The sequence below is a fragment of the Methanolobus zinderi genome (assembly GCF_013388255.1).
Lineage (GTDB): Archaea > Halobacteriota > Methanosarcinia > Methanosarcinales > Methanosarcinaceae > Methanolobus > Methanolobus zinderi.
Genome location: NZ_CP058215.1, coordinates 922,296 through 979,966, shown reverse-complemented (window position 1 = coordinate 979,966; position 57,671 = coordinate 922,296). Strand labels below are relative to the sequence as shown.

50 protein-coding genes, 3 tRNA genes and 1 pseudogene (2 of these 54 cut by a window edge) are annotated in these 57,671 nt (G+C 44.9%); 37 read left to right on the top strand and 17 right to left on the bottom strand.

Going from position 1 to position 57,671, the window contains the following annotated elements; genetic code table 11:
* Positions 1-533 carry the 3' portion of a prenyltransferase gene (locus HWN40_RS04885; protein WP_176964684.1) on the top strand. The gene continues 400 nt to the left of window position 1, outside the view, so 533 of the gene's 933 nt are visible here — the last part of the coding sequence; the start codon falls outside the window, past its left edge; it ends in the stop codon at positions 531-533.
* A 237-nt stretch (positions 534-770) separates the two neighbouring features.
* Here the strand turns inward: HWN40_RS04885 and HWN40_RS13470 are convergent, their stop codons facing one another.
* A complete protein-coding gene (locus HWN40_RS13470; RefSeq protein ID WP_218165484.1) occupies positions 771-911 on the bottom strand; it encodes a type II toxin-antitoxin system HicA family toxin in 141 nt (46 codons plus the stop codon).
* A gap of 28 nt (positions 912-939) precedes the next feature.
* Complete coding sequence (locus HWN40_RS04875; RefSeq protein WP_176964683.1) at positions 940-1,191, bottom strand: type II toxin-antitoxin system HicB family antitoxin; 252 nt, start codon at positions 1,189-1,191, stop codon at positions 940-942.
* Positions 1,192-1,477: 286 nt separating this feature from the next.
* On the opposite strand from HWN40_RS04875, the gene HWN40_RS04870 reads away from it, so the two are divergent.
* From HWN40_RS04870 to HWN40_RS13630, 3 genes are read left to right on the top strand one after another with little or no spacing between them, the layout of a single operon-like run.
* A complete protein-coding gene (locus tag HWN40_RS04870; RefSeq protein WP_176964682.1) occupies positions 1,478-1,768 on the top strand; it encodes a nucleotidyltransferase family protein in 291 nt (96 codons plus the stop codon).
* On the top strand, positions 1,765-1,995 hold the full coding sequence (locus HWN40_RS04865; protein ID WP_281361402.1) for a HepT-like ribonuclease domain-containing protein: 231 nt from the start codon (positions 1,765-1,767) through the stop codon (positions 1,993-1,995). Before HWN40_RS04870 ends, HWN40_RS04865 begins: the two co-directional genes overlap by 4 nt.
* Positions 1,971-2,117, top strand: a complete 147-nt coding sequence (locus HWN40_RS13630) for a HepT-like ribonuclease domain-containing protein (protein WP_281361401.1) — start codon at positions 1,971-1,973, stop codon at positions 2,115-2,117. Before HWN40_RS04865 ends, HWN40_RS13630 begins: the two co-directional genes overlap by 25 nt.
* A 67-nt stretch (positions 2,118-2,184) precedes the next feature.
* Here the strand turns inward: HWN40_RS13630 and HWN40_RS13705 are convergent.
* Positions 2,185-2,301 (bottom strand): annotated as a pseudogene (locus HWN40_RS13705) (IS5/IS1182 family transposase); the annotation flags it as partial.
* Between the two features lie 146 nt (positions 2,302-2,447).
* On the bottom strand, positions 2,448-2,930 hold the full coding sequence (locus tag HWN40_RS04860; protein WP_176964681.1) for a metal-dependent hydrolase: 483 nt from the start codon (positions 2,928-2,930) through the stop codon (positions 2,448-2,450).
* Positions 2,931-3,450: 520 nt separating this feature from the next.
* Here HWN40_RS04860 and HWN40_RS04855 point away from each other — a divergent pair.
* From HWN40_RS04855 to HWN40_RS04830, 6 genes are all read left to right on the top strand, one after another.
* A complete protein-coding gene (locus tag HWN40_RS04855; RefSeq protein ID WP_176964680.1) occupies positions 3,451-4,497 on the top strand; it encodes a M42 family metallopeptidase in 1,047 nt (348 codons plus the stop codon).
* A gap of 233 nt (positions 4,498-4,730) precedes the next feature.
* Entirely contained in the window at positions 4,731-6,209 is a 1,479-nt protein-coding gene (locus HWN40_RS04850) for a (R)-citramalate synthase (protein ID WP_176966289.1), read from the top strand.
* A gap of 51 nt (positions 6,210-6,260) precedes the next feature.
* Positions 6,261-7,958 carry an acetolactate synthase large subunit gene (locus HWN40_RS04845; RefSeq protein ID WP_176964679.1) on the top strand — a complete coding sequence of 566 codons (1,698 nt, stop codon included), beginning with the start codon at positions 6,261-6,263 and terminating at the stop codon, positions 7,956-7,958.
* A complete protein-coding gene (ilvN, locus tag HWN40_RS04840) occupies positions 7,955-8,446 on the top strand; it encodes an acetolactate synthase small subunit (protein WP_176964678.1) in 492 nt (163 codons plus the stop codon). Before HWN40_RS04845 ends, ilvN begins: the two co-directional genes overlap by 4 nt.
* Before the next feature lie 65 nt (positions 8,447-8,511).
* On the top strand, positions 8,512-9,519 hold the full coding sequence (gene ilvC, locus HWN40_RS04835) for a ketol-acid reductoisomerase (RefSeq protein WP_176964677.1): 1,008 nt from the start codon (positions 8,512-8,514) through the stop codon (positions 9,517-9,519).
* Positions 9,520-9,604: 85 nt separating this feature from the next.
* Positions 9,605-10,138, top strand: coding sequence for a nitroreductase family protein (locus tag HWN40_RS04830; RefSeq protein ID WP_176966288.1), 534 nt, complete (start codon positions 9,605-9,607; stop codon positions 10,136-10,138).
* Positions 10,139-10,329: 191 nt separating this feature from the next.
* Here the strand turns inward: HWN40_RS04830 and HWN40_RS04825 are convergent, their stop codons facing one another.
* Complete coding sequence (locus tag HWN40_RS04825) at positions 10,330-12,654, bottom strand: DNA topoisomerase I (protein WP_176964676.1); 2,325 nt, start codon at positions 12,652-12,654, stop codon at positions 10,330-10,332.
* Between the two features lie 156 nt (positions 12,655-12,810).
* Here HWN40_RS04825 and thiC point away from each other — a divergent pair, with 156 nt between their 5' ends.
* Positions 12,811-14,094 carry a phosphomethylpyrimidine synthase ThiC gene (thiC, locus tag HWN40_RS04820; RefSeq protein WP_176964675.1) on the top strand — a complete coding sequence of 428 codons (1,284 nt, stop codon included), beginning with the start codon at positions 12,811-12,813 and terminating at the stop codon, positions 14,092-14,094.
* A gap of 60 nt (positions 14,095-14,154) precedes the next feature.
* Positions 14,155-14,994, top strand: coding sequence for an MBL fold metallo-hydrolase (locus HWN40_RS04815; RefSeq protein ID WP_176964674.1), 840 nt, complete (start codon positions 14,155-14,157; stop codon positions 14,992-14,994).
* A 33-nt stretch (positions 14,995-15,027) separates the two neighbouring features.
* Here HWN40_RS04815 and HWN40_RS04810 read toward each other — a convergent pair whose 3' ends face one another.
* The gene (locus HWN40_RS04810) at positions 15,028-15,681 is read right to left on the bottom strand and encodes a peroxiredoxin (RefSeq protein ID WP_176966287.1); all 654 of its coding nucleotides are present in this window, start codon (positions 15,679-15,681) and stop codon (positions 15,028-15,030) included.
* A 380-nt stretch (positions 15,682-16,061) separates the two neighbouring features.
* Here HWN40_RS04810 and HWN40_RS04805 point away from each other — a divergent pair, with 380 nt between their 5' ends.
* From HWN40_RS04805 to HWN40_RS04795, 3 genes are all read left to right on the top strand, one after another.
* Entirely contained in the window at positions 16,062-16,886 is an 825-nt protein-coding gene (locus HWN40_RS04805; RefSeq protein WP_176964673.1) for a hypothetical protein, read from the top strand.
* Between the two features lie 405 nt (positions 16,887-17,291).
* Positions 17,292-17,930: a MarC family protein gene (locus HWN40_RS04800; RefSeq protein WP_176964672.1), complete on the top strand. Its 639-nt coding sequence runs from the start codon at positions 17,292-17,294 to the stop codon at positions 17,928-17,930.
* A 70-nt stretch (positions 17,931-18,000) separates the two neighbouring features.
* Positions 18,001-20,724: a cation-translocating P-type ATPase gene (locus tag HWN40_RS04795; RefSeq protein ID WP_176964671.1), complete on the top strand. Its 2,724-nt coding sequence runs from the start codon at positions 18,001-18,003 to the stop codon at positions 20,722-20,724.
* Positions 20,725-20,727: 3 nt separating this feature from the next.
* Here the strand turns inward: HWN40_RS04795 and HWN40_RS04790 are convergent, their stop codons facing one another.
* Positions 20,728-21,579: a mechanosensitive ion channel family protein gene (locus HWN40_RS04790; RefSeq protein WP_176964670.1), complete on the bottom strand. Its 852-nt coding sequence runs from the start codon at positions 21,577-21,579 to the stop codon at positions 20,728-20,730.
* 286 nt (positions 21,580-21,865) lie between these two features.
* Here HWN40_RS04790 and HWN40_RS04785 point away from each other — a divergent pair, with 286 nt between their 5' ends.
* The 10 genes from HWN40_RS04785 to HWN40_RS04740 all read left to right on the top strand — a co-directional run bounded on the left by HWN40_RS04785 (position 21,866) and on the right by HWN40_RS04740 (position 33,297).
* Positions 21,866-23,029, top strand: a complete 1,164-nt coding sequence (locus HWN40_RS04785; protein WP_176964669.1) for a glycosyltransferase family 4 protein — start codon at positions 21,866-21,868, stop codon at positions 23,027-23,029.
* A 45-nt stretch (positions 23,030-23,074) separates the two neighbouring features.
* On the top strand, positions 23,075-24,136 hold the full coding sequence (corA, locus tag HWN40_RS04780) for a magnesium/cobalt transporter CorA (RefSeq protein ID WP_176964668.1): 1,062 nt from the start codon (positions 23,075-23,077) through the stop codon (positions 24,134-24,136).
* A gap of 18 nt (positions 24,137-24,154) precedes the next feature.
* Positions 24,155-24,862, top strand: coding sequence for a DUF432 domain-containing protein (locus HWN40_RS04775; protein WP_176964667.1), 708 nt, complete (start codon positions 24,155-24,157; stop codon positions 24,860-24,862).
* Positions 24,859-25,743 (top strand): mechanosensitive ion channel family protein, encoded by an 885-nt coding sequence (locus tag HWN40_RS04770; protein ID WP_176964666.1) that lies wholly within the window; start codon positions 24,859-24,861, stop codon positions 25,741-25,743. The genes HWN40_RS04775 and HWN40_RS04770 overlap by 4 nt, the downstream gene beginning before the upstream one ends.
* Positions 25,744-25,763: 20 nt before the next feature.
* On the top strand, positions 25,764-26,894 hold the full coding sequence (locus HWN40_RS04765) for a polysaccharide deacetylase family protein (RefSeq protein ID WP_176964665.1): 1,131 nt from the start codon (positions 25,764-25,766) through the stop codon (positions 26,892-26,894).
* Entirely contained in the window at positions 26,891-28,093 is a 1,203-nt protein-coding gene (locus HWN40_RS04760) for a glycoside hydrolase family 57 protein (protein WP_176964664.1), read from the top strand. Before HWN40_RS04765 ends, HWN40_RS04760 begins: the two co-directional genes overlap by 4 nt.
* 34 nt (positions 28,094-28,127) lie before the next feature.
* Positions 28,128-28,937, top strand: a complete 810-nt coding sequence (locus tag HWN40_RS04755; RefSeq protein ID WP_176964663.1) for a V4R domain-containing protein — start codon at positions 28,128-28,130, stop codon at positions 28,935-28,937.
* Positions 28,934-30,901 (top strand): glycoside hydrolase family 15 protein, encoded by a 1,968-nt coding sequence (locus HWN40_RS04750; protein ID WP_176964662.1) that lies wholly within the window; start codon positions 28,934-28,936, stop codon positions 30,899-30,901. The genes HWN40_RS04755 and HWN40_RS04750 overlap by 4 nt, the downstream gene beginning before the upstream one ends.
* A 25-nt stretch (positions 30,902-30,926) precedes the next feature.
* Positions 30,927-32,927: an amylo-alpha-1,6-glucosidase gene (locus HWN40_RS04745; RefSeq protein WP_176964661.1), complete on the top strand. Its 2,001-nt coding sequence runs from the start codon at positions 30,927-30,929 to the stop codon at positions 32,925-32,927.
* 157 nt (positions 32,928-33,084) lie between these two features.
* Complete coding sequence (locus HWN40_RS04740) at positions 33,085-33,297, top strand: winged helix-turn-helix domain-containing protein (RefSeq protein WP_176964660.1); 213 nt, start codon at positions 33,085-33,087, stop codon at positions 33,295-33,297.
* A 429-nt stretch (positions 33,298-33,726) separates the two neighbouring features.
* Here HWN40_RS04740 and HWN40_RS04735 read toward each other — a convergent pair whose 3' ends face one another.
* Positions 33,727-35,970: an amino acid permease gene (locus HWN40_RS04735; protein ID WP_176964659.1), complete on the bottom strand. Its 2,244-nt coding sequence runs from the start codon at positions 35,968-35,970 to the stop codon at positions 33,727-33,729.
* A gap of 210 nt (positions 35,971-36,180) precedes the next feature.
* Between HWN40_RS04735 and HWN40_RS04730 the strand changes: the two genes are divergently transcribed.
* Positions 36,181-37,485, top strand: a complete 1,305-nt coding sequence (locus HWN40_RS04730; RefSeq protein ID WP_176964658.1) for an MgtC/SapB family protein — start codon at positions 36,181-36,183, stop codon at positions 37,483-37,485.
* A gap of 3 nt (positions 37,486-37,488) precedes the next feature.
* On the opposite strand, the gene HWN40_RS04725 is transcribed toward HWN40_RS04730, so the two are convergent.
* Both HWN40_RS04725 and HWN40_RS04720 read right to left on the bottom strand, forming a co-directional pair.
* The gene (locus HWN40_RS04725) at positions 37,489-38,121 is read right to left on the bottom strand and encodes a diacylglycerol/polyprenol kinase family protein (RefSeq protein ID WP_176964657.1); all 633 of its coding nucleotides are present in this window, start codon (positions 38,119-38,121) and stop codon (positions 37,489-37,491) included.
* Positions 38,122-38,203: 82 nt separating this feature from the next.
* On the bottom strand, positions 38,204-38,386 hold the full coding sequence (locus HWN40_RS04720; RefSeq protein ID WP_246275979.1) for a PLDc N-terminal domain-containing protein: 183 nt from the start codon (positions 38,384-38,386) through the stop codon (positions 38,204-38,206).
* 153 nt (positions 38,387-38,539) lie between these two features.
* Here HWN40_RS04720 and HWN40_RS04715 point away from each other — a divergent pair, with 153 nt between their 5' ends.
* The 3 genes from HWN40_RS04715 to tes all read left to right on the top strand — a co-directional run bounded on the left by HWN40_RS04715 (position 38,540) and on the right by tes (position 42,266).
* Complete coding sequence (locus HWN40_RS04715) at positions 38,540-39,526, top strand: TIGR03557 family F420-dependent LLM class oxidoreductase (RefSeq protein WP_176964656.1); 987 nt, start codon at positions 38,540-38,542, stop codon at positions 39,524-39,526.
* Positions 39,527-39,598: 72 nt separating this feature from the next.
* Entirely contained in the window at positions 39,599-40,318 is a 720-nt protein-coding gene (locus HWN40_RS04710) for a site-2 protease family protein (protein WP_176964655.1), read from the top strand.
* Between the two features lie 415 nt (positions 40,319-40,733).
* A complete protein-coding gene (tes, locus tag HWN40_RS04705; protein ID WP_343044105.1) occupies positions 40,734-42,266 on the top strand; it encodes a tetraether lipid synthase Tes in 1,533 nt (510 codons plus the stop codon).
* 347 nt (positions 42,267-42,613) lie between these two features.
* Here the strand turns inward: tes and glgP are convergent, their stop codons facing one another.
* Positions 42,614-44,290 carry an alpha-glucan family phosphorylase gene (gene glgP / locus HWN40_RS04700; RefSeq protein WP_176964654.1) on the bottom strand — a complete coding sequence of 559 codons (1,677 nt, stop codon included), beginning with the start codon at positions 44,288-44,290 and terminating at the stop codon, positions 42,614-42,616.
* Between the two features lie 177 nt (positions 44,291-44,467).
* On the opposite strand from glgP, the gene HWN40_RS04695 reads away from it, so the two are divergent.
* The 3 genes from HWN40_RS04695 to HWN40_RS04685 are packed head-to-tail and all read left to right on the top strand — an operon-like array spanning position 44,468 to position 46,960.
* Positions 44,468-45,985, top strand: a complete 1,518-nt coding sequence (locus tag HWN40_RS04695; protein ID WP_176964653.1) for a TrkH family potassium uptake protein — start codon at positions 44,468-44,470, stop codon at positions 45,983-45,985.
* Entirely contained in the window at positions 45,936-46,484 is a 549-nt protein-coding gene (locus HWN40_RS04690; RefSeq protein ID WP_246275978.1) for an endonuclease NucS domain-containing protein, read from the top strand. The genes HWN40_RS04695 and HWN40_RS04690 overlap by 50 nt, the downstream gene beginning before the upstream one ends.
* Before the next feature lie 56 nt (positions 46,485-46,540).
* On the top strand, positions 46,541-46,960 hold the full coding sequence (locus tag HWN40_RS04685; RefSeq protein ID WP_176964652.1) for a hypothetical protein: 420 nt from the start codon (positions 46,541-46,543) through the stop codon (positions 46,958-46,960).
* 73 nt (positions 46,961-47,033) lie between these two features.
* Here the strand turns inward: HWN40_RS04685 and HWN40_RS04680 are convergent.
* The 4 genes from HWN40_RS04680 to HWN40_RS04665 form a co-directional block, all read right to left on the bottom strand.
* Positions 47,034-47,105, bottom strand: a tRNA-Gly gene (locus HWN40_RS04680).
* A gap of 13 nt (positions 47,106-47,118) precedes the next feature.
* Positions 47,119-47,191: transfer RNA gene (locus HWN40_RS04675), tRNA-Phe, on the bottom strand.
* 69 nt (positions 47,192-47,260) lie between these two features.
* Positions 47,261-47,337, bottom strand: a tRNA-Val gene (locus tag HWN40_RS04670).
* Between the two features lie 213 nt (positions 47,338-47,550).
* The gene (locus tag HWN40_RS04665; RefSeq protein ID WP_176964651.1) at positions 47,551-48,000 is read right to left on the bottom strand and encodes a hypothetical protein; all 450 of its coding nucleotides are present in this window, start codon (positions 47,998-48,000) and stop codon (positions 47,551-47,553) included.
* 178 nt (positions 48,001-48,178) lie between these two features.
* On the opposite strand from HWN40_RS04665, the gene lonB reads away from it, so the two are divergent.
* From lonB to HWN40_RS04640, 5 genes are all read left to right on the top strand, one after another.
* Positions 48,179-50,080, top strand: coding sequence for an ATP-dependent protease LonB (gene lonB, locus HWN40_RS04660; protein ID WP_176964650.1), 1,902 nt, complete (start codon positions 48,179-48,181; stop codon positions 50,078-50,080).
* Positions 50,081-50,114: 34 nt separating this feature from the next.
* Positions 50,115-51,446 carry a TldD/PmbA family protein gene (locus HWN40_RS04655; RefSeq protein WP_176964649.1) on the top strand — a complete coding sequence of 444 codons (1,332 nt, stop codon included), beginning with the start codon at positions 50,115-50,117 and terminating at the stop codon, positions 51,444-51,446.
* A 5-nt stretch (positions 51,447-51,451) separates the two neighbouring features.
* Positions 51,452-52,762: a TldD/PmbA family protein gene (locus HWN40_RS04650; protein ID WP_176966283.1), complete on the top strand. Its 1,311-nt coding sequence runs from the start codon at positions 51,452-51,454 to the stop codon at positions 52,760-52,762.
* Between the two features lie 149 nt (positions 52,763-52,911).
* Entirely contained in the window at positions 52,912-54,948 is a 2,037-nt protein-coding gene (locus HWN40_RS04645) for a CHASE4 domain-containing protein (RefSeq protein WP_176964648.1), read from the top strand.
* Entirely contained in the window at positions 54,948-55,778 is an 831-nt protein-coding gene (locus HWN40_RS04640; RefSeq protein ID WP_176964647.1) for a response regulator, read from the top strand. Before HWN40_RS04645 ends, HWN40_RS04640 begins: the two co-directional genes overlap by 1 nt.
* Here the strand turns inward: HWN40_RS04640 and HWN40_RS04635 are convergent.
* Positions 55,768-56,994: an MFS transporter gene (locus tag HWN40_RS04635; RefSeq protein WP_176964646.1), complete on the bottom strand. Its 1,227-nt coding sequence runs from the start codon at positions 56,992-56,994 to the stop codon at positions 55,768-55,770. The two genes, HWN40_RS04640 and HWN40_RS04635, sit on opposite strands and share 11 nt — an antisense overlap.
* A 67-nt stretch (positions 56,995-57,061) precedes the next feature.
* Positions 57,062-57,671: the 3' portion of a phosphatase PAP2 family protein gene (locus tag HWN40_RS04630; RefSeq protein ID WP_176964645.1), read on the bottom strand. 248 nt of this gene lie beyond the right edge of the window; the window shows 610 of its 858 coding nt (coding positions 249-858); its start codon lies off the right edge, out of view; it ends in the stop codon at positions 57,062-57,064.

Below are 57,671 nucleotides of genomic sequence, written 5' to 3'. Positions count from 1 at the left end.
CAGCCTTTTTAAGCAAGTACTATACTGCAGAGCCCATCAAATTCGCATACCGTGGCCTTGGTGAGATAGTGATATGGCTCGGGTTCGGACCCTTTGCAGTTCTACTTGGAGCGGCTGCCCAGGGAATACCATTTCATCCGCTGGTGCTTGCCATCATGCCGGTTACAGGCCTAAGTACGCTGATATTTGCCTGGGGCGGAGAGATGGTGGATATGCCCTATGACCTTAAGGCCGGCAAGCGCGGGCTTGTTATAAGGCTGGGAGGGTTGAGAAGCGGTATATACGGGCTGATGGTCCTGCATGCTTTGCTCATAGGAAACATGATCTTTGCTGCATATGTGTTTCCAGATGGATGGATACTTATCCTGGCCATAGTTCCGTATATACTGATGCTGCCGAAGGTTTTTACCCTGCTGTTCAGGGGCCTTGGAAGTGAAGAGGGGATATACGAGAGAGCGAAGATGAACTTTCTGAGCTTTGTGGTTTTTTCTGTTTTTGTTATGATAGGGTTTGTTGTTCTGGCGCTAATGTGATTTTACAGTGTGCAAAGCTGGTCTGCTATGCCGTACAGTAACCCTGTGCTGAATTAGTGACTATGTACAGAAACGAAGGAATGTGTCGCCTGTGGCGGAGTGGTTGTGTCTTTAAAAATTTAAAAACCCGTTCATTAAAAGTGTCAGAACAGACCTTAGGGATGGACATGCAGAAAATGGAGAAGACTCGAACAGACTATTCACCAAGCCATTCTTCCCGTGTTATATTTGCCTGTTTTAGGATCTCTGAAGCAGTCCTGCACTTATTCTGTCCTTATGAGGATTCGGAATTGTCAGGACAAGATCACCTTTTGTCATGAATGAATGTTTTCCGCCAGAGAAAGGACCTTCGAACCCGAATTCCCTTAATCGTTTCACAAGGTTTCTCCGCGTAACCGGAACTAACTTAGACAACTGCAGCTTCCCCACAATCTTCGATCACATGATTGCCTACCGGTGGAAGTGTAAAGCCTCTACAGAGTCTGAAAACTATCCACTCATCAATGACCTCTTCAAGGTTTCTCCGGCATTCTTCAAGGGTACTGCCTGTAGCCCAGACACCTTCAAGTTCCGGCACTTCACCATAATATGGTTCATCGTCTTCAATAATCTCATACCTGGCATTCTCAAGAGCAGCATGGATGTATTCAATAAGCATTTGAAGCACCTGTGATGGTTTTATTTTAGGATATTGCTTACAACGTATATATTACCTTCATCAGTTATGAGAGTATTATTATAAGCGGGAGAGAATTGTGTCGTTTACGCTATGATTTCCAGCCATACTTATATCATACGTACTGATCGAACTTATTATGCAGCAGCAAAGGAAAGTGCCGTCTGCGGCAGAGTTCTTATATTTTTATTCGAGACTCATTTATTTTGAATTGCCTTGCACGAAACTTAATAAGAATAATCACTAATATAGTATAAACTGTGATTTTATGACTGTTAACCAGATAGATGAGTACAGAGACACTATAATCCCGATATTGCTGAAAAATGATGTGGAAAGGGCTGGGATCTTCGGATCTTTTGCAAGGAACGAGGCAGATGAGGATAGTGACATCGATATTCTTGTTCGTTTCAAGAGAAGAAAAGGTTTGTTCGACCTTGCCAGATTAGAACTGGAGCTTGAAAAGGAAGCTCAAAGGAAGGTTGAGGTCATCATTTATGATTCCATAACTCCTCTTATAAGGGAACGAGTCCTTAAAGAAGAAGTGAAGATACTATGAAGGATCCTGAAATCTTTATAGTTCACATAATAGACTCGATAGGGAAGATAGAGAATTTCACTAACAATAAGGAAAAAGAAGACTTTCTCGAAGATGTGCAGTTGCAGGATGCTGTTATCAGAAGGATAGAGATAATAGGTGAAGCATCTAGAATATCCCGGACGAGTTTAAAGAAAACTTCCGGGATGTTCCATGGAGTGAAATGGCAAGAACCAGGGACAAACTGATTCACGGTTATTTCGGTGTCGATCTTGAACTCACCCGGGATATCGTCGAACACGATCTTCCTGAACTTAGAGTAAGGATGGAGCAGATCCTTGAAGAGCTTAATCGCGAAACTGAGGCATAAATTGCAGTAAAACTTAGGTTCATAATTCCACTTTTGCTTTATTGGCTCTAACTGAATCCATCAATTAAACAAGTTCTACAATAATTCTATAATCGGTTTTCAAATACTCCTTTAGTAAAATCAAGGCCATTAGCTGATGCTGCATATATTTCCCCTTGGAATACTTACAACTTTATATCTCCAAATGTGAGTTTCCTGATGTATTTAACGCTGTATCAACAAACTTTGGCTCTGTAGAAAAACTATTTCTTTCTATTTTTACATCCAATACTACGAACAATTTTTCAATTTGGAACATAAAAGTTGCAGACTCCTAAGCTGAAGTGAGACTCAAAATACGTTTCGAAGCACCTCAAAGATCGTAGCCAGTACCCTGGCACCGAATATACTGACAGGCTCCTCATATAAAGGAAAGAGATAAGCGATACTACCGCCTTCAAGATCATCCAGGATCAGATGAAAAACAAAGGTCACAGCTATGATCATTGCCAGAGAAAATGCCTGCCGGAAATTCCTGTATACTAGATAGCTAAAACCCAGCATAAAACCTGAGATCAGCATACCGAAAATTATGGAATGGGAAGGCATTGGGCCGACCATATTGTGCCTGAGATTACCATGCAGTATAAGGTTCCATACCGCAGGCACATCCGGCAGAAGACTCCCCACAGCACCGGCTATCAGTACCACTATCATGAAGTTTCTGTTACTTATCCGCGGTTTTCCTTCAAAGCTATAAGCAGATAACAAAAAGGTCCCGGCAACAAGAACCATGAAACCGTAGAACAATAGATGAGTCGGAGGATATGGCATGGAAATTACCAATTAATTTACTTTTCAATAAGACAGACTACATGAAATAGATACACGTATAGTCATGAATTTCATTATAGACACGTACAGCCCCTTTATACACGCTATCGCATGTACCCCGGTTTTTGTTAGGTCATACTGTGAGATAAACTTATTCCATAACGGAAATATGTACGATAAAAAATTATTACAAGTTACACTCCAGACTTCAGTAATGTATTCATTTCGGAGATCATTGGCCTAGTATGTCCTATTGGCATTATGATCAGTAAATGAAGACCCTGAATAAGGAAGCCGGATTCATATACAAAGCTAATCCAGACATACATAAACAACTTATTTATTAAAGAAATTCATATTATTAATAGGTCATTAGGGGGTTGCAATTCAGATAAATAACTTGCAGACAAAAGTATATCTGTATTTCGAACAATTGTAGTATAAGTATATTACTAAGTAAATGTGCGAATCAAAAATGCTTATATGTTAAACACATTATATATCAAAAGAGATGATTATCATGGAAGAGCTAATCACAAAATTATCAAATGCACATGGCATATCCGGCAGTGAGGAAAATATCCAGGCTATTCTCGAAGAAGAACTAAAACCCTATGCAGATGAGATTAGAACTGACAAGATGGGTAATTTAATAGTAGTTAAGAAAGGTGACGGGCCATCGATCATGCTCGCTGCCCACATGGACGAGATCGGACTGATGGTAAAATACATCGATGACGATGGCTTTTTAAGATTTGTAACAATCGGAGGATGGTTCGACCAGACACTACATAGCCAGCGGGTTATCGTGCATACAAAGAACGGCCCGATTCCCGGAGTCATCGGATCCAAACCACCACATGTGATGAAAGATGAAGACAGGAAAAAACCAATTAAATCAGATGATATGTTCATCGATGTAGGTGCCAATGACAAAGAAGATGCCGAAAAAATGGGCATAGAAGTCGGCACTCCGGTTTCCATGGATATGGAAGTTAAAAAGCTTGCAAACGGCAAGATAACAGGCAAGGCATTTGACAACAGAGCCGGCTGTGCAATTGTGATCGAGACCATGAAGCAACTGGCAGAACAGGACATCAAGGCAACCCTCTATGTTGTTGGAACCGTGCAGGAAGAGGTTGGACTCAAAGGAGCACGTACATCAGCTTACGGACTGAACCCCGATGTTGCCATCGCGATCGATACAACCATTCCCGGCGACCACCCCGGTATTGACAAGAAGGACTCTGTGCTTGAGACCGGAAAAGGAGGAGTTATCACCGTGGTCGATGCATCCGGACGCGGGCTCATAGCAAACCCACAGGTACTCAAATGGCTCAGGGAGACTGCCGACAGGAACGATATACCTTACCAGATGGACGTGGGCGACGGAGGAACCACCGATGCGACCGCAATCCACCTTACAAGGGATGGTATTCCCACAGGAGTGCTCAGTGTAGCAACAAGATACATACACTCACCTGTGGAAGTACTTGATGTCGCCGATCTCAAGTACTGTGCAGACCTTCTGACAAAGGCAATACAGAACGTTAATGACTATTTCTGATCAGGGGATTAATTCCCTTACTTTTTTTGATTGAACAACAAAACAGTGCAACCGACACCGCCGAAGGCGGCGCAGTCCGTTGCTGATGTTGCAGAAATTACGGACCTTGAATCTTCTGCACAAAAGGTCCACCCTCCCATGTAAAATCGTGATAGATTAATCGCTATACATATATAGCACTTCGTAATATCCCTGTAAGCTGTTATTGGATAACAGACAAGAAAATGTGAGGGATTATATTATTTGAAAATGTCCGGTTTTTAGACACAACTCTCAGAGACGGCGAACAGACACCAGGCGTAGCACTTACCAGCGAGGATAAGGTGGCAATTGCCACAAAGCTTGATGAGCTTGGTGTGAACGTGATCGAGGCAGGATCTGCCATAACATCCGAAGGTGAGCGCGAATCCATCAGAGCAGTGGTAGCTGAAGGATTGGATGCAGAGATCTGCAGCTACTGCAGGATCATGAAGCAGGATGTTGACTATGCACTTGAGTGTGATGTGGATTCCATTCACCTTGTTGCACCCGTATCCGACCTTCATATCAATGTCAAATTACGCAAGGACAGAGAAAGCGTAAGAAAGATGGCGATGGAAACCACCGAATATGCCAAGGAGCATGGTCTTATCGTGGAGCTCAGTGGCGAGGATGCCTCAAGAGCTGATCTGGAATTCCTGAAATCATTATACTCTGATGGAGTAGATGCAGGAGCTGACAGGTTATGCTTCTGTGATACAGTAGGTTTGCTTGTTCCTGAGAAGACCGGAGAGATATTCACAGATATCACTTCTGCGGTAAACGCACCTGTGAGCATACACTGTCACGATGACTTCGGACTTGCGACCTCCAACACCATCGCAGCCCTCAGGGCAGGTGCAAAGCAGGCACACGTGACCATGAACGGCATAGGGGAACGGTCCGGTAATACGTCGTTGGAAGAAGTTGTAATGACCATCGAATGGTTATATAAATGCAAGACCGACATTAATACAACAGAGATCTTCAAGGCCTCAAGGCTTGTGAGCAGACTGACAGGCATACCCGTGGCACCTAATAAGTCACTGATAGGCGGAAATGCATTCACCCACGAAGCAGGCATTCACGTACATGGTCTGCTGGCAGACACTTCCACATACGAGCCCATCAAGCCTGAGATCATAGGCAGGGAACGCAAGGTCGTACTCGGCAAACATGCAGGCAAGAGCTCAGTTACACTTGCATTAAAAGAGATGGGATTCGATGTTGACGATATGCAGCTGCACGAGATACTTGACCGTGTGAAGGAACTTGGAGACCACGGTAAGAAGGTAACCGATGCTGACCTGCAGTCCATTGCCGAGACCGTACTCAATATCCAGAGAGAAGCAAAGGTCGTCATGGACGAATACACTGTTGTTTCCGGAAACAGGGTTACTCCAACCGCATCCGTCAAGCTCAGAGTAGACGGCAGAGAGGTTGTGGAAGCAGGCATCGGAGACGGACCGGTTGATGCAACAGTTGACAGTATCAGAAAGGCTGTTGCAAGTATTGGAGATGTACAGCTTGAAGAGTATCATGTAGATGCTATCAGTGGTGGCACAGATGCTCTGGTAGAAGTACTTGTAAAACTCTCAAAGGACGGGAAGATGGTCACATCAAGGGGAGCACGTACTGACATAGTAATGGCATCCGTTGAGGCCATGCTGAACGGAATAAACCGTCTTATATAAACAAAGTATCACACAGATCATAATAGTTAAAAAATAATACAGAGGATTTATATGAAAGAATCAACTGGAAAAATGACAGGCGCCAGAGCCCTCATCGAGTGCCTGTACAGGGAAGGCGTTGATACTATCTTCGGATACCCGGGAGGTGTCCTGCTTCCCATTTATGACGCACTTTATGACTCGGATATCCGGCATGTGCTGGTACGCCATGAACAGGCTGCTGCCCATGCTGCAGAGGGTTATGCAAGAGCGACCGGCAAGACTGGTGTATGTATAGCAACTTCAGGACCCGGTGCAACAAACCTTGTCACGGGTATTGCCAATGCCTACATGGACTCAATACCAATGGTAGCATTTACCGGCCAGGTGCCCAGTTCACTGATAGGCAACGATGCCTTCCAGGAAGCAAACATAACCGGCATCACAATGCCGATTACCAAACACAATTACCTTGTACAGGATGCAAAAGAGCTGCCCCGCATCATCAAGGAGGCATTCCACATCGCATCCACCGGCAGACCCGGACCGGTTCTGGTCGACCTTCCCAAAGACATTACCACCGAGGAAATAGAGTTCTATTATCCCGATAAGGTGGAGCTTCGCGGATACAACCCCACCTATCGCGGCAATCTCCAGCAGATAAAGAAAGCTGCAGCCGAGATCAAGAAGTCAGAGAACCCCGTGATATATGCAGGCGGAGGAGTCATTAGTTCCGATGCCGCAGGAGAGCTCAAAGAGCTTGCTGAGAAGATCCAGGCACCTGTTACCACGACACTTACCGGCATGGGAGGATTCCCGGGAAATCATTCTCTGTTCATAGGTATGCCCGGAATGCACGGTTCCAAATATGCTAATTATGCCATCCAGGAATCAGACCTGATCATTGCAGTGGGTGTAAGGTTTGATGACAGGGTTACAGGAAAGCTCAAGTCCTTTGCTGCAAACGCAAAGATAATCCACATTGACATCGATCCTGCAGAGATATCAAAGAATGTAAAAGTTGACATCCCAATAGTCGGCGATGCAAAAGGGATACTCACCAATCTTCTCAAATATGCTGAAAAATCACAGTCTGAAGAGTGGCTTAAAAAGATCGAGTACTGGAAGAAACAATATCCACTGCACTACATCGAACCTGCAACATGCGATGGGATCAAGCCCCAGTATATCATCGAGCAGATAAAAGAAGCCTGCGAGGATGCAATTATCGTTACAGAGGTCGGACAGCACCAGATGTGGGCTGCACAGTACTTCAGGTACAAAGAACCAAGAACTTTCATATCCTCAGGCGGACTCGGAACCATGGGATACGGTTTTCCGGCATCCATAGGAGCAAAACTGGGCAAGCCCGACAAGGTTGTTTTTGATGTTTCCGGAGATGGCTCCTTCCAGATGAACTCCCAGGAGCTGGCCACGGTAGTCCAGGAGAACATTCCGGTAATAATAGCAATATTCAACAATGGATATCTCGGGATGGTCAGGCAGTGGCAGGAGTTGTTCTTTGACAGGAGATACTCTTCAACATGCATACAGGACAGCGTTGATTTTGTGAAACTTGCCGAAGCCTACGGAGCGCTGGGACTGCGGGCAACCAAACGCGACGAAGTGCGACCTGCGATAGAAGAGGCAATCGCATCCGGCAGACCAACTGTGATCGATTTTGTAGTCGAATGTGAAGAGAATGTCTCACCGATGGTACCTGCCGGCGCTGCAATAAACGAAATACTTGACCTGGAGAGGAAAGAATGAGACACACACTTTCAGTTCTGGTTGAGAACAAGCACGGTGTACTCACAAGAGTCGCAGGTATGTTCTCAAGAAGAGGTTACAACATTGACAGCCTGACAGTGGGAGTCACTGAAGACCCCACCATCTCCCGCATGACCATTGTGGTAAGAGGCGATGACGAGGTCTTAGAACAGGTCACAAAGCAGCTCAACAAACTCATCGATGTGATAAGGGTCACTGACCTCAAATCCGAAGAAACGGTGGAAAGGGAGCTTGCTCTCTTCAAGGTAAGTTCTGACGTCAGCAACCGCTCGGAGATCATGCAGATCGCGGACATCTTCCGCGCAAGGATCATCGATGTTGCTCCAAGATCCGTGATAATAGAAGTTACAGGCGATGAATCAAAGATAGATGCCATCGAGCAGCTATTGCGTCCCTTCGGGATCAGGGAAATGGTCAGGACCGGCAAGGTCGCCCTGAGAAGAGGGGCGAAAGGTGTTTCAAGCTGAAAGTAGATTAACATCAAATCTTTCCATAGGAAAAATATTTAGATTATTATAAGAGGTACTAGACAATGGCACAAATGTATTATGATAGCGATGCTGACCTTGATGTTCTGAAAGGTAAAAAGATCGCAGTGATGGGTTACGGAAGCCAGGGGCATGCACAGGCCCAGAACCTGCACGACTCCGGACTGGATGTTGTGATCGGTCTGAGAAAGGGAAGCAAGAGATGGAAGCAGGCAGAGGACGATGGCCTCAAGGTCATGACAGTTGCCGAGGCTGCAAAGGCTGCGGACGTCGTACAGATACTCCTGCCCGATGAAGTACAGTCACAGGTATACTACAGTGAGATCGAACCCGGTCTTGAGGCAGGTAATGCAATCGTGTTCTCACACGGTTTCAACATCCACTACAATCAGATCAGGCCACAGGAAGACATTGATGTTTACATGGTAGCTCCGAAGAGCCCCGGACACCTTGTCAGAAGGACCTACAAGGACGGTGCGGGAGTACCTGGCCTCATAGCAGTATTCCAGGATGCAAGCGGCAATGCAAAGCAGATGGCACTTGCCCACGCAAGAGGTGTCGGATGTACCCGTGCAGGCGTATACGAGACAACTTTCCGCGAGGAAACAGAGACCGATCTCTTCGGAGAGCAGGTAGACCTCTGTGGAGGTGTGGCATCACTCATTAAGACCTCTTTCGAGGTGCTTGTCGAAGCCGGCTACCAGCCTGAGATGGCATATTTTGAGACCTGTCACGAGCTCAAGCTCATTGTGGACCTGATCCATGAAGGCGGACTTGACAAGATGTGGTACTCAGTATCCAATACCGCAGAATACGGTGGTATGACAGTAGGTCCGAAGGTCATCAACGAGCTTTCCAGGGAAGCAATGTACGAGGCACTTGATAGAATACAGAATGGTGAGTTTGCACGTGAATTCGTACTCGAGGGCAAGGCAAACAGGCCAGTACTCACTGCCATGGAAAGACAGGACAGGGAGCACCCTGTTGAGGTCGTCGGTAAACAGATCAGAGCAAAGATGCCCTGGCTGAACAGCGAACTGAACGAAAAGTAGACCAGATGGTCTACACACCTTTTTTATTCCTTACCTTACAATAAATTGTTACAATAGCTTATTGCAACTAACCGGAGGTATTCAACTGCCAGCAACTATAGACACAATACTCTCAAGAAGAAGTATCAGAGAATTCACAGATGAGAAGGTAAGTCGTGAGGATATAGAGAGAATACTTAATACCGCAAGGTGGGCGCCCTCGGGACTGAACAACCAGCCATGGAAATTCATGGTGATCCAGAACGAGGAGACCATGGAAAAGCTGGAGGGATGTACCCACTATGCAAAGGTGATCAGAAGCGCACCTCTCCTGATAGCGGTATTCCTAGACCGGGAAACCATGTACAATCATACAAAGGACGTACAGGCCATTGGTGCAGCCATTCAGAACATGTTGCTTGCCTGCTGTGACCTGGGGCTCGGAGCTGTCTGGCTGGGAGAGATACTCAACCAGGAAGAGAAAGTTAACTTGATTCTGAGTTGTCCCGAATCACTGGAGCTTATGGCAGTAATTGCGATCGGACATCCTGCAAAGGGTAGCGACAGCTCGCCAAGAAAGCCAAGGAAAAATCTCAAAGATATCTGTTATGAAGAAAATTGTGAGAAAAACTGGAGGTAGGGAGACGAAGATAGATAGTTAATGAATGTGATTGGAGGTTTAGTAGACACGACCAAAAGGACTGGGTAGTTATCTGGTCTTATTTTATCTTCGCCTCTAATTGCTAGAATGTTTTTTCTTCTATATAAGCATTTGTCAAAATCCGGCTAATTCAAGACTGCTTGATTTGTACGCAAATCAAATTTGCTTGATTATCCGGAATTTGACTTTCTGGATGAACACCTGAGATTAATACAGAACTCATTTGCATCCTTTTCTTTTGGCTTGACACGAATCTGTTTCCAGTCACAATGCTTACATTTTCCCTTAACAGTAAGCCTGCCTTCCTTTGGCAGGGACTGGGTATAGCCACACCTTTCAGTACACGCCAGAAATCTTGTATCCTTGGTAGTGATTATGAACATTGACCCATCACATTTCGGACACGTTCCGATCACCTCAGGCGGGAAACACTTTTTTTCGGAATCGCATGTAAAACACGGACCCATGCCAACAGACCAGTGGTACTTGTTTCCGACTTTGATCACGGCAACACCTTCCTTTTCACACTGCTTTGACCGCAGTACATTAAGAGCACCTTTTTTCGGAAGAGGATAGGTATTCTTGCAGGAGGGATATCCACTGCAGCCAACAAACCTGCCTTTGTCAGTCCTTACAATACGAAGCATACGCCCGCACTCCGGACATTCCCCCACGAAATTCTTTTTATCCGCAGCAATACTCTCATCAGTTATCGTTCCGGCCAGTTTCGTAACTATCTGTTCCTTACCCGACCTGAGCTGGGAGTACATTTCTCTTATGAGATGTGAGCCTTCCTCCAATGTGCTGTCAAAGCTTTTCTTCCCGTCCTCAACATCCTGTATCAGCGCTTCGATACGAGCACGGATATCAGGTTTTACAAGTATCGGCACACTCGAATCCAGTGATTCCATAAGAGTAAAGCCCGTATCCAGGATTGCAATTGTTTTTCCCTTGGTCTCGAAATAGCCGCGTTTTTTATTGGTTTCTATATGAGACGGAGCTGTTGCCTTGGTACCGATACCGTTCTTATCCATCAGTGTGAGAAGCTCGGCTTCTGTAAGCCGCTTGGGAGGACTTGTCTTGGACCTGGTATTGCTTAATTTCTTAACATCAACCTCGTCATTCAGTTCCAAATTCGGTAGAAGCTTATCATTCTTATTTTCGAATGGATATACAGCAAGCCAGCCTGCATCCTTCAGTATAGAACCCGTGGCATCGAAAATCTCACCCCTGACATGTACCTCAAGGCGGGTCTTGTCAAATATGGCAGGAGGCATCAGGTTAGCAATGAAGTGTCGGACAATGAGATCGTAAACCTTCCAGGCATCAGGCATCCTGACACTTTTCTCGATCTCCTGCCTGCCTGCGGCCCTGATAGGATAGATAGGAGGATGGTCATGACCGTCCTTAGTTCCATTCCTGCTTTTAATCTGTGACCGGGAAAGTATATCCATTACCTGTTCTCTGAACTCACCCGAGGAAAAGCCCACCAGTATTGTCTTAAAATCAAAATCATCGGCATACTTGTTCGTCTCTGTCCTGGGATAGCTCGTAAAACCTGCAAGATATAACTGCTCTGCAACCTCAAGGGCGGTCTCAGGGCTTATACCCAAGTACTTGGAAGCCCGTTTGAGAAACTCGGTGGTGTTCAGCGGATAGGGAGGATTCACTGCGGACTCCTTCTCGCGCTTCTTTGCCACGGTTCCCTTCTTGCAGTCCTTTATACGTTTGAAGATCTCGTCGGCCTTTGCCTTCTCAGTGATATTACCGGCTCGATGAGTCCCTTTGAAATCCTTTGCTGAGTGGGAAAATATCCCTTCGATCTTCCAGAAATCCTTTGCTTTGAAATCACGTATCAGCCGTTCACGTTCATAAACAAATCCGCAGGTCGGGGTCTGACAGGGACCGATGGAAATTATTCCTTTTGTCCGTGCATGCTCCCGCACAGAAAGCGTCATGAATCTTGTGAAGGCAGCACCCATCTTAAGATCGAGTATCTGACGTGCCTCAGCGGACATTGCAAGATTTTCGTTGGGTTCCACAAGGTTGCCGAATGCCTTCTTGATCTCACTTGCGGACAGTGAGGAGAAACGTGCCCTTTTCACAGGAGCTCTGGAAGACTTTTCCGCAATGGACTTTGCCTCAAAACCTATATTCTCCCCTTCCCTGTCAAAGTCACATGCAAGGATGAGTTCATCTGCCTGGCCCGCAAGTCTGGATATCGCGGTGGCATATGGTTTCTTCAATACATTCTTTACAGGGTCAGTATCAAGGAGCACAGCAGGATCGCATTCCCTCCAGTTACTGTATTCCGGCGGAAAATCATATCCCATAATGTGGCCGGAAAGCCCCATTATTCTCCATTCCTTCCCGTTTTTTTTGAAGTCGTACACGGGAATGCCATCTATCGATGCACGATTAAAACCACCCTCACTCAGGATTCCAGCTATCTGTGCTGCTGCTTTGTTCTTTTCCGTGAATACGACTATCGACATGCTGGACTCCTATGCATTGATTATAGATAAGAATTGAGCCTGCGGGGTGAAAGTAATCATGCCGCAATGATAATCTACATCACATTTGTGAAACATATATATATACTCAGATAATATCTGCAGCCCATAACAGACGCAGTAGCGAAGGAGTAATTAATGACATTAATGGAAGATGCAAAACGAGGGATCATCACACCCCAGATGGGAGCCGTTGCCAGGGATGAAGGCATTGATGCTAAGACCATCTGCTCGTGTGTTGCGAAGGGACTCATAAGTATCCCCAATAACCCTGCCAGGGATTGCAGGGTCGTAGGTATAGGAAAATACCTAAGCACCAAGATAAATGCCAATATTGGTACATCACGTGATTACATTAACATTGAGGAGGAAGTGGAAAAAGCAAAGACTGCAGAGGCCTTCGGCGCCGATGCGCTCATGGACCTGTCCACCGGGGGGGACCTTGACCTTATAAGAAAGAAGATAATGGATGCAGTGGACATCCCCATAGGCTCGGTTCCAATCTATCAGGCCGCAGCCACGCAGAAGACTGTTGTGGATATGACATCTGATGACATGTTCAATGCAGTACGCAAACATGCAAAGGATGGTATCGACTTTGTCACCATACACGCGGCAGTGAACCAGGATGCCATGAAGAGAATAAGGCAGGGTAACAGGATAACTGACATCGTCAGCCGTGGCGGATCATTTACCCTTGCCTGGATGCTGCATAACGGAGAGGACAATCCTTTCTATGCGGAATATGATTACCTGCTGGAGATCGCAAAGGAATATGACATGGCAATCAGCCTTGGCGACGGTATGAGACCCGGATGTATTCATGACGCATCCGACGGACCTTCCTTCATGGAGTTCATCACCCTTGGAGAACTTGTAAGACGCACACGCGAAGCCAATATCCAGTGCTTTGTGGAAGGTCCAGGACATGTACCCATCGATGAGATCGAATTGAGCGTGAAGGGCATGAAGAATCTCTGCGATGACGCACCTCTCTACCTGCTAGGCCCTCTTGTAACCGACATTGCCCCCGGATATGACCATATCACCGGTGCCATCGGAGGTACTTTTGCAGGCATGTGCGGGGCTGATTTCCTGTGCATGACAACACCTGCCGAACATCTGGCACTCCCGACAAAGGACGACATCCGTGAAGGTACCATAGTTACAAGAATTGCTGCCCACGCGGCAGACCTGACAAAGGAAGGACAGAAAGAACGTGCAAGGGCCGTAGATAACAAGATGGCACATGCACGTAAGAACCTTGACTGGGACACACAGTTCGAGCTTGCAATCGACGGTGAGAAGGCTACGAAAATAAGGGACAGCAGGAACACCGGAAGTGAAGCATGCTCCATGTGCGGTGACCTCTGCGCCATGAAGATCGTCAGCAAGGCACTTGAGGAAGAGAAGGAAGAGTGACATCAGGTCACTATCTTCCTGAAATGAAACTTTTTTATCATTCAGACCTTATCTTCAGGCATGAAATTAACCGTGCTCGTAGATAACAATACACTGATTGATCGTTACTTAACAGGCGAACCTGCCGTTTCCTACTTTATAGAAGCAGACGGAAAGAAGATACTTTTTGATACAGGATACTCGGATGCATTTATCCGCAATGCAGAGAAGATGAACATCGATATTCTGGGACTTGACCATATTGTATTATCCCACGCCCACCTTGACCATACATGGGGACTTGATCCTCTTATCAGATTATACACCGAAGCAAGGATGGAAGGACTGGACCATTCAGAACCTGACCTGATCGCTCACCCATTGATATTCAACAGCAGAACAGATTCCGGAATGCAGGAGATAGGAACCCTCATATCACCTGACAGGCTCTCAAAGGTTTTCAAATTCCAGCTCAGCAACGGACCCCGGTGGATAACGGAGAATGTGGTATTTCTCGGGGAAATACCCCGGAGATTTGATTTTGAACACGATCCACTCGAAAGCAAGATCAATATCGGTGGAAAGAAAACCGAAGACGATCTACTTGACGATACCGCACTTGCAATAATAACAGAAAAGGGTCTGGTTATCGTTACAGGCTGCTCCCATTCAGGCATCTGCAATATCGTTGAGTATGCAAAGGAACTTTGCGATGAAGAAAGGATAGCTGACATTATAGGAGGTTTCCATTTACTCAATCCTCCTGAGAAAAAGATCAAAGGAATAATAGACTACTTCCAAAAACTCAACATCAGGGAAGTTCATGCATGTCATTGTACAGACCTTGGATCGAAGATAGCATTGTCAGAGGTCTGTGATCTGAAAGAAGTGGGTTGTGGTCTTCAGCTTGAATACGAATAATGAAGAAAGGACAAAAAAGTCCTTCCTGTTTTTTTACTGTCCTTTCTTGAAACACATGAACCAGTCAAGACAGTATTTGCCTTCTTCTTCCGACTCTACTCTTTCCTTTGCTGTTCCACATGATCCGGGCGGTGGGATGATCACATCCTCACCCGGTTGCCAGTTTGCAGGGGTTGCAATGTCCTCTGCATCTGACTTCTGCAGTGCCTGCACAAGCCTTTTGATCTCATCCATGTTCCTTCCGTTGGAGAGCGGATAATAGAGAATTGCTCTGATCTTTGCCTTGGGATCTATCACAAATACTGCTCTTACAGCCTGGGTGTCCGAGGCATTTGGTTGCAGCATACCAAATTTCTTTGCAACCTCCATCTTAAGATCGGCGATTACCGGGAAGGTGATCTCAATATCCTTCATTCCCTTGTATTCGATCTTCTCTTTAATGGTCCTCAGCCATGCAATGTGTGCATAAATGCTGTCAATGGACAATCCGATCAGTTCACAGTTGAGCTCTTTGAACTCATCCTGCATGTTCGCAAAAGTCATGAACTCGGTAGTACATACCGGCGTGAAATCAGCAGGATGACTGAAAAGGACAACCCACTTATCCCTGTAGTCCTTTGGGAAGTTGATCTCACCTGCTGTGGTGACAGCAGTAAAGGAAGGAGCAGGATCCCCTATCAATGGCATTGTTATATAAGGAGCTTCTTTTGCTTCAGTTTCTTTCATGCTGCTTCTGAGCTTTCTGATATTCTGGTCCACATAATCCGTGATCTCTTTTGTCTGTTTGTCAAATTCCTTTTCAAGTTCAAGGTCTCTGACATTCTTTGTAATACTATCACGTAGCTCTCGAAATTGACCTTCAAGCTGTTTTCTCATATCTCTTTTCTCATCCATTTATATCACCTTCAGATAATATGCGGAGGGCTAAACCGATTAAGAGGAAAGAACTATTCGTTCCAGCTTTACCTCCCACATACACCCGCATCAAAGAATTATCCTATGTTCATCGAATAAGTACTTATCCGTAAAAACCAATCAGTTCAGGTCTGCAGCGCAGGAGAGATGGCATGATACAGGAGATCAGTATGATAATCCGTTTGAGTCTGCTGGAACTGCTGGCTTTTACCGGACCTGTACTCTTGATAGGACTTCTGCTTGGACAGATGGAACAACTTTCAAATAGCTATCTGCAGCGAAGTTTCGGAAGGAAGGCACTTTTACTGACAGCATGGATCGGAGTGCCTGTACATGAGGTCGGACATTTACTCATGTGCTGGTTGTTCGGACACAAGGTCCGTAAAGTAAAGCTTCTTGACATAAGATCAGATGACGGGACCCTGGGATATGTACAGCATAGTTATGACAGGAGCAGCCTTTTCCAGAGTATGGGCAACTTCTTCATTGGAATAGGTCCCATACTTAGCGGGAATATCTTCCTTATCCTAAGTATGTATATATTACTACCAGAGCTGTTCAGCAGCTTTTCCGGCCAGCTTTCAGCTTTCACCGGGGATTCCCGTCCATTCTTATCTGTCTTGCCGGCTTCGCTCGAGCTCATGAGCAATCTCATAGCAAACATGCTCGATCCTGCAAACCTTGGCAACCCAATGTTCTGGATCTACATATTCCTGGCACTGGGAGTATCTGCCCATATAGCCCTGAGCCGGGCAGACCTTAAAGGTGCTGCCAGGGGACTTCCTGTAATGCTTATGATACTTATTCTTGCAAACAGCCTGGTTTTTGTTCTATATGACAGCACACCTTATGCGGCATCAGAAATATTCAGATATAACATATACCTGCTTGGCTTTTCGATACTGTCAATGTTCTTTTCAGCAATGAATATGGCATTGGCTTACACCGCATGGTCACTTAAAAAAAGAATGAGCTAATTTTGGATCAAAATTGGGCTCCGGGTGGAGACCGGAGCCGCTATTAGCGGTATGAGGTTTTGAAGGAGGTAGTTTTATGGATATAGACCCCATGCCACTAATACCAGGGTATTATTTTTCCTACACTGGCTCAGGGCGTAAATATGAAACATCATATATAAAAGTATCTATTTAATATCATTCAACAGTAAATCAATAATACAACTCTGTTTGATTTACAGACATATTCAATATCTATAGCCAGCTTAAGAGAAAAAGCAAATGCAGTTATACCTGATAGAAAGACTCAAAATCATGATGAAAAGTAAGTATTAATAAGGATAGATATGACTCCCAATTTAAGATGTAACACCAAAAACGTTATGTATCCCTCTGATAGTTGATAATGGTTACAGGAGGTAACCGTTGGATAGTTTAACCTTTTTCATAACTGCATTCGCTTCTTTGTTTGCAATTGTCAGCCCTCTGGGAGGAGTTGTGACCTTTGTGTCACTGACAAACAACCTTACTTTCGAAGAAAAGAATGCCGTTGCAAACAAATCAGCCGCTCTTGCCAGTGTGATAGCTATATCCTTTGCACTTACGGGAGAGATGATACTGGATTTTTTTGGTATCACCATAGACTCTCTGAGAGTGGCCGGTGGGATCCTGCTGTTCATCGTAGCACTTGATATGATACTGGGTAGGGTTTCCAGTGAAAGTATTACAGAGGACGAGATAGACAAATCAATGGACCGTAGCGACATATGGATATTCCTCATTGCTTTGCCACTTCTTACAGGTCCCGGTACCATCACTACTATAATAGTGTTAATGGGAAGTGCCGAATCGACAATCCAGAGCTTTAGTGTGATCCTGTCCATACTGATCACATTTGGTATAAGCCTGACACTGTTCCATTTCTCAAGGAGGATCTACAAGGTACTGGGGTATACCGGTATGCTGGTTTTCACCAGGCTCATGGGTCTTTTACTTGCAGGACTCGCAGTAAACTTCATTGCAATAGGAGTATGGAATCTTTACCTCTCGTTCAGCAGCCTCTGATCATTCCACCCGTACCTTAGAACAATACTTATATTGAAGCCATGCATTATTTCATTGGGGTCACGGGTAAATGGCATCAGAAGGAGAAGGTGAGAACTTTCAGTGTACTTCCAGTGGTGACGAACACAGCATAAAGATCGATGAGTTCCTGGATAGACTGAACACAGGAGCTGAAGGGCTTTCTTCAGAAGAGGCAGCAAGAAGAAAAGAAGTCTGCGGAGGAAATATCCTTCAGAAAAAAGAGAAGGAAACGCCTCTTAAGAAGTATCTGAGACAGTATAAGAACTTCTTTGCAATACTGCTTCTTTTTGGTTCCGCACTTTCATTTACAGCTGAATACCTGGATCCCGGACAGGGCAATATCTTCATCGCCATAGCACTTCTGGGAGTTGTCATACTTAACTCCACTTTTACATTCATCCAGGAATATCAGGCACAGAAGATAATGGAAAGTTTCCAGAGCCTCATGGCACCCACTGCAAGGGTTAAGCGTGACGGAGAGATCGTGGAGCTACCTGCTTCCGAACTTGTACCAGGGGACGTGATATACCTTGAGGAAGGGGACAAGGTTCCTGCCGATGCCAGACTCATAGAGCAGAACACCCTGAAAGTCGATAACTCACCCATCACAGGTGAGGCAGAACCCCAGCTCAGAGCCCTGGAATGTACGCATGAGGACATGCTTGAATGCAGGAATATGGTTTTCTCCAGTACACTTGTGCAGACGGGTAACGGAGAGGCTGTTATCTTCAGCACAGGTTCCGATACGCAGATAGGAAAACTCTCCCTGCTGACCGAAGAGACCGTGTCGGTCGAGACACCCATACGCAAAGAGCTCAACCGTTTTGTCAAGATAATATCTGCAATAGCTATTTTCCTGGGAATCGTCTTCTTTATAGTGGGCTTCCTTATACAGGATACTTTCCTTGCAAACCTTATCTTTGCCATCGGGATAATCGTGGCAAACGTCCCCGAAGGACTTCTTCCCACAGTAACGCTTGCCTTGAGCCTTGCATCCAAAAGAATGGCAAAACGCAATGCCCTGATAAAACAGCTTGAATCCGTAGAGACACTCGGATCAACTACGGTAATATGTACGGATAAGACCGGGACACTTACACAGAACAAGATGGCAGTGCATTCGGTTTACACCGGTAACGGATATATCGATGTACAGGATGATGAAAAACCCCCGGAGTTGCTCCTGCGTGTTGCCACCGTGTGCAACAACTCACGCCTGTCAGAGGAATCACCAGGATACAGAGGAGACCCGACCGAAGGGTCACTGCTGGTCTATGCAGACAGATTCAAGGACATAAAACAGGTACAGGACAGATATCCTCGGCTGGTAGAGTACCCCTTTGATTCTCGTGTGAAGAGAATGCAGGTTATATGCAGAACTCCCGAAGATGATATGGATTCCTACCTTAAGGGTGCACCTGAGGTAGTACTTGAAATGTGCGACCGCATGATGGTTGAAGGAGAGGAGCATGAACTTACTTCCCAGAGAAAAGATGAGTTGGAAGAAGAGTATCTCAAAATGGCCGAGAGAGGAGAAAGAGTACTTGCATATGCATACCGGGATGTAAATGAAGTAAAAGAGTATGAAGATAAGTTCATCTTCCTGGGATTCTCCGGTGCTCTCGACCCCGCAAGACCTGAAGCAGCAGAAGCTATAAAAAGATGTTACCGTGCAGGGGTCAAAGTAGTAATGATTACAGGCGACCACCCGGTTACTGCAACTTCCGTATCCAATCTAGTGGGTCTTAACAGTGAAGATCGAGAGCCTATATTGATAACCGGTCCTGAACTCGAAAAGATGGAACCTGCCGAGTTGAAGCAAAAGCTCGATGCAAAGAGCATAATATTTGCCCGTACCTCTCCTCTGCAGAAACTCAAGATAGTAAGAGCATTCCAGTCGGCAGGCGAGACCGTGACCATGACAGGGGATGGTGTGAACGATGCACCTGCCATAAAGAATGCGGACATGGGTGTTGCCATGGGAAGCGGTACGGATGTTGCAAAGGAATCTGCGGACATGATACTGCTTGACGACAACTTTGCAACCATTGTCAATGCAGTGGAAGAAGGACGTACTGTCTTCGATAATATCAAGAAATTCATCGCCTATATCCTGACAAGTAACATACCTGAGATACTGCCCTTTATAGCCTTCGTGCTGCTTGCAATACCCCTTCCGATGAACGTGCAGCTGATACTTGCAATCGACCTTGGTACCGACATACTGCCTGCCATCGCGCTTGCAATTGAAAAAGGAGAGGGCGATATCATGAAACGACCGCCACGTTCCAGTGATGAGAAACTGCTGACACCGCAGGTACTGATCACGTCCTACGGCCTCAAAGGACCGATCGAAGCAGCCGCAGGTTTTGCATGTTATTTTGCAGTCCTGTTCAGTGGCGGATGGGTATGGGGACAGCAGCTCGCTTTCTCTGATCCGCTATACAGGCAGGCCATAACGGCTTTCTTTGCCGCGGTCATTATCTGTCAGATAGCGAATGTATTTACTTCCAGAACCAGGAGGCAGTCTGTTTTCACAAAAGGCCTGCTGAGTAATAAAATGGTGCTACTTGGTATTGCCAGTGAGTTGCTGATACTTGCCTTTATTATGTACCAGCCATTTGTTAATGCAATATTCAACACCACACCTGTTCCACTGGAGTTTGTCCTGCTGGCCGTGCCGTTTGCGGTATTGTTGTTTGTGGCGGACGAGCTCAGGAAATATTTCATCAGAAGGGGCTCGACCACTGTGACTAAAGTGTTCGGATGGTGAACTTCAGGCCTTGCGCCTGAACACCACTTCCGTATGAGGATAGGCTATTTCCACATCAGGTGCTTCGTTTATCCTGTCGAATATCTCTTTTGTTATCCTGCTGGAGTACTCGTGGAGCTCACGCGAGGGAGAGAAATACTTGACCTGCACATCAATACCACTTGGCATAAAATCAAGTCTTATCCGGGGTTCAGACGGGCTTCTGGCTATAAATTTACCGAGTTTTGTACGTGCGGATTCCCGTACAATCTCAATGGCATGGTCCAGATTACTCTCATAGGTGACAGTGGTTATTACACTATCAAAGACAAAATCATGATTATATGTGTAATTGATGATATTCTTTTCAAACATCAGTGAGTTGGGAACAAGCACGATTCTCCCGGAGCTCTCCTCCCCATCGATAATACCGCCTATCTCGGCAATATGTATGTGAGTGAGGGTAATATCGGTCACATCTCCCTTGATATCTCCAAGGAATATCCTGTCTCCTATGTCAAAGGGCCTCTTGGCCACTACCATCATCCATGCAGCAATCCCGGTAATGGGTTTCTGAAGTGCAAAACCGATTGCTGCAGAAAGCAGACCAAGGAAAATACCAAAGCCAGACCATGCACCGGAATATGAGAGCACTGCAAAAACGACCACGAGAAGGATAAAGATATACTTGAAGATCTGGCTGAATATCTCTACATTGGATATTTGCTTCTTGGTCTTTGCCTTACGAAGCAGGCTTTGAGTAATTATACCGAGAAAAGAATTGAAAATAACTATCAGAAATATAACAGCCAGGGTCTTGACCGCTAGAGAAATAATGTTATCAAAGTTTAAAATATCAAGGATTGGCTCTGCCATAGGACTCTGCCTGCATGCTTATTTAAAGATAGGAGGTTTACGATAGTATTGATTAAAAGCTTTTCTCCGTATTATATCCTGATTTCAAAACAGTATCCTTGCAGGGCTTTTCAGATATTCTCATATACCATCGACAATATAGAGAAAAAAAGATAGAGCGGGAGTCGGACATTCACATCGATTGCTGCAGGCTTTAAAGGGAAGGAAATACATAGAAGCTAACACCCTGAGCCGGCATCAGAAATTAACGGACAGGGATGAAATTGATTATTCAGGGAGGTCATTTATGGAAAAACTTAGAATTGCGATGTTTTCATGGGAAAGCCTTTACTCGATAAAGGTAGGGGGACTTGCTCCACACGTATCGGAGCTTGCAGAAGCGCTTGCCTTAAGAGGCGACGAGGTCCACATATATACCCGTAACCGGGATATGCCTCCCTATGAGATCGTTAACGGTGTTCATTACCATCGTGTGAACCATTCCCTCAACGGTGATCTGGTACAGCAGATGGACAGTATGTGTGATGCGATGTATTACACATTCATCGATAGTGTTACGGAATTTGGCAGTTTTGATATCGTACATGTACACGACTGGCATCCTGTGAACGTGGTCACAAGAATAAAAGAGGATCTTGGTATTCCTTTCGTTATCACATACCACAGTACCGAATGGGGCAGGAACGGTAATGTTCACGGAAACTGGTGGGAGGCCATGGAGATCAGCCACAGGGAATGGAGAGGAGGTTATGAGTCCGCCAGGGTCATAGTTACATCCGAGGCCCTCAAAGCAGAGATACAGCACCTCTACCAGATACCGGATTACAAGATGGATATCATTCCCAACGGTCTCTATGAGAACCATATGAGAATGGAAGTTGATTCCGGTAAGGTCAAATCCGGTTACGGGATACACCCCTGTGCTCCTGTGGTTCTCTTCGTAGGACGTATGAACTACCAGAAAGGTCCTGATCTTCTGGTACAGGCAATACCCAGAGTACTCAAGAACAGGTGGGATATCCAATTTGTATTGATAGGAGAAGGGGAAATGAGACCGGTATGCGAAAATCTTGCGGCCAGTCTCGGAGTCAGTGATAGTTGCCATTTCCTGGGTTATGCAAGTGATGATGTCAAAAAAGAATGGGTCAATGCCTGTAATATCATGTGTGTGCCAAGCCGCAATGAGCCATTTGGTATCGTTCTTCTGGAAGCCTGGGACGCCAGCAAGAACATTGTCGCAACAGATGCCGTTGAACTGGTGGACAACTTCAGGACAGGCATCACGGTCTACAAGAACCCTGAATCCATCGCCTGGGGTATCAATCACGTACTTGATAACTACGATGACGGAGAACTTGGTAAAGCCGGAAGAGAACAACTCCGGGAAAAATATAACTGGGACAGTATAGCCGGGAAGACCGTGAAGACCTATATGGATGCAAAAAGCTGAGTAAAACAGAGCTTATCGGGAAAATGGAAAAAGCAGGCGGTATCAATGAAAAAACTGCTCAGCGGATATTCTAAAAAAGCCGGCCTTGTCCCTGGTTCTATTGTACATGTGGGTGACAGGAAGGCTGAAAGACCAAAGATCACCCTGATAAAGTACAATCGGGACAGGTTTGAGGAAAAGGTAGTCGAAAAGGTTGAAGATTGCTTTGACGGGGACCAGGACGTCGTTACCTGGATAAACATAGACGGCATCCATCAGGTGGATATTATTGAAAAGATTGGTGCGGAATACGGCCTTCACCCGCTTGTAATGGAGGATATCCTGCACACCGACCAGCGTCCCAAAGTGGAGGACTATGAGTCATACCTGTTTATCGTACTCAAGATGGTTTGGTATGACGACATCGAGAATGATATAAGGCTGGAGCAGGTCAGTCTCATACTTGGTGAGGATTTCGTTGTTTCTTTCCAGGAGGCCGAAGGTGATACTTTCAGTGCAGTCAGGGAGAGATTGAGAACAGGAAAGGGACGTATCCGCTCCATGGATGCCAGCTATCTTGCCTATGCTCTGATGGATTCCATTGTAGACAACTATTTCCTGGTGCTTGAGCAGGTCAGCGAGATAATAGAAGCTCTGGAAGACAGGCTTATCGAAAATCCTGTTTCAGAGACTCTTGAAGAGATACATGACCTTAAAAAGGAGATAATATACTTCCGTAAGTCCGTCTGGCCCCTCAGGGATGTTATCAGCAGTCTGGAACGTTCCGACTCTCCGTTGATCAAGGATACGACCCTGGTATATCTGAAAGATATATATGACCATACAATTCGCGTTGTCGAAAGCATCGAAACCTATCGTGATATTATAACAGGCGTCATGGACCTTTACCTGTCAAGCATCAGTAACAGGATGAACGAGGTCATGAAGACATTGACCATAATAGCCACCATATTCATACCCCTTACCTTTGTTACCGGTTTATATGGTATGAACTTCGAATACATGCCTGAACTTAAATATGAGTGGGGATATCCGGCAGTCTGGATCGTAATCCTCTTGATGTCCGCTTCCATGTTCGTATATTTCCGCAAGAAGAAATGGTTATAAAACAGTGAAGGAACAATAATGTTTGACAAATATACTCCACCTTTCACAGTAGAGACCGAAGGAACTACAATATCAGTAGAAGAAGAGAAAGGAAACCTGGTTTACAAGCGATCTTCAAAAGACGATACAATTGAGAAGATCCTGCTTCAAAAGGGTGAATTTCTTATAAATCCCATCGAACCTGTGAATGTTCCCAAGACACTAAGTTCTTTTCTGCTTATAGAATTCCAGCGTTCGGTGATGATCGCTCCCTATGACAAACAGACAATACACCTCAAATTCCCCATAGAGATAGGAATATTCATCTCAAGAAAAGATGGGGAATACGAGCTAATAGACATAATCACATTTAATGAGAATAAATATACCCTGTACGGTAATCCTAATCGGGGTCTCATATGCAAACACTGGGAAAGTCAGGTTTATCCATCCTATCCGCGGCCTGATATTTTGTATGAAGGAGACCTGGAACTGGTAATCTCCAATGAGACCGGTAACTGGATGGAAATAAGCCAGGCTGTGTTCAATGCCTACGGAATGAAAATATACTACGGATCAGACAGGATCTCCATGAAGGCACAGATGAAGATAATCAATAAGAACCTGGCTGAGATAGATTTCACAACCTATCCGCTTTCACCGGGTTTCCATAGATCCGTTGAACTGTACACATCACGCAAGATACTGCTGAATGGTACGAAGAGCGTAATGGAGTTTGGCTTATGAATGTCGCTGAAAATATCTCAGGTAATGTAACTGAACTCATAAACCTTGCACCAACATTCCAGGATGTACTACTGAAAGGTATCATAGTCATACTGATACTCTTTCTGGCAATCGCAATAGGAAAGGGACTCACATTGTATCTTGAGAGGTCCTTTAAGGAGAGGATAGACAAAGAGCAGATGAACATCCTGCTGAAGATAGTTTACTATGGTGTTATCACGCTTGCTGTCGTAACCATCATATTCCCGGTACTTGATGTAAACGTCTCAGGTCTGCTGGTTGCCGGTGGTGTCGTGGGTATCGTAGTGGGTTTTGCCAGCCAGAGTATTGTAGGAAACCTCATGTCAGGTATTTTCCTGATGACAGAAAGACCAATTAAGATAGGGGATCAGGTGAACATATCCAACAGCGCGGGATATGTAGAGGATATAAGCTTTATTTCCACCATAATCCGTACCTATGACGGTCTTTTTGTGAGAGTGCCGAACGAGATAGTGTTCACGACGAATATCACAAACTATGTCGCGAATGTGGTCAGAAGGTTTGACTATGTAGTTGGTATACGCTACGAGGACGATGCGGACGAAGCCATTGAGATCATCCAGGAAATACTCGATAAAGAGCCCTTTGCACTCAAGAACCCTCCTGCGGGTATCTTCGTAGATAATCTGGGAGATAACGCAGTCAATATCCTTGTCAGGATATGGTCCCCGGTTACGGAATGGTATGAGCTGAAAACAAGGATGCTCTGGATCATTAAGAAGACACTGGAAGAGAATGGCATTGAGATCGCCTTCCCACAGAGAACTGTCTGGTTTGCAGATGAACTGCGAACCCGGCAGATACCGCAGATCGCAGAAAATAATAACGGGGAAAGTTGAATGTATTGAGGAAATAGCTAATGAAGACCGTTTGTATATGTTTCGAAGTACACCTCCCGCTGCCTCTTAAATGGTACTGGCCCTGGGAGGGTTACACTTCTCCTGAACTCAGAAACTACTTTGATATGGAGAAGGCTTTCCAGAATTTCTCAAAACTGGAAAAGGATACGATCCCTATCAACCGTGCTCTGGCAGATTCCATGGACAATGGGGGAAAATACGCCTTTGACATATCAGGCATTTACCTGGAACAGTGCAAATGGACGCACGGAATTCCCGGGAGTTTCAAAGAACTTGTCAGCATGGGTGCAGGCCTTATAGCTTCTCCGTACTATCATTCGATCTGTCCTTTCTTTACCGGACCGGATGAATTTGAAGCACAGGTGAAAATGCATCTTGAAGCGCTTGATGAACTGTTTGGGGTAAGACCTGTAACTTTTGCGAACCCGGAACTTATCCTTGAACAGAAAGTTATCGGGTCTGTAAGAGACATGGGATTTAAGTGTTTTATCTCAGAAGGTTCGCAGAACCTGATCAATGGAAGTGATCCCGTACATGTGTACAGGAATGAGATTCCCACGATTCTGCGGCACATCGATCTCAGCGAGGACATTGAAAAGAAATACTCTGACAGGAAATGGACCGGTTTCCCACTGATACCTGAAAAATTCGCCTCATGGATATCAGATATGAAAGGTGATGTCGTCACACTGTATATCAAGTACGATTCCCTTCAGGGACACCTGCAAAAGGATAAGCAAATATTACAATTCTTCAGAGACCTGCCTGGGTGCCTGGCTTACCATGGGATCGAAATGCTTCTGCCGGAAGAAGCCGCTGCCAGGTTCAGGTCACAGGAACTACCATCCCTTCATTCCAAAAGGACAGCGCGCTATGGAATGCACAATCTGCTGGGAAATCATGCACAGCACCTCTATATGCATGAGCTCCAGAACATTGGCCATGGACTGGATGGGCATGGATCTGATCCGAGATACGGAAGAATCAGGAAATTATACCGCTATCTCCAGCAAACAGATATCCTTCTTGAGCTCAATGCTGAAGGGCGCAGGCTGGGATATGAACGGGCGGTCAATAACTTTTCCATACTCTCTGATATGAAAAGAGCTCTTGTGGAGGCAGACAGATGAGATCGGTCTGTTTCTATTTTGAACTTCACCAGCCACACAGGTTAAAGTGGTTCTGGCCTGACAAAAGAATCAGTGGATTCAACAGATATTTTGATAACGATATCAACAAAGAGATCTTCCGGAGGGTTTCCGAGAAATGCTATCTACCTGCAAACCAGACCATCCTGGAATTGATCGATAATACTTCCGGTGAGTTCAGAGTGAGCATGTCGGTAACAGGCACTCTCCTGAGCCAGTGTGAGAGCTGGGGCGGGGATGTACTGGAATCATTCAGGGATCTCGCCCAAACTGGCTGTGTAGAGTTCATTGATGAGACATATTATCATTCCATTGCAGCACTTTTCGAGTCAAGGCAGGAGTTCATAGAAGAGGTGAAAGAGCATCGCAGGGTCATGTCAGAACTGCTTGGCATCACACCGGAGGTATTCAGGAACACGGAGCTGATGTATAACAATACCATAGCCGGAGCTGCCGCCGAGATGGGATATAAGGCAATACTTACCGAAGGCATAGAAAGGGTGCTTGGAGGCAGGTCACCAAACCATGTCTATAAAGCAAAGAGCAGTGATATTGCAGTACTTCTGAGAAATTATAAATTAAGTGACGATATCGGATACCGCTTCTCATCGCAATGGCGGGAGGAGTATCCTCTGACTGCAGGCAAATGGGCTGACTGGGTGTCTCAGAGCTCAGGAGAAACAGCCAATATCTTCATGGATTACGAGACATTCGGGGAACACCAGTGGACAGATACCGGCATCTTTGAGTTTCTCAGGGCAGTTCCGGGAGAGGTTACAGACCGTGGGATCAGCTTCCTCACTCCTTCCCAGACGATCGAGAAGTATTCTCCGGCAGGCGAGATAGATGTGGGTGATTTCTCAACAATATCCTGGGCGGATATTGAAAGAGATACCAGTGCCTGGCTTGGTAATGATATGCAGAGACGGTGTTTTGAAGAAGCAAAGCTACTTGAGCCGTATGTGAAAGCAACCGGGGATAAAGAGCTCATAAAGATATGGAAACATCTGCTGACATCTGACCATTATTACTATATGAGCACCAAATGGCTCGGAGACGGCGATGTGCATTCGTATTTCAGCATCCATGAATCACCCTATGATGCTGCTGTGAATTTCATGGCAGTGATGATGGATTTTAAGGAAAAGGTTTTCATGGAACTGAAAGAGCAGAATAAATAGTTTACAGACCTATTCCTATTCAGGTGTTGTTAATATGGTGCGAGATCTATGCATGTTCTCAAAGGCAAACAAAGATGCTGAAGTCATCTGGTTCAAGATAGCCTACAGGAACACCGTGCATTCGGAAGCTGACATAACTTCTCTTTTTGCGGAGAAAGGACTTGATATGAGATTTGCATATATGGATAGCCTTGAAGACCCGGCAAGAGGAAAATATGTTATTTTTACGGAAGTTGAGAAAGGCAGGGACGTAAACGACGTTGTAGCTGAACTTAAACAAATGGATGTAGTGCTTGATGTCGACTACGGAGTATCCAGAAACCAGGTAATGCAGTCCGTGGAGTTCCCTTTGAGTCTTTTCGGAGAAAGAGCTATCATCCTGAGGGCTAGGACATTTGTTGACATCCTCAGAATCATGAACGAACATGTTCCACAAGCTGAAGGTCTCCAGATGCACACCGGCATTATAAGCGGGACCATGGCAGTCAAACTCTTACGTGAGATAATCGATATTGATAAAAGCAATTGTTTTGACCTGCTCAAAGAACTGTTTATGGCTGCAGGATGGGGAATGCTCGAGTATGATGTTGATATAAAAAACCTTGAAGGCAGCATTCGGACCCTGGATTGTTTTATTTCAGATGTGTATAAAGAAACTGAAATGCCTGCTTGTGCCTATATAAGTGGCTTTTTTTCAGGGTTCATATCAGAAGTCATGGAAAGGACGGTTCAGGTCCACGAAAGTCAGTGTCTGAGTACAGGACACATCTTCTGTGAACACATAATATCCCCTGTACCCAGAGGTGCAAAAACAGAACACGTACTCAGGAGAGAGCTGGATTGATCAGGCAGCCCAACTCAATACTCGGTAATCGGCATTTGCTTGTCACCATGGGTAAAAAAGGAGAGCTCTTCAATTTCTTCTATCCGGGAAGGGACTTTGCACAACATCTTGAAGAATCACAGGCCTGCCTGTATGACGGGAACAGGCTCATCTGGTCAAACGACCATGAATGGCAGGTAAGACAGAACTATGTGGAAAATACAAATATAGTAAACACCGAACTTGTGCATCCGACCGGACTGAAAATGTATATTCAGGACTTTATTCATAAAGACCATCCGGTAATGGTACGCAATTATAAGATCAGTTCGTCGGCGGGATTTCATGGAAAGTTCTTTTACTATTCTAATTTTCAGGTAGGAGAAATACAGAAAAAGAATTCTGCATTCTGTGACCATGAATCAGGGATCCTTGTGCAATACTGGAAGGACTACCACCTGGGAATAGGCTCTGTGCCCATGTTCGAAGAATGGCAGATCGGAAAGGCCCTGGATACTATATGGTGGACAAATGCCAAGTATGATATGGAAGACGGCGAGCTGCAGAACAATCATGAGGATATAGGTAACATTAACAACGCTATCGGCTGGAAACTTGATATCGAGCCCGGATCTACTGCCGAGATCAGTATATTCATCGGTGCTGCATCAGCAAGACAGTTGCTTTACAGACAGATACGTGATACACGGAACAAGACCGTTGAAAGTATGTTAAATGAAACACAGGAAAGCTGGATCAAGTGGCTTTCCAGAAAAAGGCTCCTGGATATAAAGAAAGTGTCTGAGTTTGAGTACATAAATGTGGAACTGATGGAGACGTTCAATCGTTCTTTACTTACATTAAGCATCCTGAACGACCCTGATAAGGGTTCATTTGTTGCAGCGCCTGAATTTGATCATGATTTTGAGAAAAGCGGTGGTTATGGCTATTGCTGGAACAGGGACACCTCTGAAATAGTACTGGCACTTCTGGATGCGGGGTACCCGGAGTACTGCGAGCGTTTCTTCACATGGTGCAGACAGACCCAGCTTCCTGATGGTTCCTGGTTCCAGCGTTACTGGCTTGACGGTAATGCCGGCTCTTCATGGGGCAATTTCAGATTCTCGACCCAGATAGATGAGACAGGTTCCACGTTGTTTGCCATGGAAGAATACTATGACAGTCTCGAACCCGTAATGAAGAGGGAGTTCCTTGATAATATGTGGTCAACTGTCCTTTCAGCAGCCGAATACCTTATGAAAAGGACCCCTGAAGGGTTACACGAACCATGCACATGCCTCTGGGAAACCTATTCGGGTATTTTTACCTATACCAATGCTGCAATCTACGGCGGACTTATGGGTGCTGCACGTCTGGCACGTGACTACAATGAAACAGGGCTTGCCAGCCGCTGGATTGAGAGGGCGGAGCTTATCAAGCAGCAAACAATAGAGAGTTTCTGGCTTGCGGACCAGGGTTACTTTGCACGCGGAATCAGGAATGGAAAACTTGATACAGACATCGATGCCAGCATCCTGGGAACTTTCGTACCCTTCAATATGCTCTCTGCGGATGATGAGAATGAAAGGAAGATGATCAAGTCAATGATCAGCAATATCGAGTCCCGTCTCAGAGTTCCGGTGAATGAATATTTTGGGATAAAGCGCTATGAAAGAGATAGCTATATAGAAGGCAACCCCTGGACTGTCACCACTTTATGGCTCTCAAAGGCGCTGCTTTTACTTGCAGATTCAATGAAGGAGACCCATGATCTGGAAAAGAATAATGAACGGGAAATGCTGACAACAAAAGCACTGGAATATATCCGGTGGTCGGTAAGAGGGACAACCAGTTCCGGAATGCTGCCAGAGCAGGTAAACAAGCATTCCGGCAGGCCTGCATGGGCTATTCCTTTGTGCTGGAGTTGTGCCCTGATGCTGGAAAATATTATTCTGCTCGATGAACTTAGCCGCAATTCCGCATAAGATATTTTCATTTCCGGGGGAAATAATGAAAGATATCAGTTATGATCGTGATAGAGGGGACATATCTAACCGGGAATTCCCTTACAAGGAGTGGATAGTAACCAACGGCCTTGGAGGATATGCTGCCGGCACCTCTATGGGAATAAACACAAGAAAGTATCATGGTCTGCTGGTGGCATCCATGAATCCACCTGTGGAGCGGAGGCTGATGCTCTGCTCCCTTGATGAGGAAATTATAGCAGGCGAAGATACATACTACCTTGCAGCACACCAGTATCCGGGAAAAGTACACCCCGAAGGTTACCGGTACCTGATGGGATTTGCCATGGACCCAATACCAACCTTTCGATATATGACAGGTGGAATAAGTATCGAAAAAAAGCTGTTCATGGTATACGGGGAGAATACAATCATAATAATGTACAATATCCACAATCCCCTTGATACAGATGTATCCCTGCGTATGTTCCCGCTTGTCAATGACAGGGATATACATCATCTTACCAGATCAAAAGATATCAACTTCCACCAGGAAGCAAAAGATACCGGGATTATTCTGAAAAACGGGAAAAGTGAAATCCACCTGAATTCCAATATGCAGTTCAGCCATGAGCCTTACTGGTACTACAATCTTGAATACCCTGTGGAGCTCTCAAGAGGGTATCCCTATATTGAAGATAACTTCAATCCCGGATACTTTGAAGCTGATATCGGGAAAGGCTATTCATCTTTTTTCATTATTGCATCCACCGGGGATACCGGTTCTGCTGATATCCGGACTGTAAGGAACAGGCTTGAGAAAGAGACAGAGCGTCTTGATAAGCTTGTAGAGAGATATGACAGAGATGATACCTTTATACGCCGGCTTGTCACTGCAGGGGATTCTTTCATTGTAAAAAGAAAATCCACGGATTCAAGGTCTGTTATCGCAGGTTATCACTGGTTTGCAGACTGGGGTCGGGACTCAATGATCTCACTACCGGGTCTGACCCTTGTAAGCGGCAGGTTTGATGATGCAAGGAACATACTTGCAACCTTTGCAGCAAACTGCAGGGAAGGACTTATACCGAATATGTTCTCGGATAGCCCCGGCGGATCGGCTATTTACAATTCAGTTGATGCATCCCTGTGGTTCGTTCACTCCCTTGGTAGGTATTTTGACTATACAGAGGATATCCCATTCATCGATTCAATGTGGAATACTGTCGAAGATATAATCGAAAACTATCGCAACGGAACGAGATTCGGGATCGGCATGGATGATGACGGCCTCATATTCCACGGAGGACAGCTTACCTGGATGGATGCAATTGTGGACAATACGCCCATTACACCCCGGAAAGGGAAAGCCTGTGAGATCAATGCACTCTGGTATAACGCTCTGAAATATGCAGAACTCCTGGGAGAGAAGTTAGAAAGAGAGGTCAGTGGTTATTCAGAAACTGCCCGGACTGCAAAGGACAGTTTTGCAGAGAAATTCCTGAACAGGGAAAGAGGCTGTCTCTATGATCTAATTCCGGGCCCTGAAAGCAGGATACATGCAAAGGATGCATCTGTCAGGCCAAACCAGATATTTGCAGTTTCATTGCCGTTCACAATGCTTTCCCGGAATACGGAGAAGGGCATAGTAAAGGTTGTCACAGAAGAACTGCTGACACCATATGGTCTCAGGACACTTTCTCCCCGTGATACGGTATATATCGGTACCTATCGAGGAGACCTGCTAAGCAGGGACGCAGCCTATCATAGCGGCACTGCCTGGCCCTGGCTACTGGGACCTTATATTACAGCCTACCGGAAGGTCAATGATTATTCACAAGAGAGCAGATCATATGCAAAAGCCCTCCTGAAAGGTCTCGAAAGACACCTTGATGAAGCAGGAATAGGCACAATATCCGAAGTGTTTGATGGGAATGTTCCCCACAAACCTGGCGGATGTATATCCCAGGCATGGAGCGTTGCCGAGATCAGTCGAGCGTGGGCCGAGGATGTCATGCAGGAAGAGGATTGTTCGTCACCTTTATGAAAGGTGAAAGTGTTCTTTTTTAACAACGGGTTGTTCGGGCAGGCTGGAAAGATCGTGGGTAAAATAAAGTTTCAGCATTTTAACACGACTGAGGATGTGTAAATAGATGTCAGATTCATCTGGTTCTCGACCTGTGAACAACCTGCGAGGTGGCTCTATGGATGAAGTATGTTTGAATATAGGACAGGCGGCAGGCCAGGTCTACAGATTGCTTGAGAAGGGAGAATCCAATCTGGCAGGTATAAAAAAGAATTTCAAAGAAAATGGTTTTGAATCACAGATGGTTTTTATGGCACTTGGCTGGCTTGCAAGAGAAGATAAGATATGCATGCAGAAGAATAGCAACTCATGGATTATAAGCTTGAAATGAAAAGTCGTGAAGAAATAAACTAATAATTTACATCCGGAGTTTTGAAAACGCTTTTAAAAAAGAATACTCAGTTATTATACATTTATTTCAATCATTCATTCCTATTACTTTTGTTACCTCCATAATATTACCGGAATGTCTCAACCACACATATCCCCCGGTAAGCAGGATATCTTTCAGACACCACTCCTGTCTTAGAGCAGAAACATCAGGATCTGCCACAAAATCACAATAATTATCAGAGCTACAAGGACCCTGATTATCCATTCAAGCATTCTTTGATCACTCCCCATTAGATTTTAGGTATTATTCACTTTTATACTTTATCATGTTGAAATAACAGTTATGAAAAACAGCATGCACTAAACCATCCGTCATATTCACAGTGTATTTCGATAGTTTATTTTGATTAGTTATCATACTATCAATTCAAGCTAATGCATTCTCTTCCCCGGAATCCAGTGCAAACAAACATGAGGATCCGGTCTCTTCAACTATATTTCGAATAAGATCAAAATCCGGTTCAGTGTCCAGGCTGAACACATTCAGAGAGGCCTGAGGAGCTCTTGATATATTGGATTTCAGATCACCAAGCATGACTTTGTTCTGTACGTTGGGTATCCTTGCGATCTCAGCGAGGTTCTCCAGATATTCCTCGGCCTTGTAAACATTGTATTTCTCCCGCACATTGGTGATCATCCTCAGTGAGGCACCCCAGTTCTTTTTGAGCTTATAGGATATCAGGATTTCAAGGTCCTGATTACCAAGGTCCATGCTTACATCCCAGTCCGGACTGCGGTCATCTATCCACAGATTAATGGAACTCATTCTTCCAAAGGCTGCATTGCGGTGAATAGCCAGTAACAATACCCCGATATTGCGTTGTGAGGCTTTCTGGATCACAGTCCTCACCTTATCGTCGTGACCCTCAAAGCTATCCATGTTAATAAAAAGTATCCCGGGTCTGAAGAAAGAACCACTCAAAGCCTCCATTCCCGCCACAAGGTTCTCTTCGAAACTTTCGGTATCGATGATCGTCCAGGAAGAGAAAACTCCCTTCTTCCTGAAGGAAGAGGTCAGGTCAATTAAACGCGATGTCAGTTTTTTCTCATCCACTCTTCCAGAAAGACCAAGTATCTTGATGGAGCCCTTCGGATAGGTGATATCTTTCAGGAAATTGAAAGCACCCGTGAGAATGTTCGGATCTTCCACAGGTACCAGAAGATTGGCTTTCCAGGTCCGCTCATTTGAGGGAGCCATCTTGTTACTTTGCTTTGCAGCCCATTCCGCGATCGCCACAAAAAGACCGCTGCGGACATCCCCGAAAGGTGCCTTAAGATGTTTCTCAAGCAGATAACCGTGGATAACCACTACAATCACGACAGCAAACAGGCTGAATATGGGATTCACTATGAACATTACAAGAACACAGCCGAACGCCCCTATAAAAGAAACCGCCTTGGGAATCCTGAAAAGCGGTCTGAAACTGACCAATTGAAGATTCTGTTCTATCAATACCACTATATTGATCATTGCATAGGTCATCAGGAAGAACATAGCTATCAGGGGAGCGATCGCATTCAGGCTTCTCATCAATAATGCCAGAAAAACTATGATCCCTGTCAGTATCATTGCATTTCTTGGCTCTCCAGAACTTGATCTTTTTGCCAGCCAGTCACTTCCCGGGAGTATCTTGTGATCTCCAAGGGCCTGCAGGATACGCGGCGCACCCACTATTGACGAAAGAGCGGATGAAAATGTGGCCCCGAGCAGGCCTGCAACGATCAGCTGTCCCCATGCAGCCTTTTCGGCCATGATTGTATAATTGCTCACCAGTTCATCACTGGTTGCTGATGTTGCCAGCCAGAATGCCAGCAACATGTATATGACAAGACTTATGACAATGGCTAAGAGTGTGCCAAGAGGTATGCTTTTCCGGGGATTTTTAAGCTCACCCGACATGTTCGCACCTGCCATGATACCTGTGGCTGCCGGGAAGAATACGGCAAAGACACCCCAGAAACCTATACCTGCAAATCCGTTCTCAGGAGAACCCGGAAAAGAGCCCCACCACGTGATGGGTTCCTGCATGGATCCTCCGTAAGCAGCCCAGATGATCGAGATGAAAGATGAAATGATGATCGCCAGGATGACATACTGGATCCTGAAAGCCAGGGATGCGCTGATATATGCGACGACGAAAAGGATTGCAAAAGCTGCAAAATCCACAACTATAGCCGGATGGTCCGGAAATATCCAGAGCCAGCCTGCACGGAAACCAAATATGTACATTGCCACTGCAAGGGTCTGGGAAAGATAAAGAGGGATTCCGATACTCCCTCCCACTTCAAGGCCAAGGGACTGGGATATTATGGAAAAGGCACCTCCGGCACCGATCCTGATATTTGTGGTAATGGAAGAGAGGGAAAGACCCGTGGCAAGTGTGATGCTAAAGGAGAGAAGTATGATCAGCCATGCTCCTAAAAGACCTGCGTTACCGACAACCCAGCCCTCTCGCAGGTACATGATCACGCCGAGGATCGTCAGCAGTGTCGGGATAAACACGCCCTCGATCGTTCCGAAAAGCTTTTTCCCGGGTACGATACCTTTCTGTTCTTCAACCTTCTCCTGCAGTGTCTCATTACCCGAAGGACCATTGTCATTTGTACCCATGAGGAAACCCCAGTAAATCTCTTTATTTAGAATATATAACCGTTTCCTAGCCAGAGCGGGAAATCTTTATCTGGTTTAAGGTAAGAGCCTATAGTTATTCTAAATGATATCGCTATACATGGATAAATAGCATACATATGGTAGCATCGACCTCCTGTTGAAATTCCCGGAACATCTCTGGGAGACCGGATAAACTCATTCAGAGAAGATATGATACCGACTACAACAACCCTCGGCCTGGATCCCTTTTTGCTTGATGCTTTAAAGAAAATCGGTCTTTCACTGCTAATTGGTATCCTCATAGGCCTTGAAAGGGAGAGCTGGAGGTCCGATAAGAGAATTTTTGCAGGAGTCAGAACATTTACAATTACCTGTATACTGGGAACTACTGCCGCTTTCCTGTCGGATTACATAGGATATGACATACTTCTGATCACAACACTCTTTGTTGCCGTTTATTGTCTCTTCCTTATATACGAAGTACATCTTGTCGAGAACAGATCAGGTTTTACAAGTGCAGTCGCACTTTTTTCCACTTATCTGTTGGGAATACTGGTAGCGGAGGAATTTTTCCAGATAGCTCTGATCATTGCTGTGGTCATTACAGCCCTTCTGGTCGAAAAAAAACCTCTCCACACCCTGGCAGGCAGTCTGGCACAAAGAGACATAATCGATGCATTGCAATTTATTGCCCTTGCTTTCATATTATATCCTATAGTTCCGGATGAGCCGGTATATGATGTTGTCAGCCTCAAGTCTGTGATACTTATCATAGTACTCGTATCAGCGGTCAGTTTCGTAAGTTATGTACTCCTGAAAAGAACGGGCACAAAAGGAGGAATACCATATTCAGGTTTTCTGGGAGGTCTGGCAAGCAGTGTGGCTTCTATTATTTCCCTGTCAAACATCTCAAAGAAAAAACCAGCATTGCTAGAACATGTGTACGTGGGTGCTCTGCTGACCATAATCTCTATGACAATAAGAGATCTTGTTATAGCTTTCCTAATAGATCCTTCGGGAAGGATGCCCCTTCTGATGCTGCCACCTTTTTTGGTGATGTCCGCAGCCACTTTCCTTCTTGTCCGCAGAACAGGGAACATGCAGGATACCGATGAAACTGTAGAGCTCAATTCTCCTTTTGCCATCGTGCCTGCCCTGAAGTTCGGTGCTCTTTTCACTGTAATACTGATAATAGCGAATATCACAAATTCTATCGGGGGATCCCTGGGAACATACGCTACAGCCATAGGGGGTATTGCAAGCAGCTCGGCTGTGACAGCTTCCATGGCCTCACTGGCAATTGCAGGAAAGGTTTCCTATATTACGGCAGCCGAAACTGCTGTTCTCGCGGGTATAATCAGTACGTTGTCCAAACCATTCTACATGAAGGTAACCGGTGCAACTGAGCTTTTCCGAAAAACAGTATTTTATTTTGTTCTGGTTACCATTCTGGGATTACTTGTTTTTCTTGGATGGGGTTATTATCTGAACACATTTACAGAGCTGATTATCTGAAAATTATATGACTGCATAGAACATCAGAGCAGATGAGAATATAGGAATCAGGAAATTGTCATTGATAAAGAACCTGATCACCGACATAATATTCGCTCTTTTAATAGTCCGCATGCTGATCGCACTCTCCATGAACATCCCGCCCAGTGAACCGATAAAGGCCTGAAAAGGTGTGACAAAGAGCATTGCAACCAGGAAAGCAACAATTAAGCCGCTGAACGTTCCTTCAAGGCTTTTCTTATCCGAATAGGGTAATTTATGTCTGCCAATTGATGTTCCCACGATCGTCGCAATGGAATCTCCAAAGGTGACTATTGCTACGGAAGCATAAACGATTTCCACTGGAAACAGTATCAAGGTCACAAATACCCCTGAGAGTAGCAGGATCGTTCCCTGGAATTTGATCTTTTGTTTTTTTGACCTTTCCAGCTTGCGGACGAGACGGGGCGACTTTTCAGTATCATCCAAGCCTGTAACCAGAATTGAGAAAAGGGTCAATGCAAGAAGGATGACAAAAAAAACTAATGCTGCGTTGTCTCCTGAAAAGGAGATGATTAAAATAAAAACGATGCCCGTAAGTATATGTATAAGCTGGCGAAGGAATTCACCGGTCAGGAATGCCTCTTTATCATCCATATCTTACAGCTTTCCAGAAAGGTCTTAACGATCAAATCCGTATTGACAGGATCATTTCGGAATGAACCTGCCATCTTTTAAATTATCTTTTCCTTCCAAGGAAATAATATAGAACAACACCTATTATTCCGAGTACCAGAACAACGATGATCCAGATCAGCTTCGTCAATGCACTCATCGATCTGTTGTATGTGAACAGATCGTATATAACCCAGATCTCAGAGATAAGGGTTAATAATGCCCAGGATGTTTCAACTATGCTCATAGATTATCTGTCTCCTTTTGATAATAAATTCAGTCTCTGGGTACTTATACATTTGCAGATTGTTCTAAGAAGTTTATTTATCCGGTTTTACTCAAATCTTAAATACAGTCGACTTCAATATTAGCATAGGTTAAGTTAAAGTGGGGATCAGATTTGCTGAAATTAGGTTTTAAGATAGCACCGGAACAGTATACACCATCGGAAATGCTCAGACAGGTAATAGCTGCTGAGAACAACGGCTTTGATAGTATAGATGTAAGTGACCATTTCCACCCGTGGAGTGAGCAGGGACAGTCCTGCTTTACATGGACGTGGCTTGGAGCCGCAGCAGCAAGCACTAAAAAGATAGAGCTTGGAACCGGTCTTACATGTCCGATCTTACGATATAATCCTGCGATCATTGCCCAGGCAACAGCAACAGTGTCATCACTTGCCGGGGGACGTACATACCTGGCTGTGGGTACCGGAGAAGCCCTGAATGAATATCCCGTAACATGTGAGTGGCCGGAGTTTGATGAAAGACAGCATATGCTTGAAGAAGCGGTAAAACTCATACGGGAACTCTGGACAGGTGAGAAGGTAAACTTTGAAGGTGATTACTATTGCACCCGTGCTGCGAAGCTCTATACATTGCCTGCGGAGGATATTCCCATATATTTCTCATCAATGGTGCCGGAAAGCGCCCAGTTCGCAGGATACAATGGAGATGGCCTGATCACTGTCGGTGGTTCCGGAATGAAGAAATACAAGCAAATACTCTCGAAATTCGAAAACGGAGCACGAAGAGCCGGTAAAGATATTGAAAGCATGCCAAAGGCAGTGGAGCTGACAGTTGCTTACGGGGACAAGCTTGAAGAATCCGTTGAAAACCTGCATAAGTACTGGGCAGGTTCGATGGTACCGGCCCTCTTCCTGAATAGGATATATACTCCTGTAATGTCAGCCGAAAATGGTGCGGTTATAGGAGATGATTTTATCCGACAGAATGCATGTATATCCTCCGATCCGGAAGATCATATCAGCTATGCCCGGCAGTTCATAGATGCAGGATACACTCATCTGTACTTCCACTATGCAGGTCCCGATGAACTTGAGTTCATCAAAAACTATGGGAAAGATGTCTTACCGCATCTGCGGTAAATATAAGTAATAATCAAAAAAATAATAGAGATTTTAACTGAAAAACAATTTTAAAACAAAAGGGGAGATCTAATGAATAATTCACTTCAGATTGCAAGGATACTTGGTATACCCATTAAGATACACATTTCTTTTTTACTGGTATTACCCTTCTTTGCATGGATCTTTGCCATACAGCCGGAACCTTTTGGTTTTGCGGGAGTCGAGTCAACAATCCTGAAATATTCACTGTCACTTTTAACAGCAATCCTGCTCTTTGTTTCAGTATTGATACATGAGCTAGCCCACTCTTATTTCTCTCTGAGATATGGAGGTAGTATCAGCGAGATAACTCTCTACCTGATAGGCGGGGTTTCATCAATGAAAGAAGAGTTGCATGAGCCCTCAAAAGAGGCAAAGATGGCATTTGTGGGACCGCTTTCAAGCATTATCATCGGAATTGTGCTGTTAGCTTTTACTTCCCTTTTCAACCCGCCTGCATCCTTTTCGGATGGAGGGGGACTGTTCCTGATGATCTTTATACTGGGTTACATAAATATAATACTGGGACTGTTCAATCTCATCCCTGCCTTCCCCATGGACGGTGGCCGTATACTGCGTGCATTTCTGGCACAACGTATGGATTTTGTGGAGGCGACGGAAAAAGCTGCAACCATCGGTAAGATATTTGCATTCCTGATGGGCCTTGCAGGCCTTTTCATGAGCTTCTGGCTGATATTGATAGCGTTCTTTATCTATATGGGTGCCAGTGGAGAGGAACAGCAGGTAAAGAACCGATATAGAAGATTCTGAAACGAAGACAGGAATCCTGTGATCTAAAAGCAGGTTTTCAATTCTTTTTTATTACCAATTTTCTTAGGACCATTTGTATAGCGAGAGAGAACAAGCATTATTGGTAAACCGCAGAAAGTTATAGTTAGGATTGAAGGATATACACATGCATAAGCTATTTGCTGGTACAATACATGTTTATACCAATGATGCCACACTTTGTTACTCTTTCCTTGCTCCTCTCCCGCTATTAAGAATGTGTGAGTGTTGATATATATATACATATGAAATCAAGTTGAGGAAGTAATCTCCATATATGGAACTACATATCGAAAAAGAGTTGAAAAGACATTTTTCATTGAAACCCTGTTTTGAAAAAGTATATATAAGATTAATTATAACAGTTTACTGTATTCATTTGTAGGTTGGATAACTTATTTGTGAGGGTATTTATCTGAAGCATACTTATTCGGTATGCCCGAAGTGCGGGCAGTTGATCAAAGCTGATCTAATCAATGAAGATGGAAAAATAATAATTGAAAAGAATTGTTCGGACCATGGTAGTTTCCGTGATATTTACTGGTCTGATGCGGACATGTATGAAAAGTTCGAAAAATTCGCACGTAAGGGCTCAGGACTTCTAAATCCGAACGTGAATTACAATACCGATTGTCCTTTCCAGTGTGGTCTGTGCATCTCCCATCAGACAACGACCATCCTTGCGAACATAGATGTTACGAACCGATGTAACATGTCATGTCCGGTATGTTTTGCAAATGCAAGATCATCCGGCAGAATATACGAGCCAGATCAGAAGCAGATATATGATATGATGACTATGCTCAGGAGCCAGAAGCCTGTACCATGCTGTTCCGTACAGTTCTCCGGAGGGGAACCCACGGTCAGGGAGGATCTACCGGAACTTGTGAAAATGGCCAGAAATCTTGGTTTTGTCCAGATACAGGTAGCTTCCAATGGTCTCAAGTTCGCCAACAGTGTATCCTACGGAAAAAAGCTCGTGGAGGCCGGAATGCAGACACTTTATCTTCAATTTGACGGGACCTCCGCAGAGCCCTATATGAAGATGAGGGGCTTTAATGCCTATCCTCTTAAATTACGGGCAATAGAGAATGCTCGAAAGTCAGGAATGCGTAGCATTACCCTTGTACCCACGCTTTCAAAGGACGTCAATGACCATCAGGTCGGAGATATAATCCGGTTCGCAGCCGAGAATCGGGATGTTGTCAGGGGTGTGAATTTCCAGCCCGTCTCATTTACTGGAAGGATCTGTCAGGAAGAGAGAGAAAGAAAGAGGATAACCATACCTGACCTGGCAAAACTTGTGGAGGAGCAGACCGAGGGAGAGATTCCCGCCGATGCCTGGTATCCTGTACCTTTTGTAGTACCTATCTCAAGGTTCCTTTCAAAGGCACGCCATAAGAACCTGCCTGAGATGACAGTCCATCCGCATTGCGGAGCAGCCACGTATCTCTTCATAGACAACGGGAAGATCGTTCCGATCACGGATTTTGTGGATGTAGAGGGCTTTATGGAAATGCTTGATGAAGCAGCAGAGGAACTTGATGATAATAGCAGGAACCTTCTGACAATAGGTAAGGTACTGAGTAAAGTACCGGGCTTTATAGATTCTGAAAGAGAGCCAAAATGTGTTAACGTCACAAAAATGTTACTGAATGTTCTGAAGGAAGGAGAATCAAATGTCGTACAGCAGTTCCACCGGCAAAGTCTTTTCCTTGGTGCCATGCATTTTCAGGACATGTATAACTTCGATATTGAACGCATCCAGCAATGCGGTATACACTATGCAACACCTGATGGTAAGGTCATACCTTTCTGTACTTACAATACCCTGCATCGTGAGAGCGTTGAGGAGAAATTCTCAAGGCCCTATATGCCGGAAAAACATGAACAGAGAAAGCAGATCCTGAACATTACGGATTTTAGTTAAAAAAGACATTTTTTCGGTTGAAGTTTCCGGCAAACTCTCACGGATAAATTAATTGAATTATATATTATCAAGTGATTGTTTTGTGTTTTAAAATTCAAACATGATATTAAATTAAATGCCATTGCTAAATTAAAAACACCACAGAAATAAAAGATGGGGTTATTTAAATAAAATAAGTGCCAAAAATTAAAGTGCAGACAGGACCGCATCGGGGAAGGATATGCGTCCTGACAAGTGGAGTATGAGGGTCCTTAAAGGGAGTGGATTTAAGGATGTGGCATTTTTCGTTCGTGAAAAATGCCATTTTTCTTCATTATTCAAAATGTTTTTACATATAACGTCCAGACCTACAGATATGCCTCTGTAACATACCTTCGCATCATTCTGTGACAATTGAAATAATAAGCTATCAGCTCAACGGAATTCTTCATGATACTCACCCACTCGTCTCTTCTTTTATAGTACTTCGGCACTATGATATACTCAAGCTTATTGTAGAGATCATCACGTTCGATCTCTTCTATCTCTTCAGGAGGCCTGTCGGCATCTATTCCTGCTCCGATAGAGTAACCCGTAACTCCCGGAACACATCCCTCTATCCACCAGCCGTCAGGTACACTGAAGTTTACAACGGCGTTATGGGCTGCTTTCATACCACTTGTACCTGAAGCTTCGAAGGGTCTTTTGGGAGTGTTCAGCCATACATCCACCCCTGAGACCAGTTTCAGTGCAAGACCCATATCATAATCTTCCAGGAAAGCGATCTTTATCGTATCACTCAGGTTTTCCATATGGGCAAACAGCTCTTCAATTATCTGTTTTCCCCTTATATCAGCAGGATGTGCCTTACCCGCAAATATAAGCTGTATCCTGCCCGCTCTGTTGACCCTTCTGAGCCTTTCAAGATCTGAGAAGATAAAGGCAGGTCTTTTGTATTCGGTCATCCGCCTTGCAAAACCGATGGTAAGGGTATCATAGTCCATATGGACTCCGGTTTTCCTGTTGACAAGGTCTATAAGCTCTTTTTTTGCATCTTTATGAGCCTGCCATATCTCATCGTTTGGTACGTTCTTCACCCTGACCAGAAGTTCCGGCTCGTTTGCCCAGCCGGGAATATGCCTGTCGTAAAGTTCCCTGAACTGGGGACACACCCAGGTATAGGAATGTACACCATTGGTAATCGATTTGAACTTATAGCCGGGAAACATCTTTTCCGAGATCTCACGGTGCCTTTTTGCCACCCCGTTAATATAGTCGGACAGATTCAGAGCCAGGACGGTCATATTCAGCTCATCCTCACCCCCGTATTTTTTGAGAGCCTCGATCTGCTTTTCGTCCTCAATTACTTCTCTCACCAGTTCATAGGGGAATCTGTCATGGCCGCTTGCAACAGGTGTATGTGTGGTGAAAACACAGAGATCCTTCACTCTGCCGGAATCCATTTCATTTCTGCGTAACAGCTCAAGCGTCAGAAGGCTTGAATGTCCTTCATTCATATGGTACTTGCTTATACGAAAGCCCAGTCTGTCAAGCATTCTCACTCCGCCTATACCAAGTACGATCTCCTGTTTCAGCCTGTATCTGCTGTCACCTCCGTAAAGATAATCTGTTATCTTACGATCTTCAGGAGAGTTACCTTCAACATCAGTATCAAGCAGAATGACGGGTATCCGCTCTTCGGTAAGGCTCCTGTGCTCATAGAGCCAAGCCTTGATCCTGACATCACGATTCTGAATACGAACAACCACCTCTTCAGGCATCAATGTCATGTGATCTGCCGGAGACCAGTTCTTTTCAGATTCAGACTGTCTGCCTTTTTCATCCAGTTGTTGAGAAAAATAGCCTTTTTTGCTCACCAGGGTTACACCGACCAGAGGTATACTCAGGTCGCAGCTGGCTCTGATAACGTCCCCGGCAAGTATTCCCAGACCACCGCTGTAAGTTGAAATTTCATTTTTCAGCCCGATCTCCATTGAGAAGTAAGCGATCTTCTCTCGCCGGGTAAATCCTTCAAGTTCATCCATAATGACCCCTCTTCTTTTTGCAGTTCTCTTGAATATAAATATAAGATGATTCCAACAGGCAGAATAGCCGGTTAAGTATTATGCGACATCAGATATTAATGCATTTTTATCTCATAAAAACACTGAAGCAGGTTTCCATCAGTAAACTGTTTAACATTACACTCCATAAATATAGTTGTGTACGAACTGGTATCCCCTGTAAGTCCGGCTGCTGTGCTAAAGTATATTGGTTATTTTCTGATCGCGTTCTCACTTGTACTAATAGTGCCTTCCATGGCAGCGATCCTGCTTCAGGACAACTACGCAGCGATAATCTATGGCCTGACCTCAGTACTTACATTTGCAGCTGGTTTTGCAATTTACAGATTGATACCGGAATATGATCTGGAAGTTAAGGACGCTGTAATTATTTCTGCTCTGGTGTTCCCCATATCTGCTTTTATAAGTGCCTTCCCAATGGCTGTAACCAATAATATGTCATATATTGATGCCTTCTTTGAGAGCGTGTCTGCGGTTACAACGACCGGGCTGAGTGTTGCGCCTGCGGATTCAAGCATGGTGTTCCTTTTTGCGCGATCATGGGCACAATGGATAGGTGGAATCGGTATAATCATAATCGTAGTTGCAGTCCTAATCCATCCGGGAACAGCTGCATTCAGGATATATAAGACACAATATTCGCAGATCAAGTTGTTCCCGAACGTGCTCAAGACAACAAGACTGCTGGGAACATTGTATATTTTGCTAACTCTCGTTGCCATCATTCTGCTGCTTATAAGCGGTATGTCATTGTTCGATTCCGTATGTCATGCCCTGAGCAGCGTATCTACAGGAGGATTTTCCACCAGATCGGCCAGTATAGGCGCTTTTGACAATCCACTGATACTTTTCAGCATCAGTCTTGCATCTTTTCTTGGAGCTGTCAGCTTTGGATTATATATCAAGTCAGGGAGAAAACCTTCCAGAATGCTCAAAAGCAGTGAATTGCAATGGCTCGTTCTTATCTGCATCATAGGATTTGCCGTGTTGCTGTTCACAACGATCAGAAGCGAGGGCTTTGACAGCAATTCGGAGGATATTCTTTTCCTGGCAATATCAGCCGTATCGACATCAGGTTTTTCAACAGTTGACGTATCAATTTATTCGGATGCTTCCAAGTGGGTCATATCTGTTCTGATGTGGATTGGAGGAAGTACCGGTTCAACTGCAGGTGGCATTAAAATACTGAGACTCCTGGTGCTTGCAAAACTGATCAAGATAGTATTCATGAGAGTATTCCTTCCTGTGGAAGTGATAACTCCCCTCAAACTGGACAATGACAGAATAAAGAAAGAGGAGATAAACAATATTGTCGTTTTTAGTGTTCTCTACATAAGTATTCTGGTATTCTCAGCCTATGTATTCATGTTTTACGGAGTGAATTCAGCAGATTCCATATTCGAGGTTTCAAGTGCACTGGGAACTGTTGGCCTTTCCGCAGGAGTTACCGGTCCAGATATGCCTGATGTCCTGAAGATGGTACTCTGTGCGGATATGCTACTTGGAAGAATAGAAATAATACCACTTTTGATATTAGTAATGCCACGAACCTGGATAAAAAGAAGAACTGACAGAGTCCATACGCCTGATCAGCAGAAAGAATGCAGTGGGAGTTGTCAGCAAAGGCGGCGGTGCCCTTCCAATCTCCCGCAATAAGAATGTCAGCAAGATAGGGATACTCATACAGATAGAGGATGATAAACCCAGAAATGTGTACCCACATGAGATCAACAAGAAGAAGATCGACATCACATCCCATCTTGAAACAATGATAGGGGCTGACGATGTAAGCCACGTAACCGATCAGGAATCCATATCCGAAGAGGACATCTCACACATGATATCCACTTTCCCGGAACTTATCGAAGAAGGCCTGAAGTTCATTGATACCGAAGTGGAGATAAGTGGTGGCAGAATAGATGCTGTCTTCAGGAGTAAAAACGATGAACACCTCCTGATAGAAATAGAGATAGAAGCCAGGGATAATGCCATCGGACAGGTGCAGAGATTCATCACCTACGCAGAAAAATACGGAATACCCAGAGACCGGATCAGGCTCGGAATCGTGTGTGCGAAGATATCGGAAAGCAGACTGAACGCATGCATAGGTGCAGGCGTGGAGGTCTATACGCTCAGCCTTGAAAAGAGGGCATAATTCTTATTTACGTAGACCGGAAAAAACTTAAATGTAGATAAATAAGAGGGCAGCCCATGGTCTGGATAAAGATAAATGACAAAAGATACATGAATGCAGAGTTAATCACTTCATTTAGAATCACACCCAATGAAGTTACTGACAGGGTCGCCATAGTCTGCCAGTATGGAGAATTCCATGGAGAGACAGGACCAAAATCCATGGTGTTATGGATGACCTCATTTAAACAAAAATCCGATCCTAATCCCGTGGCTGCCAAGATCCGCAGCAAGAAAGATTCCAAATTCATGATAGGTCCTTTAAAAAAGGATAATGAAGAACATGATCCAAACTACAATGACAGGAATCGCGAAAGGATCAGTAATCTGGCAAAGGAGATCCTCACTGCCCTTATAACGGAACTGGAAAGCACCAAACAAAAAGGAGATTTTGTTTTCGACCTGGAAGCTTTCCTAGAGCCATATGAAGAAGGTTAAGAAATATCCAGAGATGGGAAAAACACTTAGTAGTAAACTTAGTAATAAAGCAAGTGTATAAAAAAATTGACAGTACACCAGCCGGGATTCGAACCCGGGTTCGAGCGTTGGCAACGCCCGGTGATAACCGCTACACTACTGGTGTATTTTGCATCAGGTGCCCAGACCCGGACTTGAACCGGGGACAACTGCCTCTTCAGGGCAGCGCTCTCCCAACTGAGCTACCTGGGCTTTTTGACCCGAAGCACCTTAATGCTGCTTTTACATTTAAACTTATCGAATCCTCAAAAAGAGGATTTGTGGTGGGCCCGCGGAGAGTCGAACTCCGGACCTCCGCCATGTCAAGGCGACGTCATAACCAGCTAGACCACGAGCCCATTTGTATTGCGAATACCTGTAAACACCGATACTGCATGTTCCATTAAAGGACATTACCGCAAGCATCAGGCGCTTAACAGCATCCCTCATAATGCATTATTGTTGATAAAGCTTTTGGGTTAAAGGGAATTTGTCCTGATTTGCTTATATACTGAAAGCTCACCGACAATATATATGGAAAACATAATACTAATTTTTGTTCATTCCATTGTTCATTCGTTGCTGTAAAATGTGTATGGTGTTGATGTTGCATAGGGTACGCGCCTTGAAGAGCCGTCAGGATACACGAGTGTCAGCACATCAACGGTCGCCCCGAGATTACGGGAATCATGCAGATAGAATTCAGAGTTCTGTCGGGAAATGTCTTCCACATAAAGAACTGCACGATTGTTCCCTATTTCTACAACTTCCACGTCCTCAAAATCAAAAAGTACGTTTTCCAGTGTCGGCTCAAGATTATAGCTGCCAAGCAACAGGACATATACGCGGGAGAAAACGTCGAGGTCATAATACAGAGTCACTTCTGCATCCGTTCCGGCAAATTCCACGGACATCTCCCTGAAATGGATATACTGTCCGTCATTGGAAACGGCATATCCTGTCATGGATAATGAAAAGAGCACAGTGATAAGTGCGAAAAGTAACAATGGGGCCAGTCTCATGATAGCTGATATACCTCCGCAATGATAAATAGGTTCTTATAGTGTGACTACATTAATTATTTATTAGTTTTTACCTGCAGGTACCTTCATATAATGATATTTACAAATTACTTAAAAACCGTCAAGTATATATTTTGTACGTACCTCAGAGAACAAACCTAAACTTTGTGAGTAGACTATGGAGAACGATACAACTACTTCTGGTGAAGAGATTGAACTCTATGGCGAATCTTTTGATACAACTGACTCCATTGATGTCCCAAAATTGCTGATAGATCAGATAATAGGACAGGAGCATGCAGTAGAGGTTGTAAAAAAAGCAGCCAGCCAGAGAAGACATGTAATGATGATAGGAAGTCCCGGAACGGGAAAGTCACTGCTAGCAAAGGCTATGGCAGAACTCCTGCCAAAGGAGGAGCTGCAGGATATACTCGCCTATCCCAATCCTGAAGATAATAACAATCCGAAAATAAGGTCAGTTCCTGCCGGAAAGGGCAGAGAGATCGTGATGGCCCATAAGATGGAAGCACAGAAAAAGGTCCAGTCACGAAACATGCTTATGATGATACTGGTGTTCGGTATCATAATATATTCATTCTATGTGGGCCAGCTTCTGTGGGGTATCATTGCAGCTATCATGATATTGCTGCTGACACGTCAGTTCATGCCAAAGGAAGAACTGATGATCCCGAAGTTGATTGTTTCTAATTACCAGAAAGAACATGCTTCATTCATCGATGCCACAGGAACCCACGCAGGTGCACTTCTTGGTGATGTAAGGCACGACCCGTTCCAGTCAGGAGGACTTGAGACTCCTGCACACGACAGGGTAGAGAGTGGAGACATCCACAAATCACACAAAGGTGTACTCTTCATTGACGAGATCAACACCCTCAGCCTGGAATCACAGCAGAGCCTGCTGACAGCACTTCAGGAAAGAGAGTACCCGATCACAGGTCAGTCCGAAAGGAGTTCCGGAGCACTTGTAAAGACCGAGCCTGTTCCCTGTGACTTTATTATGGTCGCAGCAGGAAACCTGGATGCAATGGAAAAGATGCATCCTGCGCTCAGATCCCGTATCAAGGGATATGGTTATGAGCTCTTCATGCGCGAATCCATGGAGGACACACCTGAGAACCGCAAGAGCCTTGTCAGGTTCGTGGCACAGGAAGTCATGAGAGACGGACACATTCCTCCATTTGCTAAGAGTGCTGTTGACGAGGTTATCAGAGAGGCACAGAGAAGAGCCGGAAGAAAAGGCCATCTCACCCTTAAACTGCGTGACCTTGGAGGTCTTGTAAGAGTAGCAGGAGATATTGCACACTCCGAGGAAGTAAAGATCGTCACAGACAAGCATGTACTTGCAGCTAAGAAGATGGCAAGGTCCATCGAACAGCAGCTTGCTGACAATTACCTGGAACGCAAGAAGGACTACCAGCTCTTCAAGAAACTTGGAGGAGCAGTAGGAAGGGTCAACGGACTTGCGGTCATGGGCGGAGATTCTGGAATCGTACTGCCGATAATGGCGGAAGTCACACCTTCCCAGTCCAGTTCCGAAGGCCGTGTTATTGCGACCGGTATGCTCAAGGACATTGCAAAGGAAGCTGTGCAGAACGTGTCCGCTGTGATCAAGAACGTCACCGGAAAGAACGTGATCAACCACGATATCCACATACAGTTCATAGGAACCTATGAGGGAGTTGAAGGTGACAGTGCGTCGATATCCATTGCAACAGCCGTGATATCCGCACTTGAAGGCATACCCATTGACCAGTCGGTCGCAATGACAGGCTCACTGTCAGTGCGTGGAGATGTCCTGCCTATCGGTGGTGTAACCTACAAGATAGAGGCAGCCGCCCAGGCAGGAATTAAGAAGGTAATCATCCCTAAATCCAACGAGGATGATGTCCTGATAGAAGAGGCTTACAGGGACAAGATCGAAATCGTACCTGTAACCAGCATAATAGAGGTTATCGAGCACAGTCTCGTAGGACCTGATAAGAATCGTATTGTGGAAAAGCTCCAGAGCCTGGCTAATTTCAAGCTTAATCTGGACCTGCCCGATGTAGTCCCTGTATAAAACAGGGACCTTACTTTTTTACGGGAGTGTGAATATGTTTGGAGTAGACTTTTTTGATTCGAAGATAATTGAAGGAACGACAACATCTATTGTTCTTGATAATGGTAACATTAAAGAGGTATCTGTCAACTACACCAGGGGGGCGGGTATCCGTGCCCTTAGTGGAGGGTCATGGGGAATCACCTCTGCAGACGGGGATTTCGACCTTAACAAAGCAATCAGAGCAGCAGCAGAACTTGCCCAGGGTATGGACGAGCGATCACCAAAAGAAAAAGTAGAGATGATGGAAGTCTCAAAACCTGTGGTGGATAACCTTCCAAAAGTAAAGATCGACCCCAGAGATGTTTCCCTTGAAGAGAAGGTAAAGCAGCTAAGTGAAATGGGAAAAAGAGCTGATCTGGATGGCATATCAAGTGTCAGTGCCGTCTACAGTGAATCCAACTACAAAATCATGTATTCTGATTCAACAGGAATCGAGGGAGAATATGACATCACCAGAACCGGTTTTGCCGTCAGTGCCGTTGCATCAAGGAACGGAATATACCAGGCAGGTCGTGAGAGCAGGTTCGGAGTCACGGGTTACGAACTTTTTGAGAAAAATGACGCTATGGAGCTTGCAGAATCAGCTGCAAAGACAGCCCTTGAGCTCCTCGATGCAAAACCTGCAAAGGGCGGAAACCTTCCGGTAATACTAGATCCCGAGCTTGCAGGTGTTTTTGCACATGAGGCAGTGGGACATGCATCCGAAGCAGATCTTGTGCTTGAGGGAAGTTCCATTCTCGAGAACAGGATAGGTCAGGAAATCGGATCACCACTTATCAATGTAATCGATGACCCTACTCTGCATGAGTACGGCTATTTCCCATTTGACGATGAGGGAGCGCAGTCCGAAAAGACAGTTCTGATCAAGGATGGGATACTTAATTCATATCTTCATTCAAGAGAAACAGCCGCAAAACTTGGCGGCACACCAGGACACAGCAGGGCACAGGGACATTCCAGGCCAATCGTCAGGATGAGTAATACTTACATCGATAACGGAACCTCGAAGTTCGATGAAATGCTTGAAGATATCGGTGACGGTGTGTACCTTATAGGCTCAAGGGGCGGACAGGTGAACACCGGTGAAGGAGTGTTCCAGTTCAATGCGGAAAAAGGCTACCTGATCGAGAACGGAGAGCTCACGACCCTGCTCAGGGACGTATCACTTTCCGGGAAGATCCTTGAAATACTCAACAATGTCAAGATGGTAGGCGATGATCTTACGATGAACTCCGGAAGATGTGGAAAAGGAGGACAACTGGTACCTGTGACAGACGGGTCACCGCACCTTATGGTTACCGAAGCTCTGGTAGGTGGTGCATGATGGATATGTACGAGCTTGCTAAAAAGGGACTGAAAGCCGCAACGGATTTCGGAGCGGAAGAAGCAGAGATCTTTATAATGGAGAACCATAAGACCTCGGTGGACATCCGCAAGGACGAGATCGAGGGCGCAAAGGAGAATATCTCCCAGGGGCTTGGGATACGCGCCATTATAAACGGAGCGGTGGGATTTGCGAGCACCAACATCATCAGCCGTATCGATGATGCGGCAAAGAGTGCTGTCAGCTCTGCCAGGGTCCGCGACAGTGATCCCGACTGGAAGTCATTGCCCTCCAACGGAAACTATCCGGAAGTTTCAGGTGTACTTGACAGTGAACTGGAACAGATGGAACTTGATGATTGTATATCCCGCTCTATGCAGATGATAGAGGGTGCAAAGTCAGTTTCAGGCATTGTGGTTACATCGGGGAATTTCAGCCGAAGCTCTGGCTCACGCCTGATAATGAACACCAATGGTGTTGAGATCGAGGAAAGCTCCACAGGCATCTCCGGCTTTACGGATGTTATTACCACCGGGGACAGTGTCTCAACAGCATATGACTTTGCAGTATCCCGCAAGAATGACATTGATTTTCAGGTTATCGGAAAGAGTGCTGCAAAACTCGCAGACAACTCAAGGAACGCAATATCCATTGAAGCACAGAGAACAAGCGTAATCCTGCATCCCTTCGCATTCTCTGACCTGCTGGGTAATGCATTCATGCCTTCCATAGATGCAAATAATGTACAGAAGGGAAGGTCAAACCTTACAGGCAGGATCGGAGAAAATATTGCCACCGAAAAACTGTCAATAATTGATGATGGGGTGCTTGACGGTGGAATCGAGACCGGCCGGTCTGATGATGAAGGAGTACCTTCACAGCGTACCACCGTTCTGGATAAAGGAGTGTTTAAATCATATCTTTATGATTCATATACCGCCGGAAAAGACAATGTAGAAAGCACGGGAAATGCTTCAAGAGGCTCATATTTCTCCACGCCTTCCGTGGGACCGAGGAACTTTATCGTGGACTATCCAGGCACTGACATAATCAAAGATACGGAGAACGGAGTACTTGTAAACACTGTAATCGGTGCCCATACTGCAAACTCCATTTCGGGAGATTTCTCCGTAGAAGCAAGAAATGCCTTTACCATCAAGGACGGAAAGATTGACAAACCCATTAAATCCCTGATGATATCAGGCAATATTTTCGATATGCTCAAAAAAATGGATGGTGCAGGCACCGATACCAGGAAAGTTGGAGGGGTGGTTACACCTTCTGTCAGGATAGAGGAAATGAGTGTCGTAGGATAATTTAAGACACTCAACTCCCTTTTTGAATCCTGATTTATATCGTGATAAAAACGATAAATATTTATACTTAATAAATCCTTTTTTCATTGAATTTTATAAAAAGTACTAGATGATATTTTCCTCTCCTGCAGTACCCGGGAAAGTGGATAATGACCTCACTACGAAAAAAGACTCTCATAATTATCGGTGCAACCCTTATAGGCCTGATAATCGTTCTTTACATGAGCTCCCAGGTAATTATCGTGAACAGTTTTGCCTATCTTGAGCAGGAAGAGCTGAAAAACGACGTACAGGGTGCAAGGAACTCATTGTACGCAGAGATGGAAAACATCGAGAAAAAAACAGTTGACTGGGCAGTATGGGATGAGTCATATGATTTTATTCAGCAGAGGAACCAGAGATATATAGATAGTTATCTCATGGATGAAACATTCATCAATCAAAGGATCAATTTCGCACTTTTTTACAATACTTCCAATGATCTGGTATATTCCAAGGGTGTGGATCTCTCCACAAACGACCGGACCCTGCCACCCAGGGACCTGATCGAACATCTTGAAACAAACAGTTATCTGCTTCAGCACGAGAACGGCTCGAGCAAAAAGACAGGCCTGTTATTCCTTACAGACACACCTATGATCGTCACATCTCAGCCAGTGATCAGGTCCTATGGCGATGATTCCATCGGCGGTACAATACTGATGGGACGTTTTCTTGATCAAGCGGAGATAAACCTGCTTTCGGATGAGAATTATCTGACACTGGATATTAAACATGCCGAAAATTCCAGCATGATCACGGAAGAGCCGGACATGATGCTTGATTCCGGAGAATACCTTTTCGTAAATCCTGCTAATGAGAGAATGATCTACGGAAGCATTATGCTTGATGATATATACGGCGAGCCTTCAATTGTCCTCGATGCAGGAGTACCCAGACGTATATACCAACAGAGTAAGGCAACAATGACTTACTTTATTATGATACTCCTCCTGTCCGGAGCAGTTTTCGGAGTCGTGACGATGTCCCTTCTTGAGAACTTATTCATTTCACGCCTCAACAACCTGAACAAAGAGATAAGATATATCGGGGAAAATCAGAGTTTTTCGAGACGTATATTCGAAGAGGGTGACGATGAGATCTCAAAACTCACGGTCTCAATGAACAGAATGTTCAAATCCCTGGAAAAGTCCGAAGAACTTATTTCAAAGAGAGATACAACAATTCGGGCAATTATTGAGGCAATGCCTGACATGGTATTCCAGATAAAAGAAGACGGAAGGGTTTGCAACTATAAGCTTTCGACCGATGAATGCCTCTACGAATCCCCGGACATCCCGCTCGATATCAAGATAGATGATGTACTGCCGCATGAGATTGCAGCCAGAGAAATGGAAATAATACAGGAAGTACTGAAAAATGGAAAGATGCAGATAATGCAGTATCAGTTGCCCGTAAAGGGAGAAGTGAGGGATTTTGAGGCACGTATTGTTGTAAACGGTGAAAATGAAGTATTGTCCGTTGTAAAGGATATCACTGAAGTAAAACAGGCAGAAGAAGCACGTAAAAAGGACATACTCTTAAAAGAGATACACCACAGGGTGAAGAACAACCTCCAGATCATATCCAGTCTGCTAAGGCTCCAGTCAAGGAAGTTCACAGACAGCGAAGTCGTCGAGGCTTTCAGAGAAAGTCAGCACAGGGCACGTTCCATGGCACTGGCCCATGAAAACCTCTATAACTCAAAGAACCTCGAGAACATAGACCTTCAAACCTACATACCTACACTTGTTGACTATCTTGTGAGTTCGTATGGTTTCTCCAGGGACAGTATCAAAATCAATATAAATATTAAAAACATTATATTTGGCATAGATACATCTATCCCCATAGGACTGATCATAAACGAGCTCGTATCAAATTCCCTGAAACATGCATTCAGGGAAGGTACGGGAGAGATCAGGGTGGAGCTGTATCCTGAAGAGGACGGTTTCGTCCTGAAAGTAAGTGATAACGGAGCCGGTTTCCCTGAAGATATGGATTTCAGGGATACCGACTCCCTTGGACTTCAACTGGTCAGTTCACTGGTGGAGCAGATCGAAGGAAATATCGAACTTGATAGAAGCCATGGTACGGAATTTACAATAACTTTCAAGGAACTATCCTACAAAAGAAGGGACTATTGATGACAGATGAAAGGATAATGGTCGTCGAAGACGAGAAAATAGTTGCTCTGGATATCAGGGATAGTCTTGAAAGCTTCGGATATAACGTACCCTGCATGGCTTCCACGGGAAAGGATGCCGTGGAGATGGCAAAGATACATAATCCGGACCTGATACTGATGGATATCGTCCTCAAGGGAGATATGGATGGCATCGAGGCCGCCGGGATAATACATGATGATTCTGACATTCCCGTGATCTACCTGACGGCATATTCGGACGAAAAAACAATAGCCAGAGCAAAACTGACAAGCCCCTTCGGACATATTTTAAAACCCTTTGAGACCAGGGAACTGAGAACCAATATTGAGATCGCACTGTACAAACGAGAACTTGAAAAGGAGAAGGTACAGGATAACCAGAACTGGATCAATTCCCTGATGAGCAATATAGGGGATGCGATCATTTCCACCGATGCACAGGGCAGAGTTGAATTTGTCAATCCTCTTGCACAGGCACTCACCGGCTATAAACAGGAAGAAGCTCTTGGAAAACCCATCGAGGAGATTTTCAGGGTCATATGTGAGGAAAACGGGAAAAAGGCCCCTGACCCCACCCGGAAGGTCATGAACGAAGGTGCATTCTACGGACTTCAGGATAAGACGGTACTTGTTTCCAGGGAAAATATCCGTACACCAATAGATGTTATCGGTTCACCCATCAGAAACAGCCACAATGAGATCACAGGTACAATTATCGTATTCTATGATATAACCGACAGAAAGAATGTCGAGAAATCTTTTTTGAACTATTCTTTTAACTACAACGACAATCAGGCTGTCAATCACTAGATGATTCAGGTTCCTGTATCACAGCAAGTACCAGTACAAAGGACAGCAATATCAGGATACCACAGATGTAGAAAGGAGTCCTGAAAGAGACATATCCCGCAAGTACTCCTCCGATCAATGGCCCCAAAGCCATGCCGGCTGCCTGTGAAGCTGTTATTGTGCTGACCCTGGAACCCACAGCAGAGCCACCAGTAAGTTCAACTGCCAGAGCCATAACAGGCGTTTCAACCGCTGCCATGGCTATACCCTGAAATGCACGCAGGATGATCAGCTGAATAATACTATCCACATATCCAAGACCCACAACTATCGGGACATTGATAAGAAGACCCAGGGCCACCATACTCTTTCTTCCCATGCTGTCAGAGATCACTCCCATTGGCGTCTGGAAAAGCACCCTTGATATCACATACGCCGAAACTGCTATACTCAGGGATAGCTCACTTGCATCCAGTCTGACCCTGTATTCCGGCAGGAAGGCAAAGATTATCATGATACCGACCATCATCATGAACATGGCAAGCGCGAGTATCCGGAACTGGATGCCGTTTGCAGATGATATGGTCACATTGCTTTTTTTTACGGAAGGATCCCGGGCATCCCTTACAAAGAATGTTATCAAAAAGGTGCTTATCAGGCCAAGAAGTGCGCATACATAGAATGCGGAACTGAAATCATAGTAATTGACTATGATACCACCCAGTATGGACCCGGTACCGAAACCAAAACCACGCAGGGAAGAGTATATACCTATCGCCCTTCCCCGCGTTTGACTTGTTGACAGATATGTTACCGTTGCAACTATCGCAGGAACCGTTGCACCCACGGTAATTCCCTGAATGAAGCGAAATAGAACCACATACTCGAACTCAGTGGTTCTGGCATATATAAAGGACAGAATAGTGAATCCGACCATTCCCGCAACAATAAATATCTTTCTACGATCAAGCCTGTCGGACAATCTTCCCATAAAGGGCTGGGATAGTGCATTGGACAGACCAAATACGGTTGCAACAATGCCGGCCTTTACAACGACCGGAGTGTCAGCAAAAAACGAAGTATTCAGATCTACAATATAAAGCGGAATCAGGAAGGCAAGCATTCCCGTACCAAGGTCTTTGAACAGCTTTGAAAAGGATAAAATATATAACTGCGGATCCAGTTTTCCTTTTTGAGAACCATATCCGGATCCAGGTTTATCGGATGCTTCTTCCATTAAGGCCTTCCTTCCATCGGGAATTATGATCAGAATATTAAACGAAGTTACTGCGGATTGAAGAGATTCATTTAAGAGTTTTCTTTCCCAGCGGCTCAAGCAAAACAGTCATCTTCCGGACTATCCTCTCCCTGTATCTTGTAGCCACATAGTAGCACAGACCCGCAAGCACGATTCCGCCTACGAAATCTATTATCCAGTGTATCCCGAGATAGAAGATCGTGAACTGGATAAGTAAAGCCAATACTACAGCCACTACCTTGAGTTGTTTGAGATCGGTCCTGAATACGATAAGCATCATGGCAATAATGGATAATGCTGCATGCAGGCTAGGGAAACAATTATCAAAATAAGGATCCACGCTGCGTAAACCCTCACTTATGACCGGATTGAGTTCGTACAGCAACGGAGTGACCGTGGGCAGAGTATAGCCTGTCACTTTCACAGGTGTAAAGATATAGAAAGGGAAGGCTATCAGATATGCCAGGACAACCGCAATGGAATATTCCTGAAGTACAGCAACCTTGCCGGTACACACCAGTACCACAAAGGTGAATATCAGCAGGAACGAGAAACCAAACAGATAGATGAAAGCACTGAAATATGTCAGGGCCGGGCTCATTATTGTCTGGAAAGAGCTGACAGTGTTCCCTTCCATACTAAAGATAAACTCCGCA

Excerpts from the sequence above, each read along its gene's own strand:
- HWN40_RS04875 (WP_176964683.1), bottom strand. The coding sequence starts at position 1,191 with ATGCTTATTGAATACATCCATGCTGCTCTTGAGAATGCCAGGTATGAG.
- HWN40_RS04870 (WP_176964682.1), top strand. The coding sequence starts at position 1,478 with ATGACTGTTAACCAGATAGATGAGTACAGAGACACTATAATCCCGATA.
- HWN40_RS04865 (WP_281361402.1), top strand. The coding sequence starts at position 1,765 with ATGAAGGATCCTGAAATCTTTATAGTTCACATAATAGACTCGATAGGG.
- HWN40_RS13630 (WP_281361401.1), top strand. The coding sequence starts at position 1,971 with ATGGCAAGAACCAGGGACAAACTGATTCACGGTTATTTCGGTGTCGAT.
- HWN40_RS04860 (WP_176964681.1), bottom strand. The coding sequence starts at position 2,930 with ATGCCATATCCTCCGACTCATCTATTGTTCTACGGTTTCATGGTTCTT.
- HWN40_RS04855 (WP_176964680.1), top strand. The coding sequence starts at position 3,451 with ATGGAAGAGCTAATCACAAAATTATCAAATGCACATGGCATATCCGGC.
- HWN40_RS04845 (WP_176964679.1), top strand. The coding sequence starts at position 6,261 with ATGAAAGAATCAACTGGAAAAATGACAGGCGCCAGAGCCCTCATCGAG.
- ilvN (WP_176964678.1), top strand. The coding sequence starts at position 7,955 with ATGAGACACACACTTTCAGTTCTGGTTGAGAACAAGCACGGTGTACTC.
- ilvC (WP_176964677.1), top strand. The coding sequence starts at position 8,512 with ATGGCACAAATGTATTATGATAGCGATGCTGACCTTGATGTTCTGAAA.
- HWN40_RS04825 (WP_176964676.1), bottom strand. The coding sequence starts at position 12,654 with ATGTCGATAGTCGTATTCACGGAAAAGAACAAAGCAGCAGCACAGATA.
- thiC (WP_176964675.1), top strand. The coding sequence starts at position 12,811 with ATGACATTAATGGAAGATGCAAAACGAGGGATCATCACACCCCAGATG.
- HWN40_RS04815 (WP_176964674.1), top strand. The coding sequence starts at position 14,155 with ATGAAATTAACCGTGCTCGTAGATAACAATACACTGATTGATCGTTAC.
- HWN40_RS04810 (WP_176966287.1), bottom strand. The coding sequence starts at position 15,681 with ATGCCATTGATAGGGGATCCTGCTCCTTCCTTTACTGCTGTCACCACA.
- HWN40_RS04805 (WP_176964673.1), top strand. The coding sequence starts at position 16,062 with ATGATACAGGAGATCAGTATGATAATCCGTTTGAGTCTGCTGGAACTG.
- HWN40_RS04795 (WP_176964671.1), top strand. The coding sequence starts at position 18,001 with ATGGCATCAGAAGGAGAAGGTGAGAACTTTCAGTGTACTTCCAGTGGT.
- HWN40_RS04790 (WP_176964670.1), bottom strand. The coding sequence starts at position 21,579 with ATGGCAGAGCCAATCCTTGATATTTTAAACTTTGATAACATTATTTCT.
- HWN40_RS04785 (WP_176964669.1), top strand. The coding sequence starts at position 21,866 with ATGGAAAAACTTAGAATTGCGATGTTTTCATGGGAAAGCCTTTACTCG.
- corA (WP_176964668.1), top strand. The coding sequence starts at position 23,075 with ATGAAAAAACTGCTCAGCGGATATTCTAAAAAAGCCGGCCTTGTCCCT.
- HWN40_RS04775 (WP_176964667.1), top strand. The coding sequence starts at position 24,155 with ATGTTTGACAAATATACTCCACCTTTCACAGTAGAGACCGAAGGAACT.
- HWN40_RS04770 (WP_176964666.1), top strand. The coding sequence starts at position 24,859 with ATGAATGTCGCTGAAAATATCTCAGGTAATGTAACTGAACTCATAAAC.
- HWN40_RS04765 (WP_176964665.1), top strand. The coding sequence starts at position 25,764 with ATGAAGACCGTTTGTATATGTTTCGAAGTACACCTCCCGCTGCCTCTT.
- HWN40_RS04760 (WP_176964664.1), top strand. The coding sequence starts at position 26,891 with ATGAGATCGGTCTGTTTCTATTTTGAACTTCACCAGCCACACAGGTTA.
- HWN40_RS04755 (WP_176964663.1), top strand. The coding sequence starts at position 28,128 with ATGGTGCGAGATCTATGCATGTTCTCAAAGGCAAACAAAGATGCTGAA.
- HWN40_RS04745 (WP_176964661.1), top strand. The coding sequence starts at position 30,927 with ATGAAAGATATCAGTTATGATCGTGATAGAGGGGACATATCTAACCGG.
- HWN40_RS04740 (WP_176964660.1), top strand. The coding sequence starts at position 33,085 with ATGGATGAAGTATGTTTGAATATAGGACAGGCGGCAGGCCAGGTCTAC.
- HWN40_RS04735 (WP_176964659.1), bottom strand. The coding sequence starts at position 35,970 with ATGGGTACAAATGACAATGGTCCTTCGGGTAATGAGACACTGCAGGAG.
- HWN40_RS04730 (WP_176964658.1), top strand. The coding sequence starts at position 36,181 with ATGATACCGACTACAACAACCCTCGGCCTGGATCCCTTTTTGCTTGAT.
- HWN40_RS04725 (WP_176964657.1), bottom strand. The coding sequence starts at position 38,121 with ATGGATGATAAAGAGGCATTCCTGACCGGTGAATTCCTTCGCCAGCTT.
- HWN40_RS04720 (WP_246275979.1), bottom strand. The coding sequence starts at position 38,386 with ATGAGCATAGTTGAAACATCCTGGGCATTATTAACCCTTATCTCTGAG.
- HWN40_RS04710 (WP_176964655.1), top strand. The coding sequence starts at position 39,599 with ATGAATAATTCACTTCAGATTGCAAGGATACTTGGTATACCCATTAAG.
- glgP (WP_176964654.1), bottom strand. The coding sequence starts at position 44,290 with ATGGATGAACTTGAAGGATTTACCCGGCGAGAGAAGATCGCTTACTTC.
- HWN40_RS04685 (WP_176964652.1), top strand. The coding sequence starts at position 46,541 with ATGGTCTGGATAAAGATAAATGACAAAAGATACATGAATGCAGAGTTA.
- HWN40_RS04665 (WP_176964651.1), bottom strand. The coding sequence starts at position 48,000 with ATGAGACTGGCCCCATTGTTACTTTTCGCACTTATCACTGTGCTCTTT.
- lonB (WP_176964650.1), top strand. The coding sequence starts at position 48,179 with ATGGAGAACGATACAACTACTTCTGGTGAAGAGATTGAACTCTATGGC.
- HWN40_RS04655 (WP_176964649.1), top strand. The coding sequence starts at position 50,115 with ATGTTTGGAGTAGACTTTTTTGATTCGAAGATAATTGAAGGAACGACA.
- HWN40_RS04650 (WP_176966283.1), top strand. The coding sequence starts at position 51,452 with ATGTACGAGCTTGCTAAAAAGGGACTGAAAGCCGCAACGGATTTCGGA.
- HWN40_RS04645 (WP_176964648.1), top strand. The coding sequence starts at position 52,912 with ATGACCTCACTACGAAAAAAGACTCTCATAATTATCGGTGCAACCCTT.
- HWN40_RS04640 (WP_176964647.1), top strand. The coding sequence starts at position 54,948 with ATGACAGATGAAAGGATAATGGTCGTCGAAGACGAGAAAATAGTTGCT.
- HWN40_RS04635 (WP_176964646.1), bottom strand. The coding sequence starts at position 56,994 with ATGGAAGAAGCATCCGATAAACCTGGATCCGGATATGGTTCTCAAAAA.